We start from the raw sequence: 51,287 nt of genomic DNA on the forward strand, positions 1-51,287 counted from the left end.
GCAGGTCGTCGAGGCCGGACTCGACGACCTGCTGGAAGAGGCCGGCGGTCAGCCAGAGCACGGTCGCGCCCGAGTGCCGCACCAGCTTGGTGAGTTCGCTGACGGACAGGTCGCGGTCGGGGGCGAGGTCCAGGCGCGCGCCGTTGAGGAGCGGCGCCCAGATCTCCAGGGTGGACGCGTCGAAGGCCATCGGCGCGTACTGCAGGAACACGTCGTCCGCGGTGATGGTGAGGAAGTCGGCGCCGAGCACGAGGCGCGACACGGCGCGGTGCGGGACGCAGACGCCCTTCGGCGCGCCGGTCGATCCCGAGGTGTAGGCGAGGTACGCGGAGTCGGCGGGGGTCACGCCGGGGTCGGCGGGTGCCTTCGCGGGCAGGTCCGCTTCGAGCGCAAGGGCCGTGCACCCGGGAGGCAACTCCGCTGGGGCACCGGGCGCGGTGAGGACGAACCGGGCGCCCGCGTCGTCGAGGATCAGCCGGCGCCGCTCCGGCGGATAGCGGCGTTCGAGCGCGAGATAGGCGGCGCCCGCCTTGAGGATGCCGAGCAGACCCACGACGGCGGCGACGGAGCGTCCGGCGTCCAGGGCGACGACGTCGCCGACGGCCACCCCGAGCTCCTGGAGGTGCCGGGCGAGACGGTCGGAGCGGTCGTCCAGTTCGCCGTAGGTCAGTTCGCCGTCCTCACCGCGGACCGCGGTCCTGTCGGGCGTCAGGCGGGCCTGCCGGGCGAAGGTCGCCCCGATCGGCAGGGGGTGCGAAGGGTACGGCGCGTCCACGGACCAGCCTCCATGCCCGGGGGTCGCCCGGACCTCGTCGGATGACGGCGCCCGAGTCGGCGCCGGGGAGTTCGAGGATCTGTCGGCCGACGCTGCTCCGGCCGCCGTCACGCATCATCACCACGAGCCCTACTGGTCCGCTGCTCCCGCGGACTCGGTCGGCCGTCGCCGCCGGGGCCGATGCCGGTGGCGCAGCGATAGCTGAGTGATAGCGGGGTCACCTACGATCCACGGGCTGGGTCCGGGCAGAGGTCCGGGCCCGTTCTCACAAGGGAAAGCGGGAACACGTGCGTAGGACCACCACGTTCACCCTGGCAGCACTCGTCGCAGCGGCCGTCCTGCCCCTCACACTGGGCCTGGGCGCGACCACCGACGACACTCCGTGGCCCGGCCCACAGGCCGGCATCACCGCTGCCGCGCACAGCACCGTCACACCGTTCGACACCCCGTGGCCGGGCCCGGGCTCCAACTCGGCCGAGGGCGCCGCCTAGTACACCGAGGGGCGCAAGGCCCCGAGGCCCTAAGGCCTGTCCGGCAGACCGTCGCCCCGGGATCGGCCCGGGCCGGCGGTGTTCGCCGGACCGGTCGGTCCACCGGTGCGGCAGACGACACCACCGTGGTCGCCGAGAAGCATCCGGTCCTCGATGGCGACCTCCAACTGAGCCAGTTCCAGGCGCGCTTCGGCCGCGCCGACCCGGTCCATGATCCGCTCGCGGATGGCGATGGCCTCACGCAGCCTGCTCTGGGCGACCCCGGTGCGGCCGAGCCGGGCGTTGACCAGTCCGAGACGGTGCAGGATGCGCGACTCCCCCGCCATGTCGCGGCGCTCGCGCACCTGGCGCAGGAGGCCCGTGAGGATCTCCTCGGCTTCCGTGTAGCGGCCCTGGCGCTGGCGCAGCACGCTGAGTACGTAGCGGACCTGCACCTCCACCCGCTGGCTGCCGGCGGCACGGCAGATCGTCAGGGCCTCGGCGAGGTGGGCGCCCGCGGCGTCGGCGTTGTCACGGTCGATCTCCATGCTCGCCATGTGCACCAGGACGCTCGCGGCGCCGACCGAGTCACCGGCCGAGCGGAACTCCTCCAGTGCGGGCCGGTACTGCTCGAGGGCCGCCTCGTTGTTGCCCCGACGCTGGTCGAGCAGGGCGAGGTTGCGCCGGGTCATGGCCTGCCCGTGCACGTCGCCGAGTTCGGCGAAGACGTCGCGGGCCACGCCGAGCCGCTGTCCGGCCGCGGTCAGCTGCGAGCGGCTGATGTGCAGGGAGCCCAGCGAGCACATGAGGGCGCCGTACCCGCGCCGCGCCCCCGCCTCACGCACGCAGTCGAGGGCCCACAGATGGGTCTGCTCCCAGTCCTCGAAGTAGCAGCGGGCCTCGAAGAGCGAGACGAGGCTGACGGCGAGGTCCCAGCAGGCCTCGGCCTCCCCCGCGTCGGCCGCGAGCCGGATCGCCGCGCACGCGTTGGCGCGCTCGGACTCCAGCCAGCCGAGCGGGTCGGCGAGCAGGCGGTCGAAGTACCCGGCGGGGAACCGCAGGCGCGGCGCCGTGCCGTGCAGGACAGTGAAGTGGCCGCCGTAGATGCGGCGATGGGCCTCCTCCACCGCGGCCAGCCAGCCGCCGACGACGCGGGCGACCGCCGCGCGCTGCCCCTCGGGCCCCTCGCTGCGGTCCAGCTCCTCACGGGCGAACAGGCGTATGAGCCCGTTGAGTTTGTAGCGGGGCGACCCCGTCGGGTCGGTCCCCTCGACATGCAGGATCTGCGCGTCGACGAGGAGTTCCAGCAGGTCGGCGGCGCGGGGCAGGCCCGTGTCGAGCAGGGCGGCGGCCGTCCAGGCCGGGATCGACGTGCCGTCGAGGAGGCTGAGGAGCCTCAGCAGACGGCGCGCCTCGTCGTCGAGCCCGTTGTACATCAGGGCGAGGCTGGTCCTGATCGCCAGGTCGCCGTGCGCCAGTTCGTCCAGGGTGCGGTGCTGGTCGGAGAGGCGTTCCACCATCCAGGCGAGGGACCAGTGCGGGCGGGCGGCGAGGCGCGCGGCGACGATCCGCAGCGCGAGCGGCAGCCGCCCGACCATGTGCCCGAGGGTCTGTGCCGCGGCCGCCTCGTCGCGTACGCGCTGCGCCCCGATGACCCCTTCGAGCATTTCGAGGACCTCGGCGTTCTCGAACACGTCGACGTTGAACGCGCGGGCTCCGGCGAGCCCGGTGATCCGCGGGCCTCCCGTGATCAGTACGGCGCAACTGGCGCTGCCGGGCAGCAGCATGCGCAGCTGGTGTTCGCTGCGAACGTTGTCGAGGACGACGAGGACCCGCCGGTCGGCGAGCAGATGCCGGAACATCTCCGCACGCTCGTCCACGTCGTCCGGCAGCGCGGCGCCGGGCACCCCGAGGGCGCGCAGGAACCGGCCGAGCACGGCGGCGGGGGTCAGCGGCTGGGCGCGGGTGCCGCCGACGTCGCAGTAGAGCTGGCCGTGCGGGAAGCGGGTGGCGACACGGTGGGCGACGTGGACGGCGAGGGTGCTCTTGCCCGCGCCCGGCGGCCCGGTCAGCGTCACGATGCGGGTGGCCTGGTTGCCGTCGTCGCGCAGGGCCCGGTCGATCCCCTCGATCAGGGCGGCCCGGCCGGTGAACCCTGCTGTGTCGGAGGGCAGTTGGAACGGCACCAGCGGCGAGAGCGACACCGGCGCACCCGGGCCGGCGACACGCTCCGGCGCGGGGGCGGCCCCGGGCTCCGCCTCCCGGGGCGCGGTGACGGGCTCGGGGGCGGGGTGCAGCGCTGCCTCGCCCGACAGGACGGCGAGTTCCAGCCGCTTGAGCGCGTCACTCGGTTCGAGGCCGAGCTCCTCGATCGCGAGGAGCCGTCCGGCGCGGTACGTCTCCAGCGCCTCCGCCTGCCGGCCGGAGCGGTAGAGGGCCAGCATCAACTGCCCGCGTACGCGTTCACGCAGCGGGTGCTCGGCGACGAGCGCGCGCAGCGAGCCGACCAGCCGGCCCGCCCGCCCCGACGCCAACTCGAGGTCCGTGTAGGTCTCCAGGGCGACCAGCCGGTTTTCGTCGAGCTCCGACGCCTTCGACAGCAATTTGCTGCTGACAACTCCGCTCAGGGCCCGTCCCCGCCAGAGGCCGAGCGCTTCGTCGAGCAATTCGGCGGCCCCTGTGTTCCCTTCGGCAATCAGGGAGTTGGCCTCGGAGACTTTCTTAGCGAAAACTTGACTGTCGATCTGCTGATCGCCGACCTGGATCACATATCCGGGGTCCCTGGTCACGATCGCGTCGCCTTCGCCGATTTCCCCGAGAGCGCTGCGCAGCGAAGAGATGCAGGCCTGTATCTGGGTACGCGCCGTGGATGGCGGAAAATCGCCCCACACGGCCGTGATCAGGCTCTCCGCGCTCACTACACGGTTGGCCTCCAGGAGCAGCATGCCCAGGATCACCTGCTGCCTGCCGCGCGCGATGCGGCATTCCCGCAGATCGCCGCCGATGACTTCGAGTGGGCCGAGAATTCGGTAACTCGCTGTTGTTTCTGCTGTCACGACGGCTCCCCCCTAAGGAGTGGACCGGACACGGGCGTCCCATCCGCCCCCGTCGGCCACCGAATCGATGTGACTATACAGCGATGATCGCGATATGCGAGTCTCCACCAGTGCGCTCGAAACCTGGTCAGGGCATTACGTAAGCGCTCTCACCTGGTCTCCACGTGAACTGCGGAGGGGCGGTTCATTTACGTTCAACCAAGCGTTCCGTAATGTCGCTTGAAGACCGAACAGTTCAGTACGTCCCGTGCGGCGGCGGGTACCCGTACCCCGCGACGGGGGCGGTCGCGGGCGGGGCCGCGTGGGCCTCGCGGTCGTAGAACGGACGGGCGTTGGCACGCAGCCACATGGCGACGGGGTCGTGCTCGTCGGACATCGCGACCGTGGAGACGGGCAGCCCGTCGGGCACGGCGACGATCGACTGCTGCATCATCGCGCGCACCGCGTCCACGGACACCGGCGAGGTGTCGTACACGTCGAGGCCGATCGCCAGATAGGGCGCGCCGAGCGTCGGCTGGACCCAGGCGCGGCGCAGCGAGCGGATCGCCGTGGTGCGGTGCGCGTTCTGCGTCAGCAGGGCGTAGAACTGGGGGATTTCGATGGCGGGGTCGCTCAGCCGCAGGGGGCCGGCGGGCTGGCGGTCGAGACCGCCCGCGATCCGGCGCAGGTCGAGCCACGGGATGCCGACGCCGCCGCCGGGCGCGTGCGGGTTGAGCCAGAGGCCGTAGTGGTCCGGGTAGAGCGTGCGGGCCGCGTCGACCCCGCTGACGACCTCGTACGCGCGGCTCCAGCCGGAGGCGGACAACTCCTGGGCGGAGGTGACGCAGGGGGCGTACGAGAGGCCGTCGACCTCCATGTTCCCGTACTGCGCGTCGGGGGATCCTGCCTGGCCGTGCCAGAGCAGCATCCACACCTGTCCGGCGCCCGGGTCCGCGAGCGCGTTGAGCAGCGCCTCGTAGGCGTCGTAACGCCCCGGCGTCACCTGGCGCAGCATGTGCTCGACCTGACCGGCCGCGGCCGTGCCCGACGCACTCACCCGTAACCGCCCCTTCGCGACGTACCCGACGATTTCGACCCGCTCCCCGCGGCGGGACCGCCCAGACAGGTCATGAAACCAGCTTAAGCGGCGATCCTGACACCGACTTGACGTACGCGCGGTCGACCGCTTTCCCGCGTTCTCCCGAACGGGGACCGGCGCCGGGCCTTCAGTGACCCTGCGTGTAGAACGGCCGCAGCGTGGCCCGCATCCAGTCACCGACCGGGTCCTGGGTGATGTCGAGCAGGACGAGGTTCACCGGCCAGGGCGCCGGGACCCGGCCCAGCGCACGGCCGAGGGCGTCCATGGGCAGATTGCGCGCGGGCCCCTCCCACTGCGACAGCTCGACGCCGACGAAGAGGACGGGGTCACCGCCCTCGACGCTGGCGAGGCTGCGACGGGCGGTGAGAACGACGCCGGACGCCTCGAACTCCTCACGCACGGCGGCCAGGAAGTCGACCGGGTCGTCCTGCCAGTCGGGCTCGTAGAGGGTGACCCGGCCTCCCGAGGCGGGCCCGTCCAACGGCGTACGGCCGGACCTGCACAGCTCGGCGACGGCGGGCGGGGGCAGCGGGATGCCGACGGCGCCGTCCGGGTTCACCGCGATGCCGACCTGCGGGGGCAGCCCGCGCGCGAACGCGACCGCGGGCGCGACCGTGCAGCCCATCCGGTCGCCGACGACCGCGAGGAACTGCTCCTCCGAGCTGAAGACGGGCACATAGGCCTGGCCCTCGATCTCCAGCGTCGGCAGGTCGAGGTTCGGGCTGCCGGGCCCGCCGCCCTGGGGCAGCGGTATCCACACCTGACTGCGTCCGAGGACCTCGACGATCCGGCCGCCCGCCGAGTCGACCCCCAGGGAGGCGGCGAGCACCTCCTCCAGCTCGTTGGCCGGCCACCCGCCGTACGGATGTGCATGAGCCTGCGCCGGAATGTCCATGTGCCTACCACCCGCTCTGGAACCGCTCTGTCTGCGGCCGAACCCTAGCGTGTGCGCAGGAGGCGACACCCTCCGTGTTCACCACCTCACAAAAGGTCGCGGAAGGTCACCCGTCCTCGAACGCGATCCCGTTCAGCACGTCCGTCGCGTCGCGGTCGAGCAGCACCGCCGAGGCACAGCCCCACGGCAGGTCACCGCGCTCGGCCGACTCCACCAGGCCCGCGACCGCGCGGCGGTGCCGGGCGAACGCGTAGCGCGAGACCCCGCGGCCGCGGTCCCGCTGGCCCGCGAGCGCCGTGTCCGCGTCCACGTCGAGCAGCATCAGATGCAGGTCCGCGCCGCGCCGCCCGGCTTCCCTGGCCAGCCAGCGCCGCACCCAGGCCTGCGTGCCGCAGTCGTGCAGGACGACGCTGCCTCCCGAGCGCAGGGCCCGGCGCAGCCCGGCGAAGTGCGCGAGCCGCACGAGCGGGCGGTACACGGCGTACGGGAGGAGCCGGGGCAGCCGGGCCGCCCAGCGGTCACGGGCGTCCTGCGAGTCGATGCGCACGGCTCCCCCGGCGCCGACCACGCGGCTCATCAGCGTGGACTTGCCACTGCCCGGGAGCCCCGAGACCACGATCAGGTCGCCCCGCGCGAAGCCGAGGCGCCTCGGCGTACGGCCGCCCCTGCCGCGCAGATCCCTGACGACCGGACCGCGCCCCGGCACCGACCTCGGGCGGGGCATCGCGCGCTGTCCGACCCCCGCCCCCGCGTACGCACCCGCCGCTGCCTTGTGCACCGTGATCGTCCTCCCCGTTCCGGTCACGCCACCCTTCCCCGTCAAGTGTAAAGAGACGGTAATGCCGTACAAGTGGTTTCCCCGTACGGTCGGCATGCAATGATGTGCGCGCCAAGAGCACATCAACTGCATACCGGCCGCTTGAATCCGCGCGGGAGAGCTCCCCGGACGCCTACGCGTCCCCGGGGGCGCCGAAGGAGCAAGTTCCTCCCTTGAATCTCTCAGGCCCCGTACCGCGCGGGCGAGGCATATCTGAAAAGCGGGCGGCCCCGGGCCGCTCCACCCAAGGTGCAAGCCGCGACCACCCGTACGTGTGGCGCCGGCGAACCTCTCAGGTTCCGATGACAGATGGGGAGGAAGACCATCGCCCTCGTCTGTCATGCCTGGGATCCTGGAGCACCACTCATGAGCAACGCCCCCCGTAAGACCGCCCTCGACGCACTGCACCGCTCGCTGGGCGCGACGATGACCGACTTCGCGGGCTGGGACATGCCGCTGCGGTACGGCAGCGAGCGCGACGAGCACCTCGCGGTGCGCACCAAGGCGGGCCTCTTCGACCTGTCGCACATGGGCGAGATCACCGTCACCGGGCCGCAGGCCGTCGACCTCCTCGACTACGCCCTCGTCGGCAACATGTCCACGATCGGCCCAGGCCGCGCCCGCTACACCATGATCTGCCAGGAGGACGGCGGGATCGTCGACGACCTGATCGTCTACCGTCTGGGCGAGCAGGAGTACATGGTCGTCGCCAACGCGGGCAACGCTCAGATCGTGCTCGACGCGATCACCGCGCGCGCCGCCGGCTTCGACGCCGAGGTCCGCGACGACCGTGACGCGTACGCGCTGATCGCCGTCCAGGGCCCCGAGTCCCCCGGCATCCTGAAGTCCCTGACGGACGCCGACCTGGACGGCCTCAAGTACTACGCGGGCCTGCCCGGCACCGTCGCCGGCGTCCCGGCCCTCATCGCCCGCACGGGCTACACCGGCGAGGACGGCTTCGAGCTGTTCGTCGCCCCGGAGCACGCCGAGAAGCTGTGGCAGGCGCTGACCGACGCGGGCGCGCCGGTCGGGCTCGTCCCCGCCGGCCTCTCCTGCCGCGACACGCTGCGCCTGGAGGCCGGCATGCCGCTGTACGGGCACGAGCTGACGACGGAGCTGACCCCCTTCGACGCCGGACTCGGCCGCGTCGTGAAGTTCGAGAAGACGGGCAACGAGGGCCGCTTCGTGGGCCGCGAGGCGCTCGAGGCCGCCGCCGAGCGCGCCGAGACCGCCCCGCCGCGCAAGCTCGTCGGCCTGGTCGCCGAGGGCCGCCGGGTGCCGCGCGCCGGGATGTCCGTGGTCGCCGGCGGCCAGGTGATCGGCGAGGTCACCTCCGGCGCCCCCTCCCCCACTCTCGGCAAGCCGATCGCCATCGCCTATGTGGACGCGGCGCACGCCGCCCCCGGGACCGAGGGTGTAGGCGTGGACATCCGCGGCGCCCACGAGCCGTACGAGGTCGTGGCGCTGCCGTTCTACAAGCGCCAGAAGTAGCCCGCCCAGTCCTCACGGGGGCCGCCGGAAGTAACCCAGCGCACACCCCCCTCGTTCCGCAGCACCCCTTCGCGTACAGGAGAATTCAGATCATGAGCAACCCCCAGCAGCTGCGCTACAGCAAGGAGCACGAGTGGCTGTCGGGCGCCGAGGACGGCGTCTCGACGGTCGGCATCACCGAGTTCGCGGCCAACGCGCTCGGCGATGTCGTCTACGCCCAGCTCCCCGAGGTCGGCGACACGGTGACCGCGGGCGAGACCTGCGGCGAACTCGAGTCGACCAAGTCCGTCAGCGACCTGTACTCCCCGGTCACCGGCGAGGTCGTCGAGGCGAACCAGGACGTCGTGGACGACCCGGCGCTGGTGAACTCCGCCCCGTTCGAGGGCGGCTGGCTGTTCAAGGTCCGCATCTCGGACGAGCCGAAGGACCTGCTCTCCGCGGACGAGTACGACGCGTTCTCCGGCTCCGGCAACTAGGGACACCACGACCATGTCGCTCATGAACACCCCCCTGCACGAGCTCGACCCGGACGTCGCCGCCGCGGTCGACGCCGAGCTGCACCGCCAGCAGTCCACCCTCGAGATGATCGCGTCGGAGAACTTCGCTCCGGTCGCCGTCATGGAGGCGCAGGGCTCGGTCCTGACCAACAAGTACGCCGAGGGCTACCCCGGCCGCCGCTACTACGGCGGCTGCGAGCACGTCGACGTCACCGAGCAGATCGCCATCGACCGGGTCAAGGACCTCTTCGGCGCCGAGTACGCCAACGTCCAGCCCCACTCCGGCGCCTCCGCCAACCAGGCCGCCCTCTTCGCGCTCGCCAAGCCCGGCGACACGATCCTGGGCCTGGACCTGGCGCACGGCGGCCACCTCACCCACGGCATGCGCCTGAACTTCTCGGGCAAGCAGTTCGACGTCGTGGCGTACCACGTCGACGAGGCCGGCCTGGTGGACATGGCCGAGGTCGAGCGCCTCGCCAAGGAGCACCGCCCCAAGGTCATCATCGCGGGCTGGTCCGCCTACCCGCGCCAGCTGGACTTCGCCGCGTTCCGCCGCATCGCGGACGAGACCGGCGCCTTCCTGTGGGTCGACATGGCCCACTTCGCCGGCCTCGTAGCGGCCGGGCTGCACCCCAACCCGGTCGAGTACGCCGACGTGGTCACCTCCACCACGCACAAGACTCTCGGCGGGCCGCGCGGCGGGATCATCCTCGCGAAGAAGGACTTCGCGAAGAAGCTGAACTCCTCCGTCTTCCCCGGCTTCCAGGGCGGCCCCCTGGAGCACGTGATCGCCGCCAAGGCCGTCTCCTTCAAGGTCGCCGCGAGCGAGGACTTCAAGGAGCGCCAGCAGCGCACCGTCGAGGGCGCCCAGATCCTCGCCGCCCGTCTGACCTCGGACGACGCGCGCGCCGCGGGCGTGAACGTGCTGTCCGGCGGCACGGATGTGCACCTGGTCCTGGTCGACCTGCGCGAGTCCGAGCTCGACGGTCAGCAGGCCGAGGACCGTCTCCACGAGGTCGGCATCACCGTCAACCGCAACGCGGTCCCGAACGACCCGCGCCCGCCGATGGTCACCTCCGGCCTGCGGATCGGCACCCCGGCGCTGGCCACCCGCGGCTTCCAGGCCGAGGACTTCACCGAGGTCGCCGACATCATCGCCGAAGCGCTGAAGGCGCCCGCTCCCTTCGGGGGCACCGAGGCGGCGTCCCTCAAGGCCCGCGTCACCGCTCTCGCCGAGAAGTACCCCCTGTACCCCGGCCTGAAGTAGTTTCGTACGCATTTGTACGTATGAAATTTCGGGGCACCGCGCACACTGGACAGTGAGAGCGGTGCCCCGCCCCATACACCGCCCTCCGCATCGCCTTTTTGCGCACCGCCCGGCGGACAACGGCGTCCGCCGAAACCCCACCTAGGAGTTCCCTCGTGGCCATCTCGGTCTTCGACCTGTTCTCGATCGGCATCGGCCCGTCCAGCTCCCACACGGTCGGCCCGATGCGGGCGGCCCGCATGTTCGCGCGCCGCCTGAAGAACGAGGGCCTGCTCGCCCACACCGCTTCGATACGGGCGGAGCTCTACGGCTCCCTCGGCGCCACCGGACACGGCCACGGCACCCCCAAGGCGGTCCTGCTGGGTCTGGAGGGCGACTCGCCCCGCACCGTCGACGTGGAGAAGGCCGACGACCGCGTCGAGGCGATCAAGGCTTCCGGCAAGATCAACCTGCTCGGCGTCCACGAGATACCGTTCAGCTTCGACGACGATCTGGTCCTGCACCGCCGCAAGGCGCTGCCGTACCACGCCAACGGCATGACGATCTTCGCCTACGACCGCGAGGGCGCCCTCGTCCTGGAGAAGACGTACTACTCGGTGGGCGGCGGCTTCGTCGTCGACGAGGACGCCGTGGCCGGCGAGAACCCGATCGTGCCCGACGACACGGTCCTGAAGTACCCCTTCCGCACCGGCGACGAGCTGCTCCGCCTCACCGAGGAGACCGGCCTGTCCATCTCCGCGCTGATGCTGGAGAACGAGAAGGCCTGGCGCACCGAGGACGAGATCCGCTCCGGGCTCCTCGACATCTGGCGCGTCATGCAGGCCTGTGTCTCGCGCGGCATGTCCCGCGAGGGCATCCTGCCCGGCGGCCTCAAGGTCCGCCGCCGTGCCGCGAACTCCGCCCGCCAGCTGCGCGCCGAGGGCGACGCGATGTCCCGCGCCATGGAGTGGATCACCCTCTACGCGATGGCCGTGAACGAGGAGAACGCCGCGGGCGGCCGTGTCGTGACCGCGCCCACCAACGGCGCCGCGGGCATCATCCCCGCGGTCCTGCACTACTACGTCAACTTCGTGCCCGGCGCGGACGAGGAAGGCGTCGTCCGCTTCATGCTCTCCGCGGGCGCCATCGGCATGCTCTTCAAGGAGAACGCCTCCATCTCCGGCGCCGAGGTCGGCTGCCAGGGCGAGGTCGGCTCCGCCTGCTCGATGGCCGCGGGCGCGCTCGCCGAGGTCCTCGGCGGCACCCCCGAGCAGGTCGAGAACGCCGCCGAGATCGGCATGGAACACAACCTCGGCCTGACCTGCGACCCCGTCGGCGGTCTCGTCCAGATCCCCTGCATCGAGCGCAACGGCATGGCCGCCGCGAAAGCCGTCACCGCGGCCCGTATGGCCCTGCGCGGCGACGGCCGCCACCATGTCTCCCTCGACAAGGTCATCAAGACCATGAAGGAGACCGGCGCCGACATGTCCGTCAAGTACAAGGAGACGGCCCGCGGCGGCCTCGCGGTGAACATCATCGAGTGCTGAGGATCAGCGGGGGGTGAGGGCGGCGGCGGTCACAGGGTCGCCGTCGTGCCCTCGCCCGACCCGCTCCCCGCGAGCCACTGGTCCCAGTTCAGGTTGAAGGCCGCGTAGCCGTTGTCGGCCGGGGCCTTGGCGCGCGGCGAACCCGTGATCGTGACGGGGTCGCCCTGCTTGACCTGGCCGTAGAACCACTTGGCGTCGGCCAGCGACAGGTGGACGCAGCCGTGCGAGCCGCGGGCGGAGCCGCTGCCCGGGTTCGGGTCACCGGTCGAGTAGTGGACGTACGTGCCGGACTGGGTGAGGTGGACGTCCCAGGGCAGCGTCAGGTCGTAGTAGTTGGCGCTGCCCTTGTTGCAGCTGATGCCGACGCTGCAGGAGGTCATGTGGACCTTCTTCTGCTTGTCGATGACGGCCATCGTGCCGTTCCAGGTCGGGTACTCGGCGCTGCCGGCGTTGATCGACAGCGTGCGCACGGTCTGGCCGTTCTTGGTGACCTTCATGGTGTGACCGGTGACAGAGACGTCGGCCCGGACGTCGTCGCCGACCGTGAAGGAGTGCGTGTAACCGTGCACGCCGTAACGGCCGTTGCCGTTGCTGACGCCCTTCATGTCGGCGTCGATCCTCACCTTCGTACCGGAGGGCCAGTACGTCTTCGGGCGCCAGTCCGCGCGCTTGTCGCCGAACCAGTGCCAGGCGCCGGCCACCGGCTGCGAGGTGCTGACCTTCATGTGCTTCTCGACGGAGGCGCGCGCCTTGGCGGCCACCGGGTCGGTGAAGACCACCGAGATCGGCATCGCCACACCGACCTTGGCGTCGCTCAGCGGAGTGATCGTCTCCAGGAGCATCGGCGGACCCTTCGGCTTCGCCGGTGTGGGCGAGGCGCTCGCGCTCGGCTTCCCCGCCGCCTTCCCGTCGTCCCCGCCCGTCTTCTTGTCGTCACTGCCGCCGCCGCAGGCGCTCGCGCCCACCAGCACCGCGACCGTCACGAGCGCGATCCCTATTCCGCCCTTGCGCCGTCCCACGTCCTGCCCCACTCTCCGACTCATCCCATGCCCCCCAACGGGACCAACTCCCTGTCAGACAGCGACATGGCTCCGGCAGTTGCACGAAGCCGTGTAAAGCGTGTTCCAAGACTGCGGCCGTCGAAACGTCCTGGCCGCGCGCACCGCGCAGGCGGATCAACGTGCGCAAAGAGGCCCCCCGGCGGGATCGGATCGGGGACGATGGAGATTCGACCTCGTCGCCCCACCGACCAGGAGGCCAGCATGCTGCGCGGTATCGACGTCAGTTCGTACCAGTCCACCTTCGACACGGAAGGCCAGTCGTTCGTCTTCATCAAGGCGACGGAGGGGCGTTCGTACGTCAATCCGCGGCTCACGGCGCAGACGAAACTGGCCCGCGACGGCGGCTGCGTCGTCGGCTTCTACCACTTCCTGTGGCCGGGCAACCTCACGGCCCAGGCCGAGTACTTCGTGAGCAAGGCCCCGGAGAAGGCAGGGGACCTGCTCGCCGTGGACTGGGAGACGACCGGGGAGGGCACCCACGCGAGCAACGCGGAGAAGGACCGCTTCATCCGCGAGGTGAAGCGCCTGCGCCCCCATCACCGGGTACTGCTCTACACGAACCGCAATTTCTGGCTGACCGTCGACACGACGTCCTACGCCGGTGACGGGCTCTGGATCGCCGACTACACGACGGCCGGCAAGCCGCGTATCAAGGCGGCCTGGAAGTTCCATCAGTACACGGACAGTCCGCTCGACAAGGACGTCGCCCAGTTCACCAGCAAGGGCGCGCTGCGGGACTGGGCCACCCCGTGACGCGCCCTCGCACCGGGTGAGTCAGGCGCGCCACTCCGCCGTGCGTTCCGGGGACGCCTCCGCGAGGGCCTTGCGGACGGTGTCGGCATCTGCCGCGAGGCCGTACACGGGGGTGCCGGGCTGCTGGCGCCAGGACTCGTCGAGGCCGCCCGTGTCCACGGAGTCGAATCCGATCCCGTCGAGCAGGGCGCGTACGACCTCCTTGGCCGCGTCGTCGTCGCCGGCGACGGGCAGGGCGATGCGCTCGGGGTCGCCCTTGGGGCGCGGCCTGTCGAGGAGCTCGTGGGCGTAGGTGCCGTTGAAGACCTTGACGACCGGGTGGCCGAGCTGGAGTTCGGTCCAGCGGCTCTCGGGCATGCCCTCCTCGATGGCGGCGATCCGGCCGTCGCGCTGCTGCGGGTAGTAGTTGCCGGTGTCGATGACGGTGACACCTTCCGGCGCGTCGTCGAGCAGGTCGTCGGGCAGGCCGGGGACGGCCTTCATGGGGACGGTGACCACGACGACGTCGGCGCCGCGGGCCGCCTCGGCGACGGTCACCGGCGTGGCACCGGTCTCCCCGGCGAGGTCACGCAGGGTCTCGGGGCCGCGCGAGTTGGCCACGGATACGTCGTGGCCGGCGGCGGTGAAACGGCGGGTGAGATTGCCGCCGATGTTGCCGGCGCCGATGATGCCGATCTTCATGGGGAGCCCTTCCGAAGGAGCGTGCGGTACGCGCGTGGTCACGTACCTCCGGGCCGGGCGGGCCATGCCTCTCTCGCGCGGGTGCCACACGAACGGGGTCGCACCTGCCTCAGTCCTGGCGCGCCAGCGCCCCCCGCATCACGGCCAGTTCCTCCCGCGCCTCGCGTTCCGCGGCGTCCTCGTCGCCCGACGCGACGGCGTCCACGAGCGCTGCGTGCGCCGCGTCGCCGTGGCCGGCCTCGGCGACGGGTACGTCGACGAGTTCGAGCAGGTCGATGAGACCCTGGCGCAGGGCGGGCGCGAACTCGGCGAAGAGGTCGGTGAGTACGGGGTTGTGCGCGGCGGCCACGACCGCCGCGTGGAGCGCGATGTCGGCGTCGACGAACGCGGCGCCGCCCACCTGCGCCGTCGCTCTGCGCGCGTCGAGGGCCGCGCGCATCACGGTGACGTCCTCGGGGGTGCGACGGCGTGCGGCGAGACGCGCGGCCTGGACCTCCAGCAGGACGCGGACCTCGTAGACGTCGGCGACAGCGGCGGCGCGCAGCCGCGCGGGCCAGTCCTCGACGGGCCGGTCGGCGGTCACGAAGACGCCCGCCCCCTGCCGGGCCCGGACCAGTCCGGCCCCGGCGAGCGCGCGCAGGGCCTCGCGGACCGTGGAGCGGCCGACGCCGAGTTCCCTGGCGAGGGTCGTCTCGCCGGGCAGCCTGGTGCCGACCGGCCAGTGACCCGACGCGATCTGCTCGCGCAGCCGCTCGGCGGCCTGTTCGACCAGAGGGCTGGGACGGAGCGCGCCGAGCGCCATGGGAATCACCTGCTCTTCTTGAACACCGCTGTGGAACACCGCTGCTCTTCCTGAACACCGCGTGAACCCGGAGACTTTATCCCCCTGCCGACCGGACCTTTCCCTTTCCCCAAACAACTTGTCTGAGGACCTGAGCTGTGACTAGCCTACTGCTCGTGATCTTCCGCGGTCTCCTTCTTCTCGGCTGCCGCGGCGGGGCCTGACACGACCGGCACCCCGCCGCGGGATGCCGTGCTGCCGGTCGTCGTCCGACCGAGCCGAAGGACACGTCACACATGACCACCGCCCACGACTGGAACCCGCAGCAGCCGGGCCCCATGCCGTACCACCGCTACCGCCCGCACCACGACCGCGTCGACGTCCCCGTGCGGGAGCGGAGCTGGCCGGGCGCCCGGATCGAGCGGGCGCCCCTGTGGGTCCCCGTCGACCTGCGCGACGGCAACCAGGCGCTCGCCGAACCGATGGACACCGGCCGCAAGCGCCGCTTCTTCGACCTGCTCGTCCGCACGGGGTTCAAGGAGATCGAGGTCGGCTACCCGTCGGCGAGCCGCACCGACTTCGACTTCGTACGCCACCTGGTGACCTCGGGAGCCGTCCCCGACGACGTCACGCCCGTCGTCTTCACGCCCGCACGGCGCGATCTGATCGAGCGCACCTACGCCTCGATCGAGGGCCTGCCGCGCGCGGTCGTCCATCTGTACATCCCGACCTCCCGCGTCTGGCGCGACGTCGTGCTCGGCCGCGACCGCGCGCAGGTGTGGGAGACCGTGCGGGACGCCGCCGCGCACATGGCCCGCCTCGCCGACGCCCGGCCCGGGGCGCACATCCGCTTCCAGTTCGCCCCGGAGACCTTCAACGTCACCGAGCCGGACTTCGTCCTGGAGATCTGCGACGGCCTGACCGAGCTGTGGGACGCGAGCCCCGACCGGCCGGTCACGCACAACCTCCCGGCGACGGTGGAGATCGCGACGCCGAACGTGTACGCCGACCAGATCGAGTACATGCACAAGAACCTGTCCCGCCGCGACGCGGTGATCCTGTCCGTGCACCCGCACAACGACCGCGGCACGGGCGTCGCCTGCGCCGAACTCGCGGTCCTCGCGGGCGCCCAGCGCGTCGAGGGCTGCCTCTTCGGCAACGGCGAGCGCACCGGCAACGTCGACCTGGTCACCCTGGCCATGAACCTGTACGCGCAGGGCGTCGACCCGATGGTCGACTTCTCCGACATCGACGCCGTACGGGAGGTGGTCGAGGAGTGCAACCGGCTGCCCGTGCACCCCCGGCACCCCTATGGCGGCGACCTCGTCTACACGGCCTTCTCCGGGACGCACCAGGACGCGATCAGCAAGGGCCTCGCGCATCACGCGGCGGCGGCAGCGGCGGCCGGGGTCCCTGCGCGGCAAGCCCGCTGGGACGTGCCGTACCTGCCGATCGACCCGGCGGACGTGGGCCGCAGCTACGAGGCCGTGATCCGCGTCAACTCGCAGTCGGGCAAGGGCGGAACGGCGTATCTGCTCGCCACGCACCACGGCGTCGACCTGCCGGCGCGGATGCGGCCCGAGTTCGCGCGGGTGGTCCAGGAGGCCACGGACGACAGCGGGCAGGAGGCGACCCCGAAGGATCTGTACGAGCTGTTCGGCTCGACCTACCTGGAGCCGGGGCGCGGCGCCGGGCACGTGTCGCTGTCGGCGTGGTCGACGGACGGCGACGGGCAGGCGCACCGGTTCGTGTGCACCCTCCACGTGGGCGACCGCACGGGCGACTTCGAGGGGCGGGGCGGCGGAACCCTGTCCGCGTTCGTGGACGCGCTCGCGGCCGCCGGGGTCGCCGTCGACATCGTCGACTTCACCGAGGACACGCACGGCGAGGAGGCGACGGCGTACACGCAGTGCCGGGTCGACGGCGTGACGGCGTGGGGCGCGGGCCGTGACTCCTCACCGCTGACGGCTTCGGTCCAGGCGGTCCTGGCGGCCGTGAACCGGGCGGTGGCGGCGCCGTAGGAAGAGAAAAAGGGGACGCCCACCGGGACTTCCGGTGGGCGCCCCCGCGAGGACGGTCGGGTCGGGCTACTCGCAGGTGCCCGCGAACGTCTTCCGGGTCACGACATCGGTCGCCGCGGCGCTCGTGTCCAGCCACGCGATGCGCTGGCCGTCCCCCAGGGAGGGGGCCATCTGCGTGCCGGAGGAGCAGGCGACGCGCTGGTAGGTGGCGGTGCCGTTCACGACGTCGGCGGTCGGCGCCACCTGCGCCTTCCAGGGGCCTGTCCAGCCGCCGAGGCCGCCCCAGATGTCGGTCGACGTGTACGCGAAGTAGTCGTCCGTGACCGAGAACTGGCCGAGGTACATCGAGTAGGGCGCCTGCAGGTGCTTCGTCAGCGTCAGGTCGCCGACCGGCGCCGACTCGATCGCGTCGCTGCGGATCAGGAAGGCCTGCGTGCCGCGCCAGAAGATCCGGTCAGAGGTGAGCTGGACGTCCGTGATCTGCCCGAACAGGAAGCCCGCCATGCGCTTGGTCTGGGTCTTGCCGGTGGCGATGTCGTACACCGTCGCGTACGTGCCGTCGGCGCCGCCGGCCCAGGCGATCGTGCCGTTCTTCATGGCGAGGCGTGCGGCCCTGGTGCCGGACTCGGGCGTCACGTTCACCGTGGTGCCGTCGGCCTTGCGCAACATGACGTCCTGCTCACCGTCGGCGGTGGTGGAGATGTAGGCGAGGGCGCCGTTCTCCGTCACCGGCTCGGTCTCGTCGGCGTCCGGGGAGTCGACGACCTTCTTGATCGCGCCCTGGCCCTTGTCGCCGGCGCCGTAGATGCCGATGCCGTCGGCGGCGACCCGGGTGAAGACGATCCGCTCGCTGTCCAGGGACGGATCGATCAAGTAGGCGTCCCTCTGGGCCAGTTCGTGGTCGGAGCGGCCGTCCTGCCTGTCGAACCGGCCGACCGTGATGCCGAACGCGGCGCCACCCCGGTCCCAGGCGACGGCGTCGCCGTGCCCGATGGCGTAGACATCGCCGCTGATCTGCGCGGCCTGCTCGTCGATGCCGCCGTAGACCTCGTAGGCGGGCAGTACGTCGGCGCCGATGGTGGTGCCGTCGTGGGTGCCGCCCTTCTGCTCCCAGCCCTGCTCGATGCCGTGCCCGTCGAAGGCCTTCTTGACGGCGGCCATGTCGGCGTCGGAGACCTTCAGCGACTTGGCGGCGAGGGTGACCGCGTTGCGCATGTCGGTGAAGCCGGACAGCGGGGTCAGATAGTTCTGCGCGGCTCGGTACACGATCCGGTCCGCGAGCTTCGTGTCGAGCGCCTTGCGCATGTCCCACAGGGCGCCGCCGACAATGGTGGAGTTGTAGTGCACTCCCCCGTTGTCGATGTCGAGCGGGATCGGCTCGAAGTCCTTCTGGGCGCTGCGGCCGTCGTTAAGGTCGCGCAGCGCGCACTCGTCGAGCGGCTTGGTGCCGTTGCAGAGGTACTCGCCGACGAGGCCGGACGTCGGGTCGCTCATCGCGATGCCCTTGTCGGCGGTCTCCATGGCGTTGCCGAAGTAGTCGGATATCGCCTCGTTGAGGGCGCCCGACTGGTTCAGGTAGACGAGCCCCGCGGAGTGCTCGGTGACACCGTGCGTCATCTCGTGGCCGACCACGTCCAGGCCCACGGACAGCGGCACGCCGTCCATGTGGCCGTAGACCATCTTGTCGCCGTCCCAGAACGCGTTGGCGTAGTCCTTGCCGTTGGAGGCGACGTTGACGACGGAGTAGATGCTGCCGCCCTTGCCGTCGATGCCGTCGCGGCCGATCTCGTCCTTGTAGAACTCGTAGACCTTGGCGGCGTTGAGGTGGGCGTCGACCGCACCGGACGAGGTGTTCGTCCCGTCGAAGCGGTCGGTGGCGGACTTCACCAGCGGTACGTCGTCCGTGACCGGGCCGCCCGCGACGTCGAGGTAGCTCTTGCGCTGGGCGTCGTAGGTGCGGATCTGGCCGCCGGTGACGGGGTACATGGCGCGCGTCGAGTCGACCAGCGTGTACGAGCCGTCTGCCTCCTTGTCGGCCTCCAGCTTCACCTCGCTGCCGTCGACGCGGACACCCGTGGCCTGCGCGGGAGCGGCGTCGGCGGCGTCGATGTTGTTGTACGAGAGGGCGAGCGCGCCGACCCGGGCGTCGACATAGACCTCCTGGCGGACCGGGCTGCCGTCCCTCTTGGCGCCGGTGACGGTGAAGTGCCAGGCGAGGCGGCCGCCGTTCGCGTCGGGCAGGACGGAGAGGCCGTGGGCGGCCGTCTTCGCGCCCCGGACGCCTCGCAGGTTGCCGTCGAGGACGGTCAGGCGGTGCTTCGCCGTCGCCTCGTCGACCTTCGGGGTGGTGGAGACCGTGAGGTCGGTGTACAGGGTGCCGGTGGCGGAGGTGACCTGCTGCCCGTCGCCGGACCGCTGGGTCTGCACCGCGTATTCGGCGCCGAACACCGGGACACCGTCGCGCTGTTGGCGGAAGCGGACCGTGGTCTGTGCGCCGTCCTTGGTGGTGCGACCCGTCTTCAGGTCGGAAGTCGCCACCTTGTAGGTGTCCCGGTGGTCCTTGAGGTGGGCGCGGGCGGCCTGGGCCGGGGTGCCGCTCCGGGCCTCCTTGTCGAGACCCTGCGTCATGGCGGGTGCCACCGGGGCCGGTGCGCCCGTCGCCGGGGTCGTGCCCGGTGCCTCGTCGGCGGCCCACGCAGGCCCGGTCAGCAACGCTGTGCCGGTGGCGGCAGCCACCACCCCCGCTGCCACCACCCGGCGTATCGGTCTCTTTGCCACGGCGTCCTCCCCATCACACACAGGAACGTGGAGCTCAATGGCCCCACGTGATCGGTGAGTTGATGGTTCGCCACGACAGGTGTCCGCTACAAGGGATCCCGTGTGGCGTGAAGTGGCCCTGGCGTAAACGCGCCTCGACGCCGGGTTCGACGACGAGACCTCAGTCCAGCCAGCCCACGCGGGCGGCGTGAGCGCCGAGCTGGAAGCGGGTGCTCGCGTCCGCCCGCGCCATCAGGGCGTGCAGCCGCCGCTGGACGGTCCGGTGCCCCATGCCCAGCTGCCGGGCGATGGCGACGTCGGTCAGGCCGGCGTGCAGCAGGGCGAGGATCCGCCGGTCGAGCCGGTCGAGCTGCCGACCGGGGGTCTCCTCGGCACCGGGTGCCCCCTCGGCGTCGTCCGCACGCAGTGGCCTGGCCCGCTCGTAGCACTGCTCGAACAGCGATTGCAGCGCGGTCAGCAGTCCACTGCGGTGCACGACGAGGGCGATCGGCTCGGTCTCGTCGCGCTCCGGGTGCATCGGCAGCAGCGCCGTGGCCCGGTCGGCGATGATCAGCTTGATCGGCACCCGGTCGGCGACGGAGACGCTCTGTCCCTGCTCCACGATCTGCGCGACCGAGGCGGCGGTGTCCGGCCGGTCGAACCAGCCGAGCTCCACGACCGAGCGCAGCAGCACACCCCGGGCCATGGAGTCACGCTCGACCTCTTCGATGCCGTCCTCGACGGAGAGCGCCACGGGGGCGTCCCGCATGGGAAGCAGTGAGCAGACCTCGTACTGGGCCTGACGCCCCATGGCGAGGAGACGGCGGCGGATCGCTGCGGCCCCGGACAGCATCTCGACGGGTGCGCCCGACGCGCGGACCTGCGCGGCGCGGTGCCGTTCGGACAGCTCCGTGACGAAGTGCTCGACCTGGTAGAGGGCGCCCCTGCGCGCTTCGAGCAGCGGGCCGAGCGCGAGCACCGGGGAGGTGGCGCGGTAGCGCGGGGCGCCCGCTCCGTCCGGCAGCCGGGCGCTGACCAGTCCCCGCTCGACGAGGACGTCGAGCGCGCGCGTCACGTCATACGCGCTCAACGGGCCGGTGAGCACGTCCGGCTCACTGTCCGGCCGATCGACGAGGGCCCGGTAGACGGCGTCCTCCTCCGGGCCGAGCCCGAGGAGGGTGAGCAGCGAAGCGTCCGCGAGTCCCGGCACCTCGGGCACCGGGACTCGCGGACGTGGCTGGGGTCTCAGCGCTCAGGCCTTGTTCAGGTTCGCCCAGAACTCGTCGAACGAGAGGACCTTGTCCCCGTTGGCGTCCTGCCGGGCGATGAGCGCCTCGGCGACCGACTCGGTGACGTTGAAGTCGCCCATCTGAGCCATCGCGCTCTTGTACTCGGCCGCCGTGATGAAGCCGTCGCCGTCCGCGTCGAACCGCTGGAACGCCTTGCGTGCTTCCTCGATGTCCGCCACCGGGTCCACCCCTTCTTGCTGTAACACTGACGGAGGTCAGATTAACGGGCGGTACGAGCGCGCAGTGCGGCGACCACCCACGCGAACTCCTCGTTGTGCCGGGGCAGCGTCTCCAGGCCCCGCACCAGGGACACCAGGTCGCGGAAACGGGCCACGTCGTCGTTGGCCGCCGCCTCCATGCGCTCCAGGACCGCGGCCAGGTCGGCGCCGGCGCCGAGCAGCCCCCGCAGCACCTCTTCCGCCTCGGGCGACTCGGGCGCGACGCCGCGCTCCCGCGCCTCCCCGGCGAGCTGCACCAGGCGGCTCATGAACCACAGCGAACTGCCCGGCGGCACGTCGGGACCCCGGTCGGCGGCGTTGAACTCGATCATGCTGCGCATGTGCGCCCGGAAGGCCGGGTCCTGCATCAGCTCGGCCAGCTCCACCCACGCGTCGACCTGCTCGGTCGTCGGATCGTCCGGCAGGTCGGGGACCATGACCCGCATCCGGGTGCGGATGTCCGGGTCGGCGGCGTCCAGGCCGCCGAAGGTCTGCTCCATGAAGTCGTCGATGATGTGCTTGCGCTCGGCGGCGCTCAGCCGCGCCAGCTTGTTCATCAAGGCCATCTCCTCTGCGCTCGAGTTCCTCTTCGCGACGCTCGAAAGGACGGCCCGGTTCAGCCGCAGCGAGCGGATCTGCGCATCCAGCGCCGCCACGTGCGCGGCGGCCACGGACGCGATGTCCGACTCCCCGTCCACCACGCTGCGCACGTCGTCCAGGCCGAGGCCCAACTCCCGCAGGGTGCGGATGAGTTCGAGCCGGGCGAGGGACCGCACGTCGTACAGTCGGTAGCCGCCCGAGCTGCGTCCGACGGGTGGCAGGGCGCCCACGTCGGACCAGTAGCGGATGGTGCGCACCGACAGGCCGGTGCGCCGGGACAGCTGCCCGATGGTGAGCAGCCGCGGGCCGTCGTCGATCATGTCGAGGAGTCTGGGCCTTCCAGTGGGTGGAGACTCAAGCGAGCCGAGGGGAACGCCATGCCGGGCACTGTGCGCAACATTCTGGACGCTGCGGCGCGAGGGGTCTTCCCCCCGCCGGACGGGGGCACGACGGTGGTGCCGCAGGCGGATCACCGGGACGCGGGTGTGCTGTCCTTCACCGCCCACTCGGTGGTGTTCACGGACGAGGACCCGGGATGGGTGCACGAGACGTTGCGCGGTCTGGACTGCGATCCGCTGGCGGCGACGATGAATCCGCGGTTCCTCGGCGCGCTCATGGAGCGGACCGGGCGCCGTCACGACACGACGGACCTGCTCACGGTGGCTCCGGCGCTGCCGGGCGGGCCGCCGGTGGCCCTGGAGGAGATCGCGGACCCGGACCATCCTCGGGTGGTGCGGGCGCGGACACGCCGCGACGACGTGCGGATGTGGGCGGCGGACGGCGGGGTGCTGGTCCTCGGGCGCGGCGTCGCGGGCCGCTGGGAGACGGCGATCGAGGTCGACGAGGAGGCGCGCCACCGGGGCCTCGGCCGGCTCCTCGCGGTGTCCGCCCGGCATCTGGTGCCGGACGGCGGGCCGGTGTGGTCCCAGCAGTCCCCCGGGAACGCCCGCAGTGTGCGGGCGTTCCAGGCGGCCGGTTACCGTCCCGTCGGCGCGGAGGCGCTGTTCACCGCGCCCCGGTAGCGGAACCGGTTCCTAGCGGAAGATGCCGGTGTGGCCGAGCGAGTAACGGCCGGGCTGCGGGTACACGGCCAGACCGTGCGGGCCGCTCCCGACGGGGATGCGGGCGATCTGCTTCCCCGTGCGCGTGTCGATGGCGTAGACCTCGGCGTCGTAGCGGCCGGACAGCCAGAGGATCTTGCCGTCGGAGGAGACGCCGCCCATGTCGGGGCTGCCGCCGCCGGGCAGCGTCCACTTCTTGGTCAGCTTGTTCTTCGCGAAGTCGAAGATGGAGATGGTGCCCTCGCCGCGGTTGGAGATGTACATCTCGCGGGAGTCCCGGCTGACGTAGAGCCCGTGGGCGCCCTTGCCGGTGGGCAGGAGCTTGGGGGTGGTGAAGTTCTTGCCGTCGAGGACCCACACGCCGTTGGCCACCATGTCGGCGATGTAGAACGTCTTGCCGTCCGGGGAGATCTTGACGTCCTGCGGCATCGCGCCCTTGAAGGGCAGCCGCTCCTGGGCGACGACCTTCATCTTCGCGGTGTCGACCTTGAGGAGTTCGCCGCTGAACTCGCAGGAGACGATGAAGTACCGGCCGTCGGCCGAGAAGTCGGCGTGGTTGACGCCGTAGCAGCTGACGGGCACGGTCTTGACCGTCTTCATGGTGTGCGCGTCACGGAAGACCAGCTCACGGTCGAGCGAGGCCATCACGATGGAGTACTTGCCGTCGGGCGTGAAGTAGAGGTTGTACGGGTCGTGCACGTCCACCGTCCTGCCGGCCCTGCCGGTCTTCGGGTCGATGGGCGTGAGTGTGTTGCCCCTGTCGTTGTTGACCCACAGCGTCTTCATGTCCCAGGACGGCACGACGTGCTGCGGCTGCCTGCCGACGGGGATCGTCTCGATGACCTTGTACGTCTTGGGGTCGATGACGGAGACGGTGTCGGACTCGGTGTTGGGCACGTAGACGCGGGACGGGAAGTCCTTGACGGCCGGCGACAGCTTGCCGGGGCGGTCGGCGGCGTAGAGGTCCTTGGGGTCGAGGACGGGCGGCATGCCGGGCAGTCCCTGTTCGGCCGGCTTCGGCTTCGGCTCGGCGGCCTTCACCCCGTGTGTGCCGAGCGCCTCGGTGGCCCGGTGCGCCTTGGGCTCGGCGCTGCAGCCCGCGAGGGCGCCGAGAACGGTGGCGGCGGCGATCAGTGCTGCGGTGGTGCGGGTGCGGCGCGGTGTCATGTCAGCAGCTCCGTGGTGGTCACCGCGGCCAGGCCACGGCGGTCGAGGTCTTCCAGGAGGGCGGGCAGCGCGGCGACCGTGTCCGCGTAGCCGAAGTGCAGGCTCACGACGGAGCCGTCGCGGATCTCCGAGGTGACTTTGCGGGTCACCTCGGCGGCGCCCGGCGAGGTGAAGTCGAGGGAGTCGACGTCGTACGACAGGACGTGCGGGTAACCGGCCGCGGCGGCCAGGCTCTCGACGAGCGGCGTCGCCCGCTGGGCGCGCGAGGGCCGGAACCAGGTGCCGATGGAGCCGGTGAGCCGGCGGATGCGGTCGGCGCAGCCGGTGATCTGCGCTCGCGCCTCGGCCTCGGGCATCGTGTTGATGTCTCGGTGGTTCAGGGTGTGGTTGCCCAGGTCGTGACCGCCGTCGAGGATGCGCCGGGCCACGGCGGGGTGCTCGTCGAGCCAGGTGCCCACGGCCAGGACCGTCACCCTGGCGTGGGCGCGCTCGGCCTCCTTGAGGAGCGCGTACGCGATCGCCGGGTCGCCCTGGCCGTGGAAGGTGAGGGCGACGCGGGGGCGGTCGCGGGGGCCGTGGTCGATCTGGGCGGGCTGCTTGGGGAAGCGGCGGGGGCCCGGGGCCTCGGGGGCGGCGCGCGCGGGATGGGCCGGGCTCGCGGAGTGGGCCGGACTCGCGGAGTGCCCGGCGGCCACCGGGTCGTGGGCCGTGGTGGAGCAGCCGGTGGTGAGGGCGGCGGCGGTGAGTCCGGCGCCGAAGCGGAGGGCTCCGCGGCGGTCGGTCGTGGTCACCCGTCACATTCAAGTCCAATACGACACAAAAGGAACTTATCGACCCGAGGGTCTTAACAAATACTGGACGGGGTTATTAATAAATCTTCATTTTCCAGGTTCGTGGCCCACATCACCGAGGATTCATTTGGCCACACGGGCCGAGGTCTGCCATAGTCGAGATCACGACCCCCATTGACCCGGGCTCGGTCGTCGACAGCGGCCGTGGACAACACCCCCCACCGTCCACGGCGCTCCACGAAAGCCCCCGCGGCGCCTCACAAGGCGAAAACGGGGGCTTTCGTGTGCTCCCGAACGCCCCCGGCATCCGTGCCGCCGCCGGGCCCCGCACTCAGCGGTCGGCGACCCGCATCTCGAACCAGGTGGTCTTGCCGCGCGGCAGCAGATCCACACCCCAGCGGTCGGAGAGCTTGTCGACCAGACAGAGTCCGCGCCCGCTGATGTCGAGCTCATGGACGGGCATCAGACAGGGGAGGCCGCGCGAGGGGTCCCGCACCTCGACCCTGATCCAGCCGCGCCTGCGGACCATCCGTAACCCGAAGATCCTGGCCCCCGTGTGCCGCACCGCGTTGCCGACGAGCTCGGAGACGAGCAGCACGACGTCCTCGGTCACCTTCGGGGAGAGCCCCCAGTGCCGCAGGACGACCACCTGGGCGAGCCTGCGCGCGGTCGCCGCCGACTCGGGCCGCGACGGCAGCGGCACTTCCGCCTCGGCCGGATTCCCGAACAACTCCAGTGCTTTCAGAGCTCGTTCGTCCTCGACCGCAGGCGACCAGCGCGCCGCGGTCGCACTCCCGTGCCTCCGCGGCTGTTCGATACCCTCCAGCCCCGCCATGCCCCCCATCATGGCTGCCCAGAGCGCCTTCCGGGGCCGTTCCTACCGAATAAGCCCCCCGGAACCTTCCATTCCGGGGGGCCGGTTTGGCATATGACGCTGGCAGTTAGACCCTTGCCGCACACCCGCTGAGCTGCGACGATCGCGCGATTCGACCCGATCACCGGCCTCGGCGACCCCGACGGCCTTAAGGTTCCCTTAAGGCTCCGATAAACCGCCCCAACGGGGGACAACGGTGAGACATCCCGTCAACTGCAAGTGGATCAGGGGAAGTTGATACGGGCTTCTCCCGCCGTCCGTGAGCTCGCGCACCGGCGCCGGGCACACGGGCGCACCGGCTAGAGGAACTTGGCCTTGCCCGGGCCCTCTTCGACGAAGCTCCGCATGCCGCGCTCGCGGTCCTCGGTGGCGAACAGGCCCGCGAACCAGTTCCGCTCGACCGCGAGACCGGTGTCGATGTCCGTCTCCAGGCCCACGTCGATGGACTCCTTCGCGGCGCGCAGCGCGAGCGCCGGCCCCTGCGCCAGCTTCGCGGCCCAGGCGTGCGCCTGCTCGTAGACCTCCGCGGCGGGCACGACCCGGTCCACCAGGCCGATGGCGAGGGCCTCCTCGGCCTTCACGTGGCGGCCGGTGAAGATGAGGTCCTTCGCCTTGGAAGGGCCGACCAGGCGCGCGAGGCGCTGCGTGCCGCCCGCGCCGGGGATCAGGCCGAGCAGGATCTCGGGCTGTCCGAGCCGGGCGTCGTCGGCGGCGATGCGGAAGTCGGCGCACAGCGCGAGCTCGCAGCCGCCGCCCAGCGCGTAGCCGGTGACCGCGGCGACGACCGGCTTGGGGATGCGCGCGACGGCCGTGAACGAGTCCTGCAGGGCGCGGGAACGCACGATCATGGCCGCGTGGTCCATGGCCTGCATCTCTTTGATGTCCGCGCCCGCGGCGAACGCCTTGTCGCTGCCGCGGACGACCACGGCGCGCACGTCGTCGCGGCGCGAGGCCTCCTCGGCGAGCTCCTTGATGCGGTCCTGGGTGGCGATGTCCAGAGCGTTCATCGGCGGCCGGTCGAGCCGGATCGTGCCGACGCCTTCGGCGACTTCGAGGTAGGCAGTCATGGACAGCAGGTTAGTGCGCGTTAACGGGAGAGGCCCGGTGCACTTGGTCACAGTGCGCCGGGCCTCTTCGCTCAGGGGCGGAAGCGGGTCAGGCCTTCCACTTCTCCCAGGACATGTTCCAGCCGTTGAGGCCGTTGTCCGGGGCCACCGTCCGGTCCTGCGAGTTCTTCACCTCGACGACGTCACCGATCATCGAGCTGTTGAAGAACCAGGCCGCGGGCACCTTGCTGTCGTAGCCGCCGCGCACGTCGCGCAGGCCCACGCAGCCGTGGCTGGCGTTGTAGTTGCCGAAGGCGCCGCCGCCCCAGTAGTTGCCGTGGATGAACGTGCCGGACGTCGTCAGGCGCATCGCGTGCGGTACGTCCTTGATGTCGTACTCGCCGCCGTAGCCCACCGTTTCGCCGTTCATACGGGTCACGGTGAGCTTCTCGCTGATGACCATCCGGCCGTTCCACGTGGAGTAGCCCGGCTTGCCCGTGGTGATCGGGACCTTCTTGATCGTCTTGCCGTCGCGCTTCACGGTCATCATGTGCGTCTTGGCGTCGACCGTGGAGACCTGGCTGCGACCGATCGTGAACTTCACGGTCTTGGCCTGCTTGCCGTAGACACCCGGCCGGCCCTCGACGCCGTCGAGGTTGAGCTTGACGGTCACCTTGGTGCCCGCGGCCCAGTACTTCTCGGGGCGGAAGTCGAGGCGGTCGTTGCCGAACCAGTGGCCCTCGACCGGCACGGACGGCTCCGTCTTGATCTCGATGGCCTTCTCCACGTCCTCCGGGTGCGTGATGCCCCGTGTGAAGTGGACCGAGAACGGCATGCCGACGCCGACCTTCGAGCCGTCCTCCGGCGTGAACTGGCCGATGAACGTGTTCTTCGGGACCAGTGTCGTGAACGCGACGTCCTTGGCGGACGCGCGGCCCTCGGAGTCCTTGGCGACCGCGTGGACCTTGTACTTGGTGGAGGCGGCCAGGTGGTGGGCGGGCGTCCACCCCGCACCGCCGTCCACGATCTTCCCCTCGACCGGGTTGCCCTTGGTGTCGGCGACCTTCACCTCGGTCAACTTGCCCTTGGCGGCGGTGATCCGGAGGTCTCCGCTGGTGGCCACACCGTCCGCGCCGTCCTTCGGGGTGATGGTGACGACGGCCTGTGACGGCTTGTTGGTGTCCGCCTTTCCCGACTCGCCGCCCTTGCCGTCGTTCCCCGTACCGGAGCCGCCGCCCCCTCCGCCGCAAGCCGTGGCCAGCAGCAGAGCGGCCCCCAGCAGAGCCCCCGATATCGGTCGTCGCCCGTTCACGATCTCGTCTCCCCTCGCGCAAGGCCGGTCAGGCCCGCACCCCAGCGCGTCCTAGCGCGCACTGCGACAGGTAACCACACGACCTGCGGTTATGGATCCCCAGGTATGTCACCGTTCAGTCCCAACTGATCCGGCGTCAAAGGGGCGTGGGGTGAGGCGTGGGCCGGGCCGGCCGGCCGCGGGGGCTCAGTGCTTGACCGTGCCCGCCTTCCAGTCCTTCCAGTTCATGTTCCAGCCGCTGAGGCCGTTGTCGGGTGCGACCACCTTGTCCTTGCTGTTGACCACTTCGATGACGTCGCCGACGAGGGTGTGATCGAAGAACTGACCCGCGGGCGAATCCGAACTGCCGCCCCGGTCATCGGCCAGTCCGATGCAGCCGTGACTGATGTTGCGTTCGCCGAAGGCGTCCGATGTCCAGTAGTTGCCGTGCAGGAACGTTCCGGATGTGGTCAGCCGGATGGCGTGCGGCACGTCGGGGACGTTGTACTCGCCGCCGAACCCGACGGTGCGGCTGTCCATCCGGGTCATCTCGAGCATCTCGCTGACGACCATCTTCCCGTTGTACGTGGGGGTCTTGGTGGCCCCGGCGGTGATGGGGATGGTGTTCACGAGTTCACCGTCGCGGCGTACCTCCATGGTGTCGTCGTCCACGTCCACCAGGCTGGTCTGGCTGCGGCCGATGGTGAAGGCGATCTTCTTGTGCTGCACGCCGTACACACCGGGGGACGACTCCACGTCGCGCAGCCCCAGGTCGACGGAGACCTCGGTGCCCGGCTTCCAGTACTCGCGCGGCCGGAAGTCGAGGCGGGACTTGCCGAACCAGTGCGGGGCGATCTCCACGGCGGGCTTCGCCGTGACGCGGATGGCGCGTTCGACGGCGGCGCGGTTCTCGATGCCCCGGTTGAACTGGAGCGAAACGATCATGCCGGTGCCGACCGTGGACCGGTCCTCCGGAGTGACGTAGCCGACGAACCGCTTGGCGGGGACGGACGTCGTGAAGGTGGTGTGGCGGGCCGAGCGGTGACCGTCCCCGTCGCGAGCGACCACGTCCACGGTGTACTGGGCGGCGCGCGAGAGCTGCCGTTCGCCGGTCGGCCGCCATCGCGTGCCGTCGTCGTCGATCCGGCCCTGGACCGGGGCCTGCTCTCCGTCCTGGAGCTTCACGACCTTGACCGATTGCAGGCGCCCGTCCGGCACCGTCACCTCGATCGACTGGTCGGCCGCTACGTTCTTGGCCCCGTTCGCCGGGACGACCTTGATTGCTTCCTCGGGGGACCCCGGCTTGCCGAGCAGATCTTCCGCGGCGGTGCATCCGGTGACTCCGGTCAGCATCACCGCCCAGCTCAGTACGGCGGCCAGGGTGGCCCCTGCGCTTCTCACAGTTGTTCTCACACCCGATCAACGACCGTCACCCCGCCGGGGAAACGTGAGTGCGACCCAAGCTCTGGGCAGAACACTGGGGAGGACGACGCGACGGGGAGCCGCGGCCGGGACGCCGCACGCCCTTCCCCTGCCGGTGGCGCCGGCCCGACCGAGCCGCGGGAGGCATGACAGGTGGCGAGCGCACCCGAGCAGGAGGCACCACAGGATGCCCTGGTGGAACGGCCCGCGGGGCTTCCGCAGGCGCGCTCCGCGACCGAACGCAGGAGCCGCCGCACGAGAGAGAGGCCGCCGCCCGTCGAGCCGGTGTGGCCGGGCGCCCCGACCCCGCTGGGCGCGCGCTTCCGGGTTGGGCCGGATGGCACGGCGGGCACCAACTTCGCCCTCTGGGCGGGCGGCGCGGAGTCGGTCGACCTCTGCCTCTTCGATGACGCGGGGCGCGAGCGGCGCGCCCCGCTGACCGAGCTGACGCACGAGATCTGGCACGGCTTCGTACCGGACGTGCTGCCGGGGCAGCGGTACGGGTTCCGGGTGCACGGCCGCTGGGACCCGTGGACGGGGGCTCGCTGGAACCCCGCGAAGCTGCTGCTCGACCCGTACGCGCGGGCCGTGGACGGGGACTTCGTGCTGCCGCCCGAGGTCTACGGCCATATGCGCGACTGGCCCGAGCAGCATGTGGCCGACACCGTGCGCGACGACCGGGACTCGGCCCCGTTCGTCCCCAAGGGGGTGGTCGTGCACGACGAAGCTCCCGACGACGAGTGGACCGACGACCGGCGGCCGAAGACGCCGTGGGCGGACTCGGTGATCTACGAGCTGCATGTGAAGGGGTTCACCCAGCGGCATCCGGGGATCCCCGAGGAACTGCGGGGGACGTACGCGGGGCTCGCGCATCCCGCGGCCGTGGAGCATCTGGTGAAGCTGGGCGTGACGGCGGTCGAGCTGCTTCCCGTGCACCAGTTCGCCCACGAGGACCATCTGCTCGGGCGGGGCCTGAGCAACTACTGGGGCTACAACTCCATCGGCTACTTCGCCCCGCACGCGGCGTACGCGGCGTCGGGGACGGGCGGGCAGCAGGTCGGTGAGTTCAAGCGGATGGTGCGGGCGCTGCACGAGGCCGGCATCGAGGTCATCCTCGACGTGGTCTACAACCACACGGCGGAGGCGGGCGAACTCGGCCCGACGCTGTCCCTGAAGGGCATCGACAACCGCGGCTACTACCGCCTCCAGGGCGACGCACGCCGGTACGCGGACTACACGGGCTGCGGCAACACCCTGCACGTCGTGCAGCCGCACGTGCTGCGCCTGCTCACCGACTCGCTGCGCTACTGGGTGACGGAGATGGGCGTGGACGGCTTCCGCTTCGACCTGGCGGCGGCGCTCGCCCGCTCGATGCACGACGTGGACATGCTGTCGCCGTTCCTCGCGGTGATAGCGCAGGACCCGGTCCTGCGGCGGGTGAAGCTGATCGCGGAGCCCTGGGACGTGGGTTCGGGCGGCTACCAGGTCGGCGCCTTCCCACCCCTGTGGACCGAGTGGAACGACCGCTACCGCAATGCCGTACGGGACTTCTGGCGCGGCGCCCTGCCCGATGTGCGGGACCTGGGCTACCGCCTGTCCGGGTCGAGCGACCTGTACGCGTGGGGCGGGCGCCGCCCGTACGCGTCGGTCAACTTCGTCACCGCCCACGACGGGTTCACGCTGCGCGACCTGGTGTCGTACGGCCGCAAGCACAACGAGGCGAACGGCGAGGGCAACCGCGACGGCACCGACGACAACCGGGCCTGGAACTGCGGCGTGGAGGGCGAGACGGCCGACGAGGGCGTACTCGCCCTGCGCAGACGGCAGTTGAGGAATCTGGTGACGACGCTGCTGCTGTCCACCGGGGTGCCGATGCTCGTCGCCGGTGACGAGCTGGGGCGGACCCAGCGCGGCAACAACAACGCGTACTGCCAGGACAACGAGATCAGCTGGGTGGACTGGTCGCTCCTCGAAGAGCCGGGCTGGCGGGCCCTGTTCGACCTCACGTCGCGGCTGATCGCGCTGCGGCACACCCATCCGGTGCTGCGGCGGCGCGCGTTCTTCTCGGGGCGCGCGCACTCGGCGGACGGGCTGCGGGACCTCGCGTGGTTCACGGCCGGCGGTACGGAGATGACGGAGCGGGACTGGTACGCCCCCGCGGCCACGCTCGGGATGTACCTCTCCGGGCGCGACATCCCCGGCCGTGACGCGCTGGGCACGCCCGTCACGGACGACAGCTTCCTGGCGGTCCTGCACGCCGGGGACCGGCCGGTGAGCTGTGTCCTGCCCGCCGGACCGTGGGCACGGGCGTACGAGGTCGTGGTGGACACGTCGCTGGAGGAGCAGCAGGACGCACCGGCGGTGACCCACGCGGCGGGGGCGGTCATCACCGTGCCGGGGCGCACCGTCCTGCTGCTGCGGGTGCTCCCCTCAAACGACGGGGAGGGCTGAACCTCTAGCCGAGGATCTTCCGGTCGTACGCGACGGCGACCGCCGCCGCGCGGTCCTTCACGCCCAACTTGCCGTAGACATGCGTGAGATGGGTCTTCACCGTCGCCTCGCTGATGAACAGGACGCGGGCGATCTCCTTGTTCGACGTGCCCTTGGCGACCAGGGCGAGGACCTCGCGCTCACGGGCCGAGAGGGGTTCGTCGGCGGGGGCGGCCGGGGTGCGGACCGCGGTGACCAGGCGGGAGGCGACCGCCGGGGACAACACGGTGCGGCCGTCGGCGGCGGCGCGCACGGCCGTGAACAACTCCTCGCGCGGGGCGTCCTTGAGGAGGTAGCCGGTGGCGCCCGCCTCGATCGCGGGCAGCGTGTCCGAGTCCGTGTCGTACGTGGTCAGGACGAGGACGCGGGAGCGGGCACCGCGGCGGGTGAGTTCCTTGATGGCGTCGACGCCGTTCCCGCCGGGCATGCGCAGGTCCATGAGGACGACGTCCGGGTCGAGGCGGGCGGTCAGTTCGAGGGCCTCGACGCCGTTCGACGCCTCACCGAGGACCGCGAAGTCGTCGGCCGACTCGAACATGCCGCGCAGGCCGTCCCGTACGACGGGGTGGTCGTCGACGATCAGCAGGGAGATGCGGGAGTCACTGGTCATGGCGGACCAACGGTACGCGAGCCGAGACGGCCGTGCCGCCGCCGGGCTCCGACTCCACCGTCAGCGCGCCCGCGATGCGTTCGGCCCTGGCCCGCATCCCGTCGAGGCCGAACCCGCCGGTGCCGGTGCGGGCGGGCAGCTCCAGAGGGTCGAAGCCGCGGCCGTCGTCGCGTACGTCGAGGGTGACCTCGCCCGCCATGTACGAGAGGGTCACGCCGAGCCGTCCGGCGTGGGCGTGCCGGGCGGCGTTCGACAGGGCCTCCTCGGCGATGCGCAGCAGGGTCGCCTCGATCTCGTCGTGCAACTGCTCGGTGGTGCCGGTGACGGTGAACTCGGCGCGTACACCGGTGCGCCGCGACCACTCCGTGACGGTCTTCTTCAGCGCCTCGGACAGGGAGGCGTTCTCCAGGGCCGCCGGGGAGAGGTTGTGCACGGAGCGGCGGGCCTCGCCGAGGCTGTGCCGGGCGAGGTCGGCGGCGCGGTCGAGGTGCTGGCGGGCCTGTTCCGGGTCGGCGGTGCCCGCGACGACCTGGAGCTGGGCGATGATCCCGGTCAGGCCCTGCGCGATGGTGTCGTGGATCTCGGCGGCGAGCCGGCGGCGCTCGTCGGCGACGCCGGCTTCCCGCGCCTGGACGAGGAGTTGGGTGTGCAGCGCGGCGTTCTCGCTCATGGCGTCCTGGAGGGCCTTGTTCGTGCGCTCCAGTTCGGCGATGGTCTCGGCCTGGACGCGGTTGCGCTCCTCCTCCTTGACGTTGATGTGCATCATGACGGAGACGAGACCCGTGTTCACGGCGAGCAGCGCGCCGAAGACGGCCCAGGTGAGCGGGCTCCTGGGCGGGAACCCGCCGGCCTCGGAGCCCGCCATGACGACGGCCGTGGCGAACAGTCCGGTGCGCACGAACCGGCGCGGCAGCAGCCGGTCGGCGCTGAAGTAGCCGATGACGGCGTAGAACACGAAGAACGGGTTGAGCCAGGCCAGGACGAAGGCGATGGCCCAGCGCACCGTGTAGTAGCCGGCGCCCGACGCGGAGGGGCCGGGGTGGCGCAGTGCCCTCCTGCCCCACACGCTCTCCAGGAGCAGGGCCGCCGCGACGAGGGCGCCGGCGAGATACCACTGGGCCCGCTCCCGGCCCATGCCGGCGATGTCCGACGTCGCCAGGACCAGGGGGAGGCTGAAGGCCAGCAGGGCGTAGGGGCCGTAGCGGTGGAAAGCGGCCCACCGCTGCCGGATGGTGGTGTCCATCGCGCCGGTGCCTTGCATGTCCATCGCTCCAGTCTGCACGGGCCGGGTTCCGCACACGCTCACTCCCAGCGGAACCAGCGCGCGGACGCGGCGGTCAGGACCACGGCCCACGCGGCGATCACGGCCAGGTGGGACCAGGACGGCCAGTCACCCGCCGCGGCCTGGTTCATGGCCTGGGCCGCGGCGCCGAACGGCGTGAGCTCGACGATGTTCGCCAGCGCCGTGGGCATCGACTGCACGGGCAGCCACACACCGGCGCAGAACATGCTCGGGAAGAACACGGTGGAGCCGATGGCGCTCGCGACCTTGGCGGTGCGGGCGCGGGCGGAGACCAGCGCGCCGAGCGACAGGGCGACGACGACGGACAGCAGCAGGGCAAGGAGATACCCGAAGGCCTGCTGCGGCAGCCTCACGTCGAACGCGAGCCGCCCGATGGCGAGCGAGAGCAGCGACGAGGCGAGCGCGGCGGCACCGTGGATGGTCATCTGCGCGCCGAGCAGCGCGGGCGGCTGCACCGGCGTGGTCGACATGCGGCGCAGGATGCCGCGCTCCCGATAGCCGGCGATGACCGGTGCCATCGCCTGCAGGCCCGCGACGATCATCGGGAGCAGCACGGTGATGGGGACGTACGCGTCGATGAGGCGCAGACCGGCCGGGCCGGAGTCGGCCTCCCGGAACGCGGGGATGGAGCCGAGGATCACGAGCAGGGCCGGCGGGAAGACCATGACACCGAAGAGGCTGCCGGGTTCGCGCAGGAAGAGGCGGACCTCGCTCCTGAGGACGGCCGAGTTGGCTCCGCGGCCACGGACGAGGGTGGCGGTGGTGGTGCTCATGACTGGGTGGCTCCCGTCAGGTCCAGGAACGCGTCGTCCAACGTGGCGTCGGACACGCGGAGTTGGTGGGCCGTGATGTGGTGGCGGGCGAGCAGCGTGATGACGGCGTTGACCGTCTCGTCGGTGCCGCCCAGGGTGACGCGGCCGTCCCGGTGCTCCACGGACGCGAGCGCGGGCAGGTTCCGCAGCGCCTCCTCGTCGAGGGGCGCGGACGGCGTGAACGACATGACGGTGGAGCCCGCGGCACGGCTGATGAGGCCCGCCGGGGTGTCGAGCGCGGCGATCCTGCCCTTGTCGATCACGGCGATCCGGTCGCAGAGGCGCTGTGCCTCCTCCATGAAGTGCGTGACGAGCAGGACGGTGACGCCGCTGTCGCGGACGTCCTCGATGAGCTGCCAGGTGTCGCGGCGGGCGCGCGGGTCGAGGCCGGTGGTCAGCTCGTCGAGGACGACGACCCGCGGGTTCCCGATCAGCGCGAGCGCGATGAACAGGCGCTGCTTCTGACCGCCGCTGAGCTTCGCGAACCGGGTGCCGAGCTTGTCCGTGAGGCGCAGGCGCTCGGCCAGGGGGCGCCAGTCGGCCGGGTTCGGGTAGAACGCCGCGTACAGTTCGAGCGCCTCGCGGACGGTGAGTTTCGCCTGGAGTTCGCTCTCCTGGAGCTGGGCGCCGAGGATCTCGGTGACGCGGTCGTGGTCGGCGACGGGGTCGAGGCCGGCGACGCGGACGCGGCCGGCGTCGGGGACGCGCAGCCCCTCGACGCACTCCACCGCGGTCGTCTTGCCGGCGCCGTTCGGGCCGAGGATGCCGAAGATCTCGCCCTCCCCGACGGTGAACGAGAGGTCGTCGACGACGGCCCGCCCTGCGTAGACCTTGCGGAGCCCGGCGACCTCGATCAGGGGCCTGTCGCCCCGTACTGCGCTGTGTGTCGTCGTCATGCTCCGAGAATCCCGGCGCGGGCTCCTCGGCGGCATCGCCCATCGCGCTCGAAAGGGCATCAGCCGATCGGTTGATACGGCGCTACGACCCCTGCGGGGCGGGCCGGGGCCCGGGGCCGGGTTCGCCGGAAACCCGGTGGGCGTTGTCAGTGCCGATCCGTAGTCTCACTCCTGATGCCCACTACACATGCACCGGCCACGGACCCCGACCAACTCGTCCCGGCGGCACAGCAGTCCGCCGTCCGCACGCTGCTGCGCCTGTGGCCGTACGTACGGCCGGTGCGGGCGCGCTGGGCGGGGGCGGCGACGGTCGCCGTGGTCGCCTCCTGTCTGTCACTCGTCTTCCCCATCGTCCTGAAGTGGATCGTGGACGGGCCGGTCACGGACCACGACCCGGGCGGGGTGTGGCTGGGCGCGGGCATGCTGCTGGCCCTCGGGGTCGCCGAGGCGCTGCTCTTCGGGCTGAGACGGTGGCTGGTGGCGCGGCCGCTGGCGGGGGTCGAGGCGGCCATGCGGGGGGATCTGTACCGGCATCTCCAGCGGCTGCCCGTCGCGTTCCACGACCGGTGGGCCTCGGGCCAGCTGCTGTCACGCGGGACGACCGACCTCATGGTCGTCCGCATGTTCCTGGCCTTTCCGCTGACGTTCCTGATCGTCAACGGCGTGACGATCGTCGCCGGGTTCGTGCTGCTCATCGCGCAGGACTGGGGGCTCGGCCTCGTCCTGCTGGCGCCCGCGCCGCCGCTGATGGTGCTCTGCTACCGCTTCGAGTCGAAGTACGCGGCGGCCGCGCGCCGCGCCCAGGACCAGGTCGGGGATCTGACCACGGTGGTCGAGGAGTCCGTGCTCGGGATCCGGATCATCAAGGGGTTCGGGCGGCACCGCAGCCAGGCGCGGGCCTTCCGTGACCTGTCGCGCACGCTGCGCGGGACCGAGCTCACCAAGGCGCGGCTGCTCGCGGGGATCCTCGGCGTCATCACGCTGCTGCCGGAGCTGGCGCTCGGGGCCGCGCTGGTGCTCGGGTCCGTGCAGGTCGCGGACGGGAAGCTGTCCGCGGGGACGCTGGTGGCGTTCCTGTCCACGGCCCTCGCGCTGCGCTGGCCGATCGACTCGATCGGGTTCCTGCTCGCCATGAGCCAGGAGGCGGCGACGGCGACCCGGCGGTTCTTCGAGGTCATGGACGAGCCCGAGGAGAGCGAGGAGATCTCGGGCACGGGCGCCCCCGCGACGCAGGACGGTGCGGGCGGGCTGCGGTTCGAGGGGGTCCGCTTCCGGTACCCGGACGCCCCCGACGCGTCCGAGCCCGTCCTGGAGCGGATCGATCTGCATGTGCGCTCCGGGGAGACCATGGCGCTCGTCGGGGCGACCGGCAGCGGCAAGACGACCCTGACCGCGCTCGTGCCCCGGCTGCACGAGCTCACGGGCGGGCGGATCACGCTCGACGGGCGGGACATCGGGTCCATGGAGCGCGAGGAGTTGCGCACCCTCGTCTCCGTGGCCTTCGAGGAGCCGACGCTGTTCTCGGCCTCCGTCGCGGAGAACGTGCTGATGGGCGCGGTCGAGGCGGACGCCGCACAGCTCGACCGGGCGCTCGGCGTCGCGCAGGCCGGGTTCGTGAAGGCGCTGCCGGACGCGGCCGGTACGCAGGTCGGCGAGCAGGGGCTCAGCCTCTCCGGCGGGCAGCGGCAGCGGCTCGCGCTCGCCCGCGCGGTCGTGGGAAGCCCGCGCTTCCTCGTGCTCGACGACCCGCTGTCCGCGCTCGACGTGCACACGGAGGCCCTGGTGGAGGCGGCCCTGCGGGAGGTGCTCGCCGCGAGCACGGCACTCGTCGTCGCGCACCGGCCGTCGACGGTGCTGCTCGCCGACCGCGTCGCCCTCCTGTCGGGCGGGCGGATCACCGCCGTGGGCACGCACCAGGAACTGCTGCGCGCGAACGCGGAGTACCGGCATCTCATGTCCGGTGCGGACCCGGAGAGCGAAGACGACGGACCACACGGGCCGGAGGGGAAGGGCACGCGATGACCACGACGACGAAGCCGGACCGTACGCCGCAGGATCCGGCCGCCGAGGACGGCGGGGAACCGCGGCTCCCCTCCCCCGGCGACCCCTTCGACCAGGACGACCTGCCCACCCCCAAGGGCGCGACCGGCGCGTTGCTGCGCTCCCTGCTCGCGCCGAGCCGGCGCACGGTGTGGCTCGCCGTGCTGTGTCTGCTGATCCAGCAGGCCGCCGTGCAGGCGGGGCCGCTGCTCGTCGCGTACGCCATCGACAGCGCGGTGCCCGCCTTCCGCGCCGACGACCACGGCCCGCTGATCGCGGTGGCGGTCGGCTATCTCCTGGCGGCGTCCTGCTCCAGCCTCTTCCAGTTCGCGTTCGTACAGGTGTCGGCGCGGGTGAACCAGAACGTGCTGCTCGATCTGCGCGGCCGCATCTTCCGGCACGCGCAGGCCCTCAGCGTCGACTTCCACGACCGCTACACGTCCGGGCGGCTCATCTCCCGTGCGACGACGGACGTCGAGTCGCTGCGCGAGCTGCTCGCCGAGGGGCTCCAGGAGCTCATCAACATCATCCTGGCCTCCGTGTACATCACGGCGATGCTGCTCTGGCTCGACGTCGGCATCGGCGCGGTGGCCGCCCTGTCGTTCCTGCCGCTCTCCTTTCTGATCCAGCGCTACCGGCGGCGCGCGGCCCGGGTGTACGCGGAGCGGTCATCGGCGATCGCGCGCGTCATCGTGAAGTTCGCCGAGACGATGAACGGGATCAGGCCGGTGCGCGCCTTCCGCCGCGAGCGCGCCAACGACGCGGACTTCGCCGGGCTGAACCACCGCCACGAACGGGTCAACGGTGACGCGCTGCTCGAGATGGCGCGCTATGTCGTCGGCTCCCGTCTCCTCGCGAACACCGCGGTGGCCGGAATGGTCCTGTGGGGCGCCTACCGCGTCGCCGACGGCACCCTCGAACTGGGCGTCCTCGCGGCCGCCGTGCTGTTCGTCCGCCGTCTGTACGACCCCATCGACCGGCTCGCGATGTTCCTCAACTCCTACGAGTCCGCGGCCGCTTCGCTGCGGAAGATCGCGGGGCTGCTGCACCAGACGCCGACCGTCCCGGAGCCGTCGTCGCCGCGCGATCTGCCCGAGCTCGCCGGCGACCGTCCCGGCCGCGAGGTCGTCTTCGACCAGGTCTCGTTCGGTTACCGCACCGGCGGCGAGGTGCTCCCCCGCTTCGACCTCACGCTGCCCGCGGGACAGACGGTCGCCGTGGTCGGCTCCACGGGCGCCGGGAAGTCGACGCTGGCCAAGCTCCTGGCCCGCTTCTACGACCCCTCGGCGGGCCGGGTCCTGCTCGACGGCGTCGACCTGCGCGACCTGGGCACGGCCGAGCTGCGGCGGGGCGTGGTGATGGTGACGCAGGAGGCGTTCCTGTTCTCCGGCACGGTCGCCGAGAACATCGCGATCGGCCGGCCCGAGGCGAGCCGCGAGGAGATCGAGCGCGCGGCGAAGGCGATCGGCGCGCACGACTTCATCACGGCGCTCCCGGACGGCTACGACACGGATGTGCGCAAACGCGGGGGTCGAATTTCGGCCGGGCAGCGTCAGTTGGTCGCGTTCGCACGCGCGCTGCTCGCCGACCCGGCGGTCCTGATCCTCGACGAGGCGACGAGCTCCCTGGACATCCCCGGCGAGCGGGCGGTGCAGCGCGCGATGCACACGGTGCTGCGCGGCCGTACCGCGGTCGTCATCGCGCACCGGCTGTCCACGGTGGAGATCGCCGACCGTGTTCTGGTCATGGAACACGGGCGGATCGCCGAGGACGGCACACCGGACCAACTGATCTGCGGTACAGGAGCGTTCGCCGATCTGCATCGCGCCTGGCGGGAGAGCGTGGTCGGCTGAGCCGCGGCCCGGACGCGGCCCCTCCGCGCCCGGGCGACAGCTCCGTATATCGAACGTGAACCTCCGGGCAACGGACCGTTTCCGGCCAACATAATGACGCGCTCCTGACAGACAACGCTCTCTGCTGCCACTCTTCCCTCGGCCTCGCACAGCTGTCCCACAGCCGAACCGGCGGGTCCCGTTCGTGAACTGCAGCACGACCTGTTGTGCCCAGATGTGCCCAGTTGTGCCCGGCTTCGCAGTTCCACCTCGTACCACCTCGTACCGCCCTGCACTGCCTTGTTCTGCCTTGTTCTGCCGTGTTCTGCCCGGACGGTCATTCGCCGTCCGGTCTTCCCCGGCCGCGCGATCCGCGGCCCGCAGAAGGAGTCAGCCTTGAGATCGTCCGACACCTCCCACAGATCCGCCTCCCGCAAGCGAGCGACCGCCTACGGCGCGCTCGCGGCAGCCACCGCCCTGCTCGCCGGTGCCGTCCAGGCGGGCGCCACGGCCTCGGCGGACGTCCAGCCGGCCGCGGCGGCCGCCAAGGCCGTCGCGAAGGGCGCCGACCCCGGCGCCCTCCCGGTGAAGCTCTCCCCCGCCAAGCGCGCGGAGCTGCTGCGCGAGGCCAACTCCACCAAGGCGGACACCGCCAAGGACCTCGGCCTCGGCGCCAAGGAGAAGCTCGTCGTACGGGACGTCCTCCAGGACCGTGACGGCACGACGCACACCCGCTACGAGCGCACCTACGACGGGCTGCCCGTCCTCGGCGGCGACCTGGTCGTCGACACCGCCAAGTCTGGGAAGACCGAGGGCGTGACGCGCGCCTCGAAGTCGGCGCTCAAGGGCGTCGCCACCACCGCGGCGGTCGAGCCGGCCGCCGCGGAGCGGCAGGCGGTCAAGGCCGCGGCGGCCGACGGGTCGAAGAAGACCGGGGCGGACCGCGCGCCGCGCAAGGTCGTGTGGATGGCGCAGGGCAAGCCGACCCTCGCGTACGAGACCGTGGTCGGCGGCCTCCAGGAGGACGGCACGCCGAACCAGTTGCACGTCGTCACCGACGCGGCGACAGGCAAGAAGCTGTACGAGTGGCAGGGCATCGAGAACGGCACGGGCAACACGCAGTACAGCGGCACCGTGACGCTCGGCACGGCCCTGTCCGGATCGTCGTACACGCTCAACGACACCGGGCGCGGCGGGCACAAGACGTACAACCTGAACCACGGCTCGTCCGGCACCGGGACGCTCTACTCGGGCGCGGACGACGTGTGGGGCAACGGCAGCGCCTCGAACACCGAGACCGCGGCCGCGGACGCGCACTACGGCGCGGCGGAGACCTGGGACTACTACAAGAACGTGCAGGGCCGCACCGGTATCCGCGGTGACGGTGTCGCCGCGTACTCGCGGGTCCACTACGGCAACGCGTACGTCAACGCGTTCTGGGACGACAGCTGCTTCTGCATGACGTACGGCGACGGCTCGGGCAACCTCAAGCCCCTCACCGCGATCGACGTGGCGGGCCACGAGATGACCCACGGCGTCACCGCCGCGACGGCCGGTCTCAACTACAGCGGTGAGTCCGGCGGTCTGAACGAGGCCACGTCCGACATCTTCGGCACCGCGGTCGAGTTCTACGCCAACAACGCCAGTGACGTCGGCGACTACCTCATCGGCGAGAAGATCGACATCAACGGCGACGGCACCCCGCTGCGCTACATGGACAAGCCGAGCAAGGACGGCGCGTCCAAGGACTCCTGGTACTCCGGCCTCGGCAACCTCGACGTGCACTACTCGTCGGGTCCCGCCAACCACTTCTTCTACCTGCTCAGCGAGGGCAGCGGCGCCAAGGTCATCAACGGCGTCAGCTACAACTCGCCGACCGCGGACGGCCTTCCGGTCACCGGCATCGGCCGCGCCAAGGCCGAGCTGATCTGGTTCAAGGCGCTCACCACGAAGTTCACCTCGACCACGAACTACGCGGCCGCGCGCACCGGCACGCTCGCGGTCGCCGGTGAGCTCTACGGCACCACGAGCACCGAGTACAAGGCCGTGCAGGACGCCTGGGCCGGCATAGCCGTCGGCTCGCGCTCCGGTGGCGGCGGCGGTGGTGGTACGTCGTTCGAGAACACGACCGACGTCGCGATACCGGACGCCGGCGCCGCGGTCACCTCGTCGATCGCCGTGACCGGCCGTACGGGCAACGCGCCGAGCAACCTCTCGGTCGCCGTGGACATCGTGCACACCTGGCGCGGTGACCTGGTCATCGACCTGGTGGCCCCGGACGGGTCCACGTACCGCCTGAAGAACTCCAGCGGCAGCGACTCGGCGGACAACGTCAACGCGACCTACACGGTCAACGCGTCCTCCGAGGTGGCCAACGGCACCTGGAAGCTGAAGGTCCAGGACGTGGCCGCGCAGGACACCGGCTACATCAACAGCTGGAAGCTCACCTTCCCGTAAACCGCACGCGGAGGTGCCCCAAGGCCGACCGAGACATGTTCGGCCCGCACGGTCTGGGCGCGTCGCCCCGGGTGAGTGAACTCCCCGGGACGGCGCGCCCGTTCATGTTCCGTTCGCAATCCGTACACGGGACATCGCTCAACGGACGATTTCCGGCCAACCTGCGATCTCCCTCCTGACATGTACAAGCCTCAACTGGCACGCTTCCCCCACGCACCACAGGCAACACAGGCAACACGCCACTGAGCACAGCCCAGTTCAGCACCACACAGCTCTCTTACCCCACACACAAGGAGCTTGCGTGACCCCCCACATAGCGCGCTTCACCAAGAAGCGTTCGACTCTGGCCATCGCCACCGCCGTTGCCGCCGGAGCCCTGCTGACCGCCGGAATGACCACCGGCGCGTCCGCGCAGCCGGCGGCCGACGCGACGCCGGGCGGCGCGCCCATGAAGCTCTCGGGCGCTGCCCGCGCCGGCCTCCTCCAGGACGCCGACGCGAAGAAGGCCGAGACGGCGAAGGAGCTGAAGCTCGGCTCCAAGGAGAAGCTCGTCGTCCGTGACGTGGTCAAGGACCGCGACGGCGCGACGCACACCCGCTACGAGCGCACCTACGACGGACTCCCGGTCCTCGGCGGCGACCTGGTCGTCCACGAGTCCAAGTCCGGCAAGTCCGAGGGCGTCACCCGCGCGACCTCGAAGAGAATCGCAGTGACGACGGCCTCCGCCTCCCTCAAGGCCGCCCCCGAGGGCGCCCGCAAGGTGGTCTGGGCGGCGTCGGGCACCCCGCGCCTCGCCTACGAGAAGGTCGTCACCGGCACGCAGAAGGACGGCACGCCGCGCAAGCTGCACGTCGTCACGGATGCCGCGACCGGCAAGAAGATCTTCGAGTGGGACGCGATCCACACCGGCGCCGGCGAGAGCCAGTACAGCGGCAGCGTGACGGTCGGATCCACCAAGTCCGGCTCCTCGTACGCCCTCACGGACGCGGAGCGCGGCGGCCACAGCACGTACGACCTCAAGCACGGGTCGTCCGGCAAGGGCACGCTGTTCACCGACGCGGACGACAAGTGGGGCGACGGCACCACCGACGACGCGGCCACGGCCGCGGTCGACGCCGCCTACGGCGCCCAGGTGACGTGGGACTACTACAAGGACGTCCACGGCCGCAGCGGCATCAACGGCGACGGCAAGGGCGCGTACTCGCGGGTCCACTACGGCAACGCGTACGTCAACGCGTTCTGGGACGACAGCTGCTTCTGCATGACGTACGGCGACGGCGAGGGCGACAAGAAGCCCCTGACGTCGATCGACGTGGCGGGCCACGAGATGACCCACGGCGTCACCGCCGCGACCGCGGGCCTCGTCTACAGCGGTGAGTCCGGCGGTCTGAACGAGGCCACGTCCGACATCTTCGGCACCGCGGTCGAGTTCCACGCGAACAACGCCAAGGACGTCGGCGACTACCTCATCGGCGAGAAGATCGACATCAACGGCGACGGCACCCCGCTGCGCTACATGGACAAGCCGAGCAAGGACGGCGCGTCCCTGGACAACTGGAAGAGCGGCGCGGGCAACGTCGACGTGCACTACTCGTCGGGCATCGCGAACCACTTCTTCTACCTGCTGTCGGAGGGCAGCGGGAAGAAGGAGATCAACGGGGTCTCGTACGACTCCCCGACCGCGGACGGCCAGCCGGCCACGGGTATCGGCCGCGACAAGGCCGAGAAGATCTGGTTCAAGGCCCTGACGTCGTACTTCACGACGAACACGGACTACGCGGGCGCGCGCAAGGGCACGCTGAGCGCGGCGTCCGACCTGTACGGCGCCGACTCGGCGGAGTACAAGGCGGTCGACCGCGCGTGGGCCGCGGTCAACGTCAAGTGACCTAGCACGTAGGCAGGTCGGGGGCGGCGCCGGTTGCGGTGCCGCCCCTTCGCGCGTCAGCCCTCGTATTCCGTGAGGTCGATCTCGTGCACCTGGAGCGGGTGGCCGTGCTTCGGGTGCACGAACTCGTGCCCCTCCGTCATGCCCAGCTTGCGGGCGATGTTCTCCGAACCCGTGTCGCCCGGCCGGATCAGGGCGACGACCCGGTCGACGCCGCGGTCCTGGAGGGCGAACTCCAAGGTGGCCTGGGCGGCCTCGGAGGCATAGCCCTGGCCCCAGAACTGGCGGCCGAGCCACCAGTTGATCTCAATGCCGGGCTGGAGCTCGGACACGGAGAGGCCGACGACGCCGGCCAGCTCGCCGGAGGCGAGGAGTTCGACGGCGAACGGGCCGAAGCCCTCCTCGTCCCACTCCTCCTCCCAGCGCTCGATGTCCTCGGCCGTCCGCTCCAGGTCGCGCGGCCCGCCGTCGCCGACCCGGCGCATGACCTCCGGGTCCGCCTGGATCTCGGACAGGGGCACGAGGTCGTCGTCGGACCAGCGGCGGAGCAGGAGACGGGGCGTCTGGATCTCGGTCATGGGTCCATCTTCGCCGAGACCCACGACGCCGCCGACCATCCGGCCGCCCTCCCACACGTCCTCAGCGCATGAGCACCCCCGCGGCCTCCGCGATCGCCTCCGAGGGGACGGTCACCAGGCCCGTCTCGGCCGGTGAGGCGAGCAGTCGGTGGGCGGGCAGGATACGGACCGTGTAGCCGTAGGGGCCCGTCCGGTCGAGGGAGAGCGGGCCCTCGTACGCCCAGCGGCCGTCCAGATCCGGGCCGCCGGCAGGTTTCAGGGCCACCGTCGTCGCGTCGGTGATGCGGTCGTCGGAGTCGACGCGGCCGGCCACCGCCTGGACCTCGACGTCCTCGGGGCCGAGCTCGTCGAGCGCCACCCGCACACGCAGCACCAGCGTCGCGCCGAGCTCGGCCGAGGCCGTCGACGCCTCCACATGGTCGACGGCCACGCGTGGCCAGGACGCGCGGACCGTGGACTTCCACCGGGCGAGTTCGCGCGCCGCGTCGGGGGTGAGGGCGCGGCCGGAGCGGGCCGCGGGGGCGTACAGCTTCTCGACGTACTCGCGGACCATGCGTCCGGCGAGGACCTTCGGGCCCAGGTGCGTGAGGGTGCGGCGGACCATCTCGATCCAGCGGTCGGGCAGCCCCTCGGGGCCGCGCTCGTAGAAGCGGGGCGCGACCCTGCGCTCGACCAGGTCGTACAGGGCCGCGGCCTCCAGGTCGTCGCGCCGCTGCTCGTCGGTCGCGGCGCCGTCCGCGGTGGGGATCGCCCAGCCGAAGTCGGGCGTGAACCACTCGTCCCACCAGCCGTCGAGGACGGAGAGGTTGAGGCAGCCGTTCAGGGCGGCCTTCATGCCGGACGTCCCGCAGGCCTCCAGGGGACGCAGCGGATTGTTGAGCCAGATGTCGCAGCCGGGGTAGAGCTTCTGCGCCATGGCCATGCCGTAGTCCGGCAGGAACACGATGCGGTGGCGCACCCTTGGGTCGTCGGTGAAGCGCACCAGTTCCTGCACGAGGCGCTTGCCGCCGTCGTCGGCCGGGTGCGCCTTGCCCGCGACGACGATCTGGACGGGCCGGTCCGGGTCGAGGAGGAGGCGCCTGAGGCGGTCCGGGTCGCGCAGCATCAGGGTGAGCCGCTTGTAGGAGGGGACGCGGCGGGCGAAGCCGATGGTGAGGACGTCGGGGTCGAGCACCCCGTCGATCCAGCCGAGTTCCGCCGCGCCCGCGCCGCGCTGGCGCCAGGACGCGGCGAGGCGCTCGCGGACCTCGTCCACGAGGCGGCCGCGCAGCTCGCGGCGCAGCTCCCAGATCTCCCGGTCGGCGATCTCGGCGACGGCGTCCCAGCGGTCCGAGCTGCCGACGGCCAGGGCCTCCAGGGTGCGCTGCTCGCCGAGGTGGCGGGTGCCGAGCCGCAGGACCTCGGGGGCCACCCAGGTCGGGGCGTGCACGCCGTTGGTGACGGAGGTGATGGGAACCTCCTCCGGGTCGAAGCCCGGCCACAGGCCCGAGAACATCTCGCGGCTGACCCTGCCGTGCAGGGTGGACACGCCGTTGGCGCGCTGGGCGAGGCGCAGGCCCATCACGGCCATGTTGAAGACGTTCGGGTCGCCGCCCGCGTACGTCTCCGTGCCGAGGCCGAGGATGCGTGCGGCGTCGATGCCGGGGAGTTCGGCGCCGGGCCCGAAGTGGCGGGCGACGAGTTCCCGGTCGAAGCGGTCGATACCGGCCGGGACGGGGGTGTGCGTCGTGAAGACGGTCCCGGCGCGTACGGCTTCGATGGCGGCGTCGAAGTCCACGCCGCGTGCGGCGAGCTCGTGGATCCGCTCGACCCCGAGGAATCCGGCGTGTCCCTCGTTGGTGTGGAACACCTCGGGCTCGGGGTGGCCGGTGAGGCGGCAGTACGCGCGCACGGCCCGTACCCCGCCGATGCCGAGCAGCATCTCCTGGAGGAGCCGGTGCTCGCTGCCGCCGCCGTAGAGCCGGTCGGTGACATTGCGTTCGCCGGGGCCGTTCTCCTCGACGTCCGAGTCGAGGAGAAGCAGGGGCACGCGGCCGACCTGCGCCTGCCAGACGCGGGCGAGCAGCCGGCCGCCGCCGGGCAGGGCGAGCGCGACACGGCAGTCGGTGCCGTCCGGTTCGCGCAACAGGGTGAGCGGCAGTTCGTGCGGGTCGAGGACGGGATAGTGCTCCTGCTGCCAGCCGTCCCTGGACAGGGACTGCCGGAAGTAGCCGTGCCGGTAGAGGAGCCCTACGCCGATCAGCGGCACCCCGAGGTCGCTGGCCGCCTTGAGGTGGTCCCCGGCGAGGATGCCGAGGCCGCCGGAGTACTGCGGCAGCGCGGCGGTGATGCCGAACTCGGGGGAGAAGTATCCGACGGCGGCGGGCAGGCCACCGCTCTGCTTCTGGTACCAGCGGTCGCCCTCCACATAGGATCTGAGGTCGTCCGCGGCCTCGCCGAGCAGACTCAGGAACCCCTCGTCGGCCGCGAGTTCGGCGAGCCGCGCGTGCGGCACGGCGCCGAGGAGCCGCACCGGGTCCCCGTCGGACGCGGCCCAGCGCCCGGGGTCCACGGCACGGAAGAGGTCGCGCGTCCCGCTGTGCCAGGACCAGCGCAGGTTACGGGCCAGCTCGTGGAGGGGGGCGAGGGGCTCGGGCAGGACGGGACGAACGGTGAATCGACGGATGGCCTTCACGTTCTCACCTCTGTAGGGGGACGCGGCGGGCATACGCGCACACGTGCGAGGAGGACGCGCTCCGTCGCGCGGCCTCCGGCTGTCACTTCCGACGGTACGGCCACCCGGCTCCGGCTACCACGGCGCACGGAGTCGCGTCGGCACCTGTTTCACGGGCATCTCGCCCCATCGCAGGGGTCCTTGCCCAGGAACCGGCCGGTGCGCCGGTCGTACGCCATGAGGATGACCCGGTACGTCGCGCCGATCCCGGTCGCGCTGCGCCGCCGACCGCGTACCGGGGCCGGAGAAGGTCCTTCTTCGCCTCGACCTTCACCGCGACCGTCACCCTTCACCCGTCCCCCGTCCCCCGTCCCCCGTCCCCCGCGGACGATCTGGCCGATTCCGCCCCCCATGCGGTCTTGTAGGGCCTCGCGCCGCACGAGAGGCTGCCACACGGTGTGCGTGGACTCCCGGCCGTCAGGGCCGGCGCGCCGACTTCTCGAACCGGGGGCACCGGGCTCGACCTGTCCGCCCCCGGCGTCGACATCGCCTCGGCGTCTACCGCGAGCGACACGGGGAAGGCGACCTGTTCCGGGACGTCGACGGCGTCGCGGCACGCGGCGGGAGCCGCCGCGCCGTACCTGTCCGACCACAGCTCGGCCACGTCGGCGACGGTGCGCCGGGCGCTGACGAAGCGCGCGGCGACAGGCCCGGGCACGGACACGCCGCCCGGCTCGCCGAACAAGGTGCTCCAGGTCAACAACCGTCGAGAGAAGGGTGAGTCCATGGTCCGGCCCCCTCGTCCGCGGCGGGACCGGACGTGTCTGTGCGCTTACGCGCGAGTAGTTAACAAAGCGCCGGATTGCCCGCCCTGCGACGGTGGAAGGCTCCCCCGGTACACACTGCGCGACCCTCTTCCTCACCCCCGTTTCCGCAAACCGAACCCCCGCGGTCAGGAGCGGTCATGCCCGCACAGATTCCCTCGCCGAAGCCGCACACGGACCCGGCGAAGTCGTCGGCCAGAGGCGCGAAAGCGCAGAAACCACCGGGCCGGCGGCGCCCACCGGCCACCACCACCGCCACCACACTCGGGCGGATCCCCGTCCTGGACGTCCAGCCCCTCGTGGACCACGGCCGCAGGCCCGCCAAGGCGGTGGCGGGCGAGTCCTTCCAGGTCAGCGCGACGGTCTTCCGCGAGGGCCACGACGCGGTCGCCGCGAACGTGGTGCTCCGCTCCCCGCGCGGCCGCACGGGCCCCTGGACCCCGATGCGCGAGCTGGCCCCCGGCACCGACCGCTGGGGCGCGCAGGTCACGCCCACGTCGGAGGGCCGCTGGACCTACACCGTCGAGGCGTGGAGCGACCCCGTCACCACGTGGCGCCACCACGCGCAGATCAAGGTCCCGGCGGGCATCGACACCGAACTCGTCCTGGAGGAGGGCGCGTTGCTGCACGAGCGCGCCGCCGAGGGCGTGCCGCAGCGCAAGGGGCGCGAGACCGTGCTGCGCGCCGCCGCCGCGCTCCGGGACACCGCGCGCCCCGCCGCGGCTCGCCTGGCCGCCGCGCTCACGCCGAAGGTCGACGAGGTCCTCGCCCGCCACCCGTTGCGCGAGCTGGTCACCAGCTCCGACCCGCTGCCGCTCCTCGTGGAGCGCGAGCGCGCGCTGTACGGAGCGTGGTACGAGTTCTTCCCGCGCTCGGAGGGCGCGATCGTGCGCGAGGGGGAACCGCCGGTCTCCGGCACGTTCCACACCGCGGCGAAGCGTCTGCCGGCCATCGCCGCGATGGGCTTCGACGTCCTCTATCTGCCGCCGGTCCACCCCATCGGCACCACGTACCGCAAGGGTCCCGACAACTCGCTCTCCCCGGGGCCGCACGACGTGGGTGTCCCCTGGGCGATCGGCTCCCCGGAGGGCGGTCACGACGCGATCCACCCCGACCTCGGCACCCTCGACGACTTCGACGCGTTCGTGCGCCGGGCCGCGGACCTGGGCCTGGAGATCGCCCTCGACTTCGCGCTCCAGTGTTCGCCGGACCATCCGTGGGTGGAGAAGCACCCCGAGTGGTTCCACCACCGGCCGGACGGCACGATCGCGTACGCGGAGAACCCGCCGAAGAAGTACCAGGACATCTACCCGATCGCCTTCGACCGGGACATGCCCGGCCTGATCGCCGAGACGACCCGCGTCCTGCGTTTCTGGATGGACCACGGTGTGCGCATCTTCCGCGTCGACAACCCGCACACCAAGCCCGTCGTGTTCTGGGAACGGGTCATCAGGGAGGTCAACCGCACCGACCCCGACGTGATCTTCCTGGCCGAGGCGTTCACGCGCCCCGCGATGATGCGCGCCCTCGCGCAGGCCGGCTTCCAGCAGTCGTACACGTACTTCACCTGGCGCAACTCGAAGCAGGAACTCACCGAATACACGACGGAGTTGGCGAAGGAAACGGCCGCGTACATGCGCCCGAACTTCTTCGTCAACACCCCGGACATCCTGCACGCCTACCTTCAGAACGGCGGGCGTCCCGCGTTCGAGGTGCGCGCGGTCCTGGCCGCCACGCTCTCGCCGACCTGGGGCGTCTACAGCGGATACGAACTGTGTGAAAACGCCCCGCTACGCCCCGGTAGCGAGGAGTATCTCCATTCGGAGAAGTACGAACTACGGCCGCGCGACTGGGAGTCGGCCGAGCAGGAGGGGCGTTCGATCGCGCCTCTCATCACCCGGCTCAACGACATCAGGCGCCGCAGCCCCGCCCTGCGCCGGCTGCGTGACGTGCATTTCCATCACACGGACAAGGACACGGTGATCGCGTACTCCAAGTCGGTCGCAGGCGCGCACGGTTCGAACACGGTTCTGGTGGTCGCCAACCTCGATCCCCACCACACCCAGGAGGCGACGGTGTCGTTGGACATGCCGCAACTGGGACTCGGCTGGCACGAGTCCGCGCCGGTGCGCGACGAGCTCACCGGTGAGACCTACCACTGGGGCAGGGCCAACTACGTGCGCCTCGAGCCGGGCCGCGCGCCCGCGCACATCCTCACCGTCCTGCGACCGTCCTCACCGTCGATCGGAGGGTCACCCACACCATGACCGTCAACGAACCCGTCCCGGACACCTTCGAGGACACCCCCGCCAAGGACCGGGATCCCGACTGGTTCAAACGTGCCGTCTTCTACGAGGTCCTCGTCCGCTCCTTCCAGGACAGCAACGGCGACGGCGTGGGCGACCTCAAGGGCATCACCGCGAAACTGGACTATCTCCAGTGGCTCGGCGTGGACTGCCTGTGGTTGCCGCCGTTCTTCAAGTCACCTCTACGAGACGGTGGTTACGACGTCTCCGACTACACGGCGGTCCTGCCGGAGTTCGGCGACCTGGCCGACTTCGTGGAGTTCGTCGACGCCGCGCACCAGCGCGGGATGCGCGTGATCATCGACTTCGTCATGAACCACACGAGCGATCAGCACGAGTGGTTCCAGGAGTCCCGAAAGGATCCCACCGGCCCCTACGGCGACTACTACGTCTGGGCCGACGACGACAAGCAGTACGAGGACGCGCGGATCATCTTCGTCGACACCGAGGCGTCGAACTGGACGTTCGACCCGGTGCGCAAGCAGTACTACTGGCACCGCTTCTTCTCCCACCAGCCGGACCTCAACTACGAGAACCCGCGCGTCCAGGAGGAGATCCTCGCCGCCCTGCGCTTCTGGCTGGACCTGGGCATCGACGGCTTCCGGCTCGACGCGGTGCCCTATCTCTACGCGGAGGAGGGGACCAACTGCGAGAACCTGCCGGCGACGCACGAGCTCCTCAAGCGGGTCCGCAAGGAGATCGACGCGCACTATCCGGACACGGTGCTGCTCGCCGAGGCCAACCAGTGGCCCGAGGACGTGGTCGACTACTTCGGCGACTACGCCTCCGGCGGCGACGAGTGCCACATGGCGTTCCACTTTCCCGTCATGCCACGCATCTTCATGGCCGTGCGCAGGGAGTCGCGCTACCCGGTCTCGGAAATCCTGGCCAAGACCCCCGCCATCCCGTCGAGCTG

General features: G+C 71.1%; 39 protein-coding genes, 1 pseudogene and 1 riboswitch (1 of these 41 only partly in view). Of the genes and pseudogenes, 16 read left to right on the plus strand and 24 right to left on the minus strand.

All coding sequences use genetic code 11. The features are described from left to right. A protein-coding gene (locus ACFC96_RS19130; RefSeq protein WP_376613242.1) for an amino acid adenylation domain-containing protein crosses the window boundary here: on the minus strand, positions 1-775 show its start. Its footprint begins 998 nt before the window's first position; only the first 775 of its 1,773 coding nucleotides appear in the window; it begins with the start codon at positions 773-775; its stop codon lies off the left edge, out of view. Between the two features lie 287 nt (positions 776-1,062). On the opposite strand from ACFC96_RS19130, the gene ACFC96_RS19135 reads away from it, so the two are divergent. Beyond that, entirely contained in the window at positions 1,063-1,266 is a 204-nt protein-coding gene (locus tag ACFC96_RS19135; protein ID WP_376259376.1) for a hypothetical protein, read from the plus strand. A gap of 29 nt (positions 1,267-1,295) precedes the next feature. On the opposite strand, the gene ACFC96_RS19140 is transcribed toward ACFC96_RS19135, so the two are convergent. From ACFC96_RS19140 to ACFC96_RS19155, 4 genes are all read right to left on the minus strand, one after another. Then, positions 1,296-4,301 carry a BTAD domain-containing putative transcriptional regulator gene (locus ACFC96_RS19140; protein ID WP_376259378.1) on the minus strand — a complete coding sequence of 1,002 codons (3,006 nt, stop codon included), beginning with the start codon at positions 4,299-4,301 and terminating at the stop codon, positions 1,296-1,298. A 235-nt stretch (positions 4,302-4,536) separates the two neighbouring features. After that, positions 4,537-5,337: an enhanced serine sensitivity protein SseB C-terminal domain-containing protein gene (locus tag ACFC96_RS19145; RefSeq protein WP_376259380.1), complete on the minus strand. Its 801-nt coding sequence runs from the start codon at positions 5,335-5,337 to the stop codon at positions 4,537-4,539. Between the two features lie 169 nt (positions 5,338-5,506). After that, positions 5,507-6,274 carry an enhanced serine sensitivity protein SseB gene (locus ACFC96_RS19150; protein ID WP_376259382.1) on the minus strand — a complete coding sequence of 256 codons (768 nt, stop codon included), beginning with the start codon at positions 6,272-6,274 and terminating at the stop codon, positions 5,507-5,509. A gap of 106 nt (positions 6,275-6,380) precedes the next feature. After that, positions 6,381-6,998, minus strand: coding sequence for an AAA family ATPase (locus tag ACFC96_RS19155; protein WP_376259446.1), 618 nt, complete (start codon positions 6,996-6,998; stop codon positions 6,381-6,383). 196 nt (positions 6,999-7,194) lie between these two features. Continuing rightward, positions 7,195-7,298: riboswitch (glycine riboswitch) on the plus strand. Between the two features lie 159 nt (positions 7,299-7,457). On the opposite strand from ACFC96_RS19155, the gene gcvT reads away from it, so the two are divergent. The 4 genes from gcvT (at position 7,458) to ACFC96_RS19175 (ending at position 11,872) form a co-directional block, all read left to right on the plus strand. Continuing rightward, complete coding sequence (gene gcvT, locus ACFC96_RS19160; protein WP_376259384.1) at positions 7,458-8,582, plus strand: glycine cleavage system aminomethyltransferase GcvT; 1,125 nt, start codon at positions 7,458-7,460, stop codon at positions 8,580-8,582. Positions 8,583-8,674: 92 nt separating this feature from the next. Further along, positions 8,675-9,058, plus strand: a complete 384-nt coding sequence (gene gcvH, locus ACFC96_RS19165; RefSeq protein WP_116509676.1) for a glycine cleavage system protein GcvH — start codon at positions 8,675-8,677, stop codon at positions 9,056-9,058. A gap of 13 nt (positions 9,059-9,071) precedes the next feature. Further along, positions 9,072-10,346, plus strand: coding sequence for a serine hydroxymethyltransferase (gene glyA / locus ACFC96_RS19170; protein WP_376259386.1), 1,275 nt, complete (start codon positions 9,072-9,074; stop codon positions 10,344-10,346). 155 nt (positions 10,347-10,501) lie between these two features. Continuing rightward, positions 10,502-11,872 (plus strand): L-serine ammonia-lyase, encoded by a 1,371-nt coding sequence (locus tag ACFC96_RS19175; RefSeq protein WP_376259388.1) that lies wholly within the window; start codon positions 10,502-10,504, stop codon positions 11,870-11,872. A 29-nt stretch (positions 11,873-11,901) separates the two neighbouring features. On the opposite strand, the gene ACFC96_RS19180 is transcribed toward ACFC96_RS19175, so the two are convergent. Continuing rightward, complete coding sequence (locus ACFC96_RS19180) at positions 11,902-12,915, minus strand: Ig-like domain-containing protein (protein WP_376613244.1); 1,014 nt, start codon at positions 12,913-12,915, stop codon at positions 11,902-11,904. 219 nt (positions 12,916-13,134) lie between these two features. Between ACFC96_RS19180 and ACFC96_RS19185 the strand changes: the two genes are divergently transcribed. Beyond that, a complete protein-coding gene (locus ACFC96_RS19185) occupies positions 13,135-13,686 on the plus strand; it encodes a glycoside hydrolase family 25 protein (protein WP_376259448.1) in 552 nt (183 codons plus the stop codon). Between the two features lie 21 nt (positions 13,687-13,707). Here ACFC96_RS19185 and ACFC96_RS19190 read toward each other — a convergent pair whose 3' ends face one another. After that, entirely contained in the window at positions 13,708-14,367 is a 660-nt protein-coding gene (locus ACFC96_RS19190; protein WP_376613246.1) for an NADPH-dependent F420 reductase, read from the minus strand. Positions 14,368-14,476: 109 nt separating this feature from the next. Continuing rightward, a complete protein-coding gene (locus ACFC96_RS19195) occupies positions 14,477-15,169 on the minus strand; it encodes a FadR/GntR family transcriptional regulator (protein WP_376613278.1) in 693 nt (230 codons plus the stop codon). 275 nt (positions 15,170-15,444) lie between these two features. On the opposite strand from ACFC96_RS19195, the gene leuA reads away from it, so the two are divergent. Next, positions 15,445-17,169 (plus strand): 2-isopropylmalate synthase, encoded by a 1,725-nt coding sequence (gene leuA, locus ACFC96_RS19200; RefSeq protein WP_376613247.1) that lies wholly within the window; start codon positions 15,445-15,447, stop codon positions 17,167-17,169. 66 nt (positions 17,170-17,235) lie between these two features. Here leuA and ACFC96_RS19205 read toward each other — a convergent pair whose 3' ends face one another. The 4 genes from ACFC96_RS19205 to ACFC96_RS19220 form a co-directional block, all read right to left on the minus strand. Next, positions 17,236-19,947, minus strand: a complete 2,712-nt coding sequence (locus ACFC96_RS19205) for a M4 family metallopeptidase (RefSeq protein WP_376613249.1) — start codon at positions 19,945-19,947, stop codon at positions 17,236-17,238. 160 nt (positions 19,948-20,107) lie between these two features. After that, positions 20,108-21,145: a hypothetical protein gene (locus ACFC96_RS19210; RefSeq protein ID WP_376226405.1), complete on the minus strand. Its 1,038-nt coding sequence runs from the start codon at positions 21,143-21,145 to the stop codon at positions 20,108-20,110. Between the two features lie 33 nt (positions 21,146-21,178). Beyond that, a complete protein-coding gene (locus ACFC96_RS19215) occupies positions 21,179-21,394 on the minus strand; it encodes an EF-hand domain-containing protein (RefSeq protein ID WP_127831077.1) in 216 nt (71 codons plus the stop codon). A gap of 41 nt (positions 21,395-21,435) precedes the next feature. Further along, entirely contained in the window at positions 21,436-22,353 is a 918-nt protein-coding gene (locus ACFC96_RS19220) for a MerR family transcriptional regulator (RefSeq protein WP_376259397.1), read from the minus strand. Positions 22,354-22,410: 57 nt separating this feature from the next. On the opposite strand from ACFC96_RS19220, the gene ACFC96_RS19225 reads away from it, so the two are divergent. Then, positions 22,411-23,055, plus strand: a complete 645-nt coding sequence (locus ACFC96_RS19225; RefSeq protein ID WP_376613251.1) for a GNAT family N-acetyltransferase — start codon at positions 22,411-22,413, stop codon at positions 23,053-23,055. Between the two features lie 12 nt (positions 23,056-23,067). Here ACFC96_RS19225 and ACFC96_RS19230 read toward each other — a convergent pair whose 3' ends face one another. The 6 genes from ACFC96_RS19230 to ACFC96_RS19255 all read right to left on the minus strand — a co-directional run bounded on the left by ACFC96_RS19230 (position 23,068) and on the right by ACFC96_RS19255 (position 29,616). Continuing rightward, on the minus strand, positions 23,068-24,261 hold the full coding sequence (locus tag ACFC96_RS19230; protein WP_376259401.1) for a hypothetical protein: 1,194 nt from the start codon (positions 24,259-24,261) through the stop codon (positions 23,068-23,070). Continuing rightward, on the minus strand, positions 24,258-25,052 hold the full coding sequence (locus ACFC96_RS19235) for a polysaccharide deacetylase family protein (protein ID WP_376613253.1): 795 nt from the start codon (positions 25,050-25,052) through the stop codon (positions 24,258-24,260). The genes ACFC96_RS19230 and ACFC96_RS19235 overlap by 4 nt, the downstream gene beginning before the upstream one ends. A gap of 331 nt (positions 25,053-25,383) precedes the next feature. Further along, on the minus strand, positions 25,384-25,887 hold the full coding sequence (locus ACFC96_RS19240) for an ATP-binding protein (RefSeq protein WP_362904523.1): 504 nt from the start codon (positions 25,885-25,887) through the stop codon (positions 25,384-25,386). 338 nt (positions 25,888-26,225) lie between these two features. Then, the gene (locus tag ACFC96_RS19245) at positions 26,226-26,993 is read right to left on the minus strand and encodes an enoyl-CoA hydratase/isomerase family protein (RefSeq protein ID WP_116509701.1); all 768 of its coding nucleotides are present in this window, start codon (positions 26,991-26,993) and stop codon (positions 26,226-26,228) included. 88 nt (positions 26,994-27,081) lie between these two features. Then, positions 27,082-28,284 carry an Ig-like domain-containing protein gene (locus ACFC96_RS19250; RefSeq protein WP_376259405.1) on the minus strand — a complete coding sequence of 401 codons (1,203 nt, stop codon included), beginning with the start codon at positions 28,282-28,284 and terminating at the stop codon, positions 27,082-27,084. A gap of 186 nt (positions 28,285-28,470) precedes the next feature. After that, on the minus strand, positions 28,471-29,616 hold the full coding sequence (locus tag ACFC96_RS19255; protein WP_376259451.1) for an Ig-like domain-containing protein: 1,146 nt from the start codon (positions 29,614-29,616) through the stop codon (positions 28,471-28,473). Positions 29,617-29,838: 222 nt separating this feature from the next. On the opposite strand from ACFC96_RS19255, the gene glgX reads away from it, so the two are divergent. Further along, on the plus strand, positions 29,839-32,136 hold the full coding sequence (gene glgX, locus ACFC96_RS19260) for a glycogen debranching protein GlgX (RefSeq protein ID WP_376613255.1): 2,298 nt from the start codon (positions 29,839-29,841) through the stop codon (positions 32,134-32,136). A 4-nt stretch (positions 32,137-32,140) separates the two neighbouring features. Here the strand turns inward: glgX and ACFC96_RS19265 are convergent, their stop codons facing one another. From ACFC96_RS19265 to ACFC96_RS19280, 4 genes are read right to left on the minus strand one after another with little or no spacing between them, the layout of a single operon-like run. Next, complete coding sequence (locus ACFC96_RS19265) at positions 32,141-32,785, minus strand: response regulator (RefSeq protein WP_376259408.1); 645 nt, start codon at positions 32,783-32,785, stop codon at positions 32,141-32,143. Further along, on the minus strand, positions 32,775-34,052 hold the full coding sequence (locus ACFC96_RS19270; RefSeq protein WP_376613257.1) for a sensor histidine kinase: 1,278 nt from the start codon (positions 34,050-34,052) through the stop codon (positions 32,775-32,777). The genes ACFC96_RS19265 and ACFC96_RS19270 overlap by 11 nt, the downstream gene beginning before the upstream one ends. A 35-nt stretch (positions 34,053-34,087) precedes the next feature. Continuing rightward, positions 34,088-34,861: an ABC transporter permease gene (locus ACFC96_RS19275; protein WP_376259411.1), complete on the minus strand. Its 774-nt coding sequence runs from the start codon at positions 34,859-34,861 to the stop codon at positions 34,088-34,090. Then, complete coding sequence (locus tag ACFC96_RS19280) at positions 34,858-35,796, minus strand: ABC transporter ATP-binding protein (protein ID WP_376259413.1); 939 nt, start codon at positions 35,794-35,796, stop codon at positions 34,858-34,860. The genes ACFC96_RS19275 and ACFC96_RS19280 overlap by 4 nt, the downstream gene beginning before the upstream one ends. 174 nt (positions 35,797-35,970) lie before the next feature. Here ACFC96_RS19280 and ACFC96_RS19285 point away from each other — a divergent pair, with 174 nt between their 5' ends. The 4 genes from ACFC96_RS19285 (at position 35,971) to ACFC96_RS19300 (ending at position 44,010) form a co-directional block, all read left to right on the plus strand. Beyond that, entirely contained in the window at positions 35,971-37,818 is a 1,848-nt protein-coding gene (locus ACFC96_RS19285; protein ID WP_376259415.1) for an ABC transporter ATP-binding protein, read from the plus strand. After that, positions 37,815-39,689 carry an ABC transporter ATP-binding protein gene (locus ACFC96_RS19290; protein ID WP_376613259.1) on the plus strand — a complete coding sequence of 625 codons (1,875 nt, stop codon included), beginning with the start codon at positions 37,815-37,817 and terminating at the stop codon, positions 39,687-39,689. The genes ACFC96_RS19285 and ACFC96_RS19290 overlap by 4 nt, the downstream gene beginning before the upstream one ends. A 375-nt stretch (positions 39,690-40,064) precedes the next feature. Beyond that, on the plus strand, positions 40,065-42,125 hold the full coding sequence (locus tag ACFC96_RS19295) for a M4 family metallopeptidase (protein WP_376613261.1): 2,061 nt from the start codon (positions 40,065-40,067) through the stop codon (positions 42,123-42,125). 301 nt (positions 42,126-42,426) lie between these two features. Further along, positions 42,427-44,010 (plus strand): M4 family metallopeptidase, encoded by a 1,584-nt coding sequence (locus tag ACFC96_RS19300; protein WP_376613263.1) that lies wholly within the window; start codon positions 42,427-42,429, stop codon positions 44,008-44,010. 56 nt (positions 44,011-44,066) lie between these two features. On the opposite strand, the gene ACFC96_RS19305 is transcribed toward ACFC96_RS19300, so the two are convergent. Next, positions 44,067-44,588, minus strand: a complete 522-nt coding sequence (locus tag ACFC96_RS19305; RefSeq protein ID WP_376259421.1) for a GNAT family N-acetyltransferase — start codon at positions 44,586-44,588, stop codon at positions 44,067-44,069. A 61-nt stretch (positions 44,589-44,649) separates the two neighbouring features. Then, complete coding sequence (gene glgP / locus ACFC96_RS19310) at positions 44,650-47,262, minus strand: alpha-glucan family phosphorylase (protein ID WP_376259423.1); 2,613 nt, start codon at positions 47,260-47,262, stop codon at positions 44,650-44,652. A 437-nt stretch (positions 47,263-47,699) separates the two neighbouring features. Here glgP and ACFC96_RS19315 point away from each other — a divergent pair. From ACFC96_RS19315 to ACFC96_RS19325, 3 genes and pseudogenes are all read left to right on the plus strand, one after another. Further along, positions 47,700-47,942: pseudogene (locus ACFC96_RS19315) on the plus strand (S8 family serine peptidase); the annotation flags it as partial. Between the two features lie 263 nt (positions 47,943-48,205). Continuing rightward, positions 48,206-50,332 carry an alpha-1,4-glucan--maltose-1-phosphate maltosyltransferase gene (locus ACFC96_RS19320; protein ID WP_376613265.1) on the plus strand — a complete coding sequence of 709 codons (2,127 nt, stop codon included), beginning with the start codon at positions 48,206-48,208 and terminating at the stop codon, positions 50,330-50,332. Beyond that, positions 50,329-51,287 (plus strand): alpha-amylase family glycosyl hydrolase (locus tag ACFC96_RS19325; RefSeq protein WP_376613267.1); only part of this gene is annotated, 959 nt, incomplete at its 3' end. The genes ACFC96_RS19320 and ACFC96_RS19325, both read left to right, overlap by 4 nt.

The sequence above is a fragment of the Streptomyces sp. NPDC055955 genome (assembly GCF_042270245.1).
Taxonomy (GTDB): domain Bacteria; phylum Actinomycetota; class Actinomycetes; order Streptomycetales; family Streptomycetaceae; genus Streptomyces.

Coding starts and splice junctions, on each gene's coding strand:
- ACFC96_RS19150 (WP_376259382.1), bottom strand. CDS start 6,274: ATGGACATTCCGGCGCAGGCTCATGCACATCCGTACGGCGGGTGGCCG.
- ACFC96_RS19155 (WP_376259446.1), bottom strand. CDS start 6,998: ATGCCCCGCCCGAGGTCGGTGCCGGGGCGCGGTCCGGTCGTCAGGGAT.
- gcvT (WP_376259384.1), top strand. CDS start 7,458: ATGAGCAACGCCCCCCGTAAGACCGCCCTCGACGCACTGCACCGCTCG.
- gcvH (WP_116509676.1), top strand. CDS start 8,675: ATGAGCAACCCCCAGCAGCTGCGCTACAGCAAGGAGCACGAGTGGCTG.
- glyA (WP_376259386.1), top strand. CDS start 9,072: ATGTCGCTCATGAACACCCCCCTGCACGAGCTCGACCCGGACGTCGCC.
- ACFC96_RS19180 (WP_376613244.1), bottom strand. CDS start 12,915: ATGAGTCGGAGAGTGGGGCAGGACGTGGGACGGCGCAAGGGCGGAATA.
- ACFC96_RS19185 (WP_376259448.1), top strand. CDS start 13,135: ATGCTGCGCGGTATCGACGTCAGTTCGTACCAGTCCACCTTCGACACG.
- ACFC96_RS19190 (WP_376613246.1), bottom strand. CDS start 14,367: ATGAAGATCGGCATCATCGGCGCCGGCAACATCGGCGGCAATCTCACC.
- ACFC96_RS19195 (WP_376613278.1), bottom strand. CDS start 15,169: ATGGCGCTCGGCGCGCTCCGTCCCAGCCCTCTGGTCGAACAGGCCGCC.
- leuA (WP_376613247.1), top strand. CDS start 15,445: ATGACCACCGCCCACGACTGGAACCCGCAGCAGCCGGGCCCCATGCCG.
- ACFC96_RS19220 (WP_376259397.1), bottom strand. CDS start 22,353: ATGATCGACGACGGCCCGCGGCTGCTCACCATCGGGCAGCTGTCCCGG.
- ACFC96_RS19225 (WP_376613251.1), top strand. CDS start 22,411: ATGCCGGGCACTGTGCGCAACATTCTGGACGCTGCGGCGCGAGGGGTC.
- ACFC96_RS19230 (WP_376259401.1), bottom strand. CDS start 24,261: ATGACACCGCGCCGCACCCGCACCACCGCAGCACTGATCGCCGCCGCC.
- ACFC96_RS19240 (WP_362904523.1), bottom strand. CDS start 25,887: ATGGCGGGGCTGGAGGGTATCGAACAGCCGCGGAGGCACGGGAGTGCG.
- ACFC96_RS19245 (WP_116509701.1), bottom strand. CDS start 26,993: ATGACTGCCTACCTCGAAGTCGCCGAAGGCGTCGGCACGATCCGGCTC.
- ACFC96_RS19255 (WP_376259451.1), bottom strand. CDS start 29,616: ATGCTGACCGGAGTCACCGGATGCACCGCCGCGGAAGATCTGCTCGGC.
- ACFC96_RS19265 (WP_376259408.1), bottom strand. CDS start 32,785: ATGACCAGTGACTCCCGCATCTCCCTGCTGATCGTCGACGACCACCCC.
- ACFC96_RS19270 (WP_376613257.1), bottom strand. CDS start 34,052: ATGGACATGCAAGGCACCGGCGCGATGGACACCACCATCCGGCAGCGG.
- ACFC96_RS19275 (WP_376259411.1), bottom strand. CDS start 34,861: ATGAGCACCACCACCGCCACCCTCGTCCGTGGCCGCGGAGCCAACTCG.
- ACFC96_RS19280 (WP_376259413.1), bottom strand. CDS start 35,796: ATGACGACGACACACAGCGCAGTACGGGGCGACAGGCCCCTGATCGAG.
- ACFC96_RS19285 (WP_376259415.1), top strand. CDS start 35,971: ATGCCCACTACACATGCACCGGCCACGGACCCCGACCAACTCGTCCCG.
- ACFC96_RS19290 (WP_376613259.1), top strand. CDS start 37,815: ATGACCACGACGACGAAGCCGGACCGTACGCCGCAGGATCCGGCCGCC.
- ACFC96_RS19305 (WP_376259421.1), bottom strand. CDS start 44,588: ATGACCGAGATCCAGACGCCCCGTCTCCTGCTCCGCCGCTGGTCCGAC.
- ACFC96_RS19320 (WP_376613265.1), top strand. CDS start 48,206: ATGCCCGCACAGATTCCCTCGCCGAAGCCGCACACGGACCCGGCGAAG.